This is a genomic window from Bradyrhizobium sp. CAR08 (genome assembly GCF_052871955.1).
On the sequence record NZ_JBIXJX010000032.1, the window covers coordinates 1 to 56,363 of the forward strand.

At 60.5% G+C, this 56,363-nt stretch carries 53 protein-coding genes and 1 pseudogene (1 of these 54 running past the window's edge); 37 read left to right on the forward strand and 17 right to left on the reverse strand.

Translation table 11 applies throughout. The features are described 5' to 3' along the window. Positions 1 to 173: 173 nt before the first annotated feature. The 7 genes from ACIPUD_RS37350 to ACIPUD_RS37380 form a co-directional block, all read right to left on the reverse strand. Positions 174 to 791: a hypothetical protein gene (locus tag ACIPUD_RS37350; RefSeq protein WP_446482675.1), complete on the reverse strand. Its 618-nt coding sequence runs from the start codon at positions 789 to 791 to the stop codon at positions 174 to 176. 208 nt (positions 792 to 999) lie between these two features. Continuing rightward, positions 1,000 to 2,289 carry an AAA family ATPase gene (locus tag ACIPUD_RS37355; protein ID WP_446482676.1) on the reverse strand — a complete coding sequence of 430 codons (1,290 nt, stop codon included), beginning with the start codon at positions 2,287 to 2,289 and terminating at the stop codon, positions 1,000 to 1,002. Positions 2,290 to 2,325: 36 nt separating this feature from the next. Next, positions 2,326 to 2,748, reverse strand: a complete 423-nt coding sequence (locus ACIPUD_RS37360; protein ID WP_446482677.1) for a hypothetical protein — start codon at positions 2,746 to 2,748, stop codon at positions 2,326 to 2,328. 224 nt (positions 2,749 to 2,972) lie between these two features. Continuing rightward, entirely contained in the window at positions 2,973 to 3,701 is a 729-nt protein-coding gene (locus ACIPUD_RS37365; protein WP_446482678.1) for a hypothetical protein, read from the reverse strand. After that, positions 3,698 to 6,775: an N-6 DNA methylase gene (locus ACIPUD_RS37370; protein ID WP_446482679.1), complete on the reverse strand. Its 3,078-nt coding sequence runs from the start codon at positions 6,773 to 6,775 to the stop codon at positions 3,698 to 3,700. Before ACIPUD_RS37370 ends, ACIPUD_RS37365 begins: the two co-directional genes overlap by 4 nt. Positions 6,776 to 6,825: 50 nt before the next feature. Next, positions 6,826 to 7,452, reverse strand: a complete 627-nt coding sequence (lexA, locus tag ACIPUD_RS37375) for a transcriptional repressor LexA (RefSeq protein WP_446482680.1) — start codon at positions 7,450 to 7,452, stop codon at positions 6,826 to 6,828. A gap of 230 nt (positions 7,453 to 7,682) precedes the next feature. Beyond that, positions 7,683 to 8,555 carry a hypothetical protein gene (locus tag ACIPUD_RS37380; protein ID WP_377786177.1) on the reverse strand — a complete coding sequence of 291 codons (873 nt, stop codon included), beginning with the start codon at positions 8,553 to 8,555 and terminating at the stop codon, positions 7,683 to 7,685. A gap of 239 nt (positions 8,556 to 8,794) precedes the next feature. Here ACIPUD_RS37380 and ACIPUD_RS37385 point away from each other — a divergent pair, with 239 nt between their 5' ends. After that, positions 8,795 to 8,980 carry a DUF3606 domain-containing protein gene (locus tag ACIPUD_RS37385; protein WP_377786179.1) on the forward strand — a complete coding sequence of 62 codons (186 nt, stop codon included), beginning with the start codon at positions 8,795 to 8,797 and terminating at the stop codon, positions 8,978 to 8,980. Between the two features lie 31 nt (positions 8,981 to 9,011). Here ACIPUD_RS37385 and ACIPUD_RS37390 read toward each other — a convergent pair whose 3' ends face one another. Further along, a complete protein-coding gene (locus ACIPUD_RS37390; protein WP_377786294.1) occupies positions 9,012 to 9,278 on the reverse strand; it encodes a hypothetical protein in 267 nt (88 codons plus the stop codon). A 504-nt stretch (positions 9,279 to 9,782) separates the two neighbouring features. Here ACIPUD_RS37390 and ACIPUD_RS37395 point away from each other — a divergent pair. From ACIPUD_RS37395 to ACIPUD_RS37425, 7 genes and pseudogenes are all read left to right on the forward strand, one after another. Continuing rightward, the gene (locus ACIPUD_RS37395; RefSeq protein ID WP_377786181.1) at positions 9,783 to 10,304 is read left to right on the forward strand and encodes a thermonuclease family protein; all 522 of its coding nucleotides are present in this window, start codon (positions 9,783 to 9,785) and stop codon (positions 10,302 to 10,304) included. 134 nt (positions 10,305 to 10,438) lie between these two features. Next, positions 10,439 to 10,621: a hypothetical protein gene (locus ACIPUD_RS37400; RefSeq protein WP_446482681.1), complete on the forward strand. Its 183-nt coding sequence runs from the start codon at positions 10,439 to 10,441 to the stop codon at positions 10,619 to 10,621. Positions 10,622 to 11,116: 495 nt separating this feature from the next. Next, on the forward strand, positions 11,117 to 12,073 hold the full coding sequence (locus tag ACIPUD_RS37405; RefSeq protein ID WP_446482682.1) for an ArdC family protein: 957 nt from the start codon (positions 11,117 to 11,119) through the stop codon (positions 12,071 to 12,073). Positions 12,074 to 12,181: 108 nt separating this feature from the next. Then, positions 12,182 to 14,275 (forward strand): annotated as a pseudogene (locus ACIPUD_RS37410) (ParB/RepB/Spo0J family partition protein). Positions 14,276 to 14,458: 183 nt separating this feature from the next. After that, the gene (locus tag ACIPUD_RS37415; RefSeq protein ID WP_446482683.1) at positions 14,459 to 18,781 is read left to right on the forward strand and encodes a strawberry notch-like NTP hydrolase domain-containing protein; all 4,323 of its coding nucleotides are present in this window, start codon (positions 14,459 to 14,461) and stop codon (positions 18,779 to 18,781) included. Beyond that, entirely contained in the window at positions 18,781 to 19,842 is a 1,062-nt protein-coding gene (locus tag ACIPUD_RS37420; protein ID WP_446482684.1) for a DUF7146 domain-containing protein, read from the forward strand. The genes ACIPUD_RS37415 and ACIPUD_RS37420 overlap by 1 nt, the downstream gene beginning before the upstream one ends. Positions 19,843 to 20,172: 330 nt before the next feature. Beyond that, the gene (locus ACIPUD_RS37425) at positions 20,173 to 21,096 is read left to right on the forward strand and encodes an SLOG family protein (protein ID WP_446482685.1); all 924 of its coding nucleotides are present in this window, start codon (positions 20,173 to 20,175) and stop codon (positions 21,094 to 21,096) included. Positions 21,097 to 21,518: 422 nt separating this feature from the next. Here ACIPUD_RS37425 and ACIPUD_RS37430 read toward each other — a convergent pair whose 3' ends face one another. After that, positions 21,519 to 22,265, reverse strand: coding sequence for a DUF736 family protein (locus ACIPUD_RS37430; protein WP_446482686.1), 747 nt, complete (start codon positions 22,263 to 22,265; stop codon positions 21,519 to 21,521). Between ACIPUD_RS37430 and ACIPUD_RS37435 the strand changes: the two genes are divergently transcribed. Further along, the gene (locus ACIPUD_RS37435; protein ID WP_279692060.1) at positions 22,264 to 22,581 is read left to right on the forward strand and encodes a DUF736 domain-containing protein; all 318 of its coding nucleotides are present in this window, start codon (positions 22,264 to 22,266) and stop codon (positions 22,579 to 22,581) included. The two genes, ACIPUD_RS37430 and ACIPUD_RS37435, sit on opposite strands and share 2 nt — an antisense overlap. 160 nt (positions 22,582 to 22,741) lie before the next feature. Here ACIPUD_RS37435 and ACIPUD_RS37440 read toward each other — a convergent pair whose 3' ends face one another. Further along, entirely contained in the window at positions 22,742 to 23,023 is a 282-nt protein-coding gene (locus ACIPUD_RS37440) for a helix-turn-helix domain-containing protein (RefSeq protein ID WP_377786195.1), read from the reverse strand. Between the two features lie 107 nt (positions 23,024 to 23,130). Here ACIPUD_RS37440 and ACIPUD_RS37445 point away from each other — a divergent pair, with 107 nt between their 5' ends. The 5 genes from ACIPUD_RS37445 to ACIPUD_RS37465 all read left to right on the forward strand — a co-directional run bounded on the left by ACIPUD_RS37445 (position 23,131) and on the right by ACIPUD_RS37465 (position 25,639). Further along, entirely contained in the window at positions 23,131 to 23,409 is a 279-nt protein-coding gene (locus tag ACIPUD_RS37445) for a DNA -binding domain-containing protein (protein WP_446482687.1), read from the forward strand. Positions 23,410 to 23,567: 158 nt separating this feature from the next. Further along, entirely contained in the window at positions 23,568 to 23,750 is a 183-nt protein-coding gene (locus ACIPUD_RS37450; RefSeq protein WP_446482688.1) for a transcriptional regulator domain-containing protein, read from the forward strand. Between the two features lie 58 nt (positions 23,751 to 23,808). Next, positions 23,809 to 24,330, forward strand: a complete 522-nt coding sequence (locus ACIPUD_RS37455) for a DUF2285 domain-containing protein (RefSeq protein WP_446482689.1) — start codon at positions 23,809 to 23,811, stop codon at positions 24,328 to 24,330. A gap of 124 nt (positions 24,331 to 24,454) precedes the next feature. Next, a complete protein-coding gene (locus ACIPUD_RS37460) occupies positions 24,455 to 24,733 on the forward strand; it encodes a helix-turn-helix transcriptional regulator (protein ID WP_377786201.1) in 279 nt (92 codons plus the stop codon). Between the two features lie 3 nt (positions 24,734 to 24,736). After that, positions 24,737 to 25,639 (forward strand): replication initiator protein A, encoded by a 903-nt coding sequence (locus ACIPUD_RS37465; protein ID WP_446482690.1) that lies wholly within the window; start codon positions 24,737 to 24,739, stop codon positions 25,637 to 25,639. A 584-nt stretch (positions 25,640 to 26,223) separates the two neighbouring features. Here the strand turns inward: ACIPUD_RS37465 and ACIPUD_RS37470 are convergent. Further along, positions 26,224 to 27,198 carry an IS110 family transposase gene (locus ACIPUD_RS37470; RefSeq protein ID WP_446482691.1) on the reverse strand — a complete coding sequence of 325 codons (975 nt, stop codon included), beginning with the start codon at positions 27,196 to 27,198 and terminating at the stop codon, positions 26,224 to 26,226. 326 nt (positions 27,199 to 27,524) lie between these two features. Here ACIPUD_RS37470 and ACIPUD_RS37475 point away from each other — a divergent pair, with 326 nt between their 5' ends. The 6 genes from ACIPUD_RS37475 (at position 27,525) to ACIPUD_RS37500 (ending at position 33,892) form a co-directional block, all read left to right on the forward strand. Continuing rightward, positions 27,525 to 27,989: a DUF2840 domain-containing protein gene (locus ACIPUD_RS37475; RefSeq protein WP_377786207.1), complete on the forward strand. Its 465-nt coding sequence runs from the start codon at positions 27,525 to 27,527 to the stop codon at positions 27,987 to 27,989. Next, positions 27,989 to 28,495, forward strand: a complete 507-nt coding sequence (locus ACIPUD_RS37480; protein WP_446482692.1) for a S26 family signal peptidase — start codon at positions 27,989 to 27,991, stop codon at positions 28,493 to 28,495. The genes ACIPUD_RS37475 and ACIPUD_RS37480 overlap by 1 nt, the downstream gene beginning before the upstream one ends. 3 nt (positions 28,496 to 28,498) lie before the next feature. Then, entirely contained in the window at positions 28,499 to 29,647 is a 1,149-nt protein-coding gene (locus tag ACIPUD_RS37485) for a lytic transglycosylase domain-containing protein (protein ID WP_446482693.1), read from the forward strand. After that, positions 29,637 to 31,364 carry a relaxase/mobilization nuclease domain-containing protein gene (locus tag ACIPUD_RS37490; RefSeq protein ID WP_446482694.1) on the forward strand — a complete coding sequence of 576 codons (1,728 nt, stop codon included), beginning with the start codon at positions 29,637 to 29,639 and terminating at the stop codon, positions 31,362 to 31,364. The genes ACIPUD_RS37485 and ACIPUD_RS37490 overlap by 11 nt, the downstream gene beginning before the upstream one ends. A gap of 92 nt (positions 31,365 to 31,456) precedes the next feature. Beyond that, positions 31,457 to 33,433: a conjugal transfer protein TraG gene (locus ACIPUD_RS37495; protein ID WP_446482695.1), complete on the forward strand. Its 1,977-nt coding sequence runs from the start codon at positions 31,457 to 31,459 to the stop codon at positions 33,431 to 33,433. A gap of 9 nt (positions 33,434 to 33,442) precedes the next feature. Beyond that, the gene (locus ACIPUD_RS37500; protein WP_377786218.1) at positions 33,443 to 33,892 is read left to right on the forward strand and encodes a CopG family transcriptional regulator; all 450 of its coding nucleotides are present in this window, start codon (positions 33,443 to 33,445) and stop codon (positions 33,890 to 33,892) included. A gap of 134 nt (positions 33,893 to 34,026) precedes the next feature. Here ACIPUD_RS37500 and ACIPUD_RS37505 read toward each other — a convergent pair whose 3' ends face one another. Beyond that, on the reverse strand, positions 34,027 to 34,554 hold the full coding sequence (locus tag ACIPUD_RS37505; RefSeq protein WP_446482696.1) for a LysR family substrate-binding domain-containing protein: 528 nt from the start codon (positions 34,552 to 34,554) through the stop codon (positions 34,027 to 34,029). A 509-nt stretch (positions 34,555 to 35,063) separates the two neighbouring features. Between ACIPUD_RS37505 and ACIPUD_RS37510 the strand changes: the two genes are divergently transcribed. From ACIPUD_RS37510 to ACIPUD_RS37520, 3 genes are read left to right on the forward strand one after another with little or no spacing between them, the layout of a single operon-like run. Further along, the gene (locus tag ACIPUD_RS37510; protein ID WP_446482697.1) at positions 35,064 to 35,642 is read left to right on the forward strand and encodes a helix-turn-helix domain-containing protein; all 579 of its coding nucleotides are present in this window, start codon (positions 35,064 to 35,066) and stop codon (positions 35,640 to 35,642) included. Then, entirely contained in the window at positions 35,635 to 36,858 is a 1,224-nt protein-coding gene (locus ACIPUD_RS37515) for a type II toxin-antitoxin system HipA family toxin (RefSeq protein ID WP_446482698.1), read from the forward strand. Before ACIPUD_RS37510 ends, ACIPUD_RS37515 begins: the two co-directional genes overlap by 8 nt. Position 36,859: 1 nt before the next feature. Continuing rightward, the gene (locus ACIPUD_RS37520) at positions 36,860 to 39,139 is read left to right on the forward strand and encodes an nSTAND3 domain-containing NTPase (RefSeq protein WP_446482699.1); all 2,280 of its coding nucleotides are present in this window, start codon (positions 36,860 to 36,862) and stop codon (positions 39,137 to 39,139) included. Here ACIPUD_RS37520 and ACIPUD_RS37525 read toward each other — a convergent pair. After that, positions 39,126 to 39,374, reverse strand: coding sequence for a hypothetical protein (locus ACIPUD_RS37525; protein ID WP_446482700.1), 249 nt, complete (start codon positions 39,372 to 39,374; stop codon positions 39,126 to 39,128). The genes ACIPUD_RS37520 and ACIPUD_RS37525 overlap by 14 nt on opposite strands. Before the next feature lie 43 nt (positions 39,375 to 39,417). Continuing rightward, positions 39,418 to 40,353 carry a hypothetical protein gene (locus ACIPUD_RS37530; protein ID WP_446482701.1) on the reverse strand — a complete coding sequence of 312 codons (936 nt, stop codon included), beginning with the start codon at positions 40,351 to 40,353 and terminating at the stop codon, positions 39,418 to 39,420. A 156-nt stretch (positions 40,354 to 40,509) separates the two neighbouring features. On the opposite strand from ACIPUD_RS37530, the gene ACIPUD_RS37535 reads away from it, so the two are divergent. Continuing rightward, on the forward strand, positions 40,510 to 40,638 hold the full coding sequence (locus ACIPUD_RS37535; RefSeq protein ID WP_377786234.1) for a hypothetical protein: 129 nt from the start codon (positions 40,510 to 40,512) through the stop codon (positions 40,636 to 40,638). Positions 40,639 to 40,864: 226 nt separating this feature from the next. On the opposite strand, the gene ACIPUD_RS37540 is transcribed toward ACIPUD_RS37535, so the two are convergent. Both ACIPUD_RS37540 and ACIPUD_RS37545 read right to left on the reverse strand, forming a co-directional pair. Beyond that, positions 40,865 to 41,611, reverse strand: a complete 747-nt coding sequence (locus ACIPUD_RS37540; RefSeq protein WP_446482702.1) for a hypothetical protein — start codon at positions 41,609 to 41,611, stop codon at positions 40,865 to 40,867. A 79-nt stretch (positions 41,612 to 41,690) separates the two neighbouring features. After that, complete coding sequence (locus ACIPUD_RS37545) at positions 41,691 to 42,989, reverse strand: hypothetical protein (protein WP_446482703.1); 1,299 nt, start codon at positions 42,987 to 42,989, stop codon at positions 41,691 to 41,693. Between the two features lie 698 nt (positions 42,990 to 43,687). Between ACIPUD_RS37545 and ACIPUD_RS37550 the strand changes: the two genes are divergently transcribed. The 13 genes from ACIPUD_RS37550 to ACIPUD_RS37610 all read left to right on the forward strand — a co-directional run bounded on the left by ACIPUD_RS37550 (position 43,688) and on the right by ACIPUD_RS37610 (position 55,451). Beyond that, positions 43,688 to 44,350, forward strand: a complete 663-nt coding sequence (locus tag ACIPUD_RS37550; RefSeq protein WP_377786238.1) for a hypothetical protein — start codon at positions 43,688 to 43,690, stop codon at positions 44,348 to 44,350. Positions 44,351 to 44,423: 73 nt separating this feature from the next. Then, positions 44,424 to 45,743: an MFS transporter gene (locus ACIPUD_RS37555; protein WP_446482704.1), complete on the forward strand. Its 1,320-nt coding sequence runs from the start codon at positions 44,424 to 44,426 to the stop codon at positions 45,741 to 45,743. Positions 45,744 to 45,989: 246 nt separating this feature from the next. Beyond that, positions 45,990 to 46,910 carry a P-type conjugative transfer ATPase TrbB gene (trbB, locus tag ACIPUD_RS37560; protein ID WP_446482705.1) on the forward strand — a complete coding sequence of 307 codons (921 nt, stop codon included), beginning with the start codon at positions 45,990 to 45,992 and terminating at the stop codon, positions 46,908 to 46,910. Beyond that, positions 46,907 to 47,236: a TrbC/VirB2 family protein gene (locus ACIPUD_RS37565; RefSeq protein ID WP_446482706.1), complete on the forward strand. Its 330-nt coding sequence runs from the start codon at positions 46,907 to 46,909 to the stop codon at positions 47,234 to 47,236. Before trbB ends, ACIPUD_RS37565 begins: the two co-directional genes overlap by 4 nt. Further along, positions 47,236 to 47,499: a VirB3 family type IV secretion system protein gene (locus ACIPUD_RS37570; RefSeq protein WP_007600323.1), complete on the forward strand. Its 264-nt coding sequence runs from the start codon at positions 47,236 to 47,238 to the stop codon at positions 47,497 to 47,499. The genes ACIPUD_RS37565 and ACIPUD_RS37570 overlap by 1 nt, the downstream gene beginning before the upstream one ends. A gap of 10 nt (positions 47,500 to 47,509) precedes the next feature. Next, positions 47,510 to 49,951: a conjugal transfer protein TrbE gene (trbE, locus tag ACIPUD_RS37575; protein ID WP_446482707.1), complete on the forward strand. Its 2,442-nt coding sequence runs from the start codon at positions 47,510 to 47,512 to the stop codon at positions 49,949 to 49,951. Continuing rightward, positions 49,948 to 50,682 (forward strand): P-type conjugative transfer protein TrbJ, encoded by a 735-nt coding sequence (gene trbJ / locus ACIPUD_RS37580; RefSeq protein WP_446482708.1) that lies wholly within the window; start codon positions 49,948 to 49,950, stop codon positions 50,680 to 50,682. The genes trbE and trbJ overlap by 4 nt, the downstream gene beginning before the upstream one ends. Continuing rightward, complete coding sequence (gene trbK-alt, locus ACIPUD_RS37585; protein WP_446482709.1) at positions 50,682 to 51,056, forward strand: putative entry exclusion protein TrbK-alt; 375 nt, start codon at positions 50,682 to 50,684, stop codon at positions 51,054 to 51,056. Before trbJ ends, trbK-alt begins: the two co-directional genes overlap by 1 nt. 3 nt (positions 51,057 to 51,059) lie before the next feature. Beyond that, positions 51,060 to 52,295 (forward strand): P-type conjugative transfer protein TrbL, encoded by a 1,236-nt coding sequence (gene trbL / locus ACIPUD_RS37590; RefSeq protein WP_446482710.1) that lies wholly within the window; start codon positions 51,060 to 51,062, stop codon positions 52,293 to 52,295. A gap of 51 nt (positions 52,296 to 52,346) precedes the next feature. Continuing rightward, entirely contained in the window at positions 52,347 to 53,027 is a 681-nt protein-coding gene (gene trbF / locus ACIPUD_RS37595; RefSeq protein ID WP_446482711.1) for a conjugal transfer protein TrbF, read from the forward strand. A 2-nt stretch (positions 53,028 to 53,029) separates the two neighbouring features. Continuing rightward, positions 53,030 to 54,004, forward strand: coding sequence for a P-type conjugative transfer protein TrbG (gene trbG, locus ACIPUD_RS37600; protein WP_446482712.1), 975 nt, complete (start codon positions 53,030 to 53,032; stop codon positions 54,002 to 54,004). Further along, on the forward strand, positions 54,001 to 55,209 hold the full coding sequence (locus ACIPUD_RS37605) for a TrbI/VirB10 family protein (protein WP_446482713.1): 1,209 nt from the start codon (positions 54,001 to 54,003) through the stop codon (positions 55,207 to 55,209). Before trbG ends, ACIPUD_RS37605 begins: the two co-directional genes overlap by 4 nt. Continuing rightward, positions 55,209 to 55,451, forward strand: coding sequence for a DUF2274 domain-containing protein (locus tag ACIPUD_RS37610; RefSeq protein WP_354125171.1), 243 nt, complete (start codon positions 55,209 to 55,211; stop codon positions 55,449 to 55,451). Before ACIPUD_RS37605 ends, ACIPUD_RS37610 begins: the two co-directional genes overlap by 1 nt. Here ACIPUD_RS37610 and ACIPUD_RS37615 read toward each other — a convergent pair. Continuing rightward, on the reverse strand, positions 55,424 to 56,363 hold the 3' portion of the coding sequence (locus tag ACIPUD_RS37615; protein WP_446482714.1) for a LysR substrate-binding domain-containing protein. Its footprint extends 14 nt past the window's final position; only the last 940 of its 954 coding nucleotides appear in the window; its start codon lies off the right edge, out of view; its stop codon occupies positions 55,424 to 55,426. The two genes, ACIPUD_RS37610 and ACIPUD_RS37615, sit on opposite strands and share 28 nt — an antisense overlap.

Sequence of the window (56,363 nt, forward strand, 5' to 3'; positions counted from 1 at the left end):
GCCGCCGCCGCTCCAGCCCGCCTAAAACCTCGACCCGCATCGCCTGATGACCTTAAAGCTAGACTTAAGGTCACACGCTTCGCGAATTACCAACCCTCACGCAAGACGGCCCCCATCGGAGGCGTACAGTGTCCCTTTATTCCCCCAGGGAGCACAGGTGTGGTCAATGAGGCTCAGAGAACCAACTTCGTAAGTGTCGTCGCTTGTGCCGCAACGAATGCCTGAGCCGGCAAGTCCCCCAGCAGTCCGCGGTGGAACGCAGCTAACCAGGCGTTTCGTCCCGTCGTGATATAATGATAGCTCACGAGCTTGATGAGCTCTGCATGGATATCGGCGACAGAAATGAGGCCAGCCGTGGGTCCCATGTTGCGCATATGTTGTGGTAGCGTCGCCCAAGCGTTCGTACAGGCGCGCTGAAACTGCTCACCGAGCACATACTTCAAATGAAAAGCGATACGCTTTTGCACGGACGGTGCATGGTGAGAGCTGGGAATAGCTTCAAATCGGGCCGCCGGATACGGTTGGATGATCCGTATCTCCCAGAGGTCGGAGTTGGCCAGCGTGTCGAAGTAAGGATGAATGAGCCACTCCTCCGGGCTTTCACCTTTATAGGTACTGCCCTTCACCGATGAGTTGCAGCTCGTGCAGGCCGGAACGAGGTTCGCCGCCATGACCGAAAACTCAGGAAACGTTTCCTTTGGCAGAAAGTGGTCCAGGGCGCCCGTGACCGAAGACCCACACATCGGGCAGCTGGCGACTTGCTGGCTGCGCAGGTTCTTGAAGCGAGTCACACTCTTTCGGTTCTCGTAAAGCCTCTGCTGAACCGTGCCCATTGCCGCCGGGAATTTCGAGCCAACGATCGACCACGGATTGCCGCCATGTACTCGATAGGCCTGATAACATGATGCCACAGGCCAAGGTAATTAGCCCAGGCCGGCTCCGCACAGATCTTGTTGAGGTAAGCATCGTCCTCCGCAGACGATGGAGCGGTTAGCGCTATCATTGCTGTCGCATGCGAAGGAGGTGGGCCACATAAGAGAGCGTTTCTGGATTCAACCTCTCGCCGTGATCCTGAACAATGCGCTCGATCGTCACTTCGGGACCGAGACGATTGACCCAATCTACCAGCAAGTCCTGGTAGCCGTGGGAGATGTCGCTATCGCCGAATACAAACTGGGAAATGCTGTCAATGCTCGCTCCGAACGTCTGGAGCCTAGGTTGATCGATCGAAATCGCTCTCTCATTCAGTGATAATATTCGGACTCGCTGCCGAGGGACTTCCCTTACGATATAAGCAGAATGTGTCACGATAATTGCTACGGATCTCGTCGCGGCCAGCAGCGTGTGCAGGATCGACATAAAGTCCGAAACATAATTCGGGTGTAGGTGCGTTTCCGGTTCGTCGAACAACAGCATACTGCCTTGTTCGATCGACCCAACGGCCTGGGCCGCAAATCTCAGCATCGCTTGCTCTCCGCTGCTGAGTGTACGGGGCGCTTCGCCCAGGCCGAACGTCACCGGCGACCTGGACCAGTCGACCATGCGAACCAACTGCAGCTGGCGCTGCTCGTTCAGCGATCTGAACAGGGGAAAATAGGCTCTACCCTGCCAGGTTCTCACGTCGAACAGATCGTGAGGCTCCGATTGATCCCTGAGAGGCAGGTGGATCGTCTTTGAAAAGGACAGGGGGGCTAGCGACCTTTCCAGCATGTTCAGCCGACTCGGTCCGCTAAATGGCATACCTTGGGAGAAAGGCTCAAACTGCCTGTGATCGCGCAGGCAATCGATCAATGCGCCGGTCGATGCATCGGCCTCAGTGTCCGTATTGGCAATCATCGAAAAATACTGATAGTCGACGCCTTCCCAAGGCGGGATCGATCGTGGGTAGGAGTCCGACGCCACAGATGAAAAGACCATCAATCGGCTGAACGTTGGGGCGGTTTCGAAAGCGGTCGAGACTGCTGGCTCGCCGACTTGGGGAGATCGTTGCGAATGGATGAGGCTTAGCAAAAGCTGGGTCTTGCCGGTTCCGTTTCGTCCAATGAGGACCGCGACACGATCACGATTAAGTTCGTCCGATCGAAAGTCGAAATCAATGTCATAAGGATTGTCGGCCGCAAGCAGGTTCGTCCCCATGTGGAAGCTTGTCGCCGCATCAGGGACTGGAGCTTGCGGTTCGGCCCGCAAATAGCGACGGCCGTGGCGGAACGCGACATAGTTGGAGCTGGCCCTTAGCGCGCCCAGGTGAAATCGGTCTGTGTCGAAAAGCGGCAGACGTGCGGTGTCCATGCCCTCTGTCCGAAGAACGACCGCGTCACCGAGCAATCACAGCGACGTCATAGCGCGCGCGAAGCCAAGCAATTCAATCAGCGAGCCGTATGACTCAACGTTATCGAGAATGCCAACGTAGCTCGCATTCGCAAGCTCGATCGGCACCCAAGGTTGGTGAAGAAGGAGCTGGTTGAAGAAGCCATCAGTTCGATCAAACCCAGAAACCATAAAGTGCATATCAAACGGTACGGGCTGTTGTTGCGGCAGCAGTACCAGCAGGCGCGCGGTGAAATAGTAGGTGAAATCATTCCAGGTACTGTGCTGCGGTATCACCGCGACGGCAGGTCGTGCGATCGGAGCAAGTGCTGCCGTATTCGCGTCGTGCGCGAATATAACGGGAACCGGGGCGTTTGCGGGAATGGGCTCTGCAGTGCTCACGATGCGCGGAACTATAAGGAATCGAGAATCGGGCGGCAATCCTCGATCCAGAACTACAGCAATTGCGCTTTGTGGCAACCCACACTTTCGGGTACCGAATAGCTATTCGTTTGGCATTTGATCCACGATAGCCTTGAGGTTGTCGCGGATCGTATTCGAGATTGCGCTTATCGAGACTGTTGGCACATAGAATTTAGCGCGAAGCAGCAGCTTGGTGCGGAACCCGCGCTCAAATCGGAAAGACCAGGGAATCGCCGCTTGTATTACGAGCATTTGTGCCACGAATGGAAAATGCGGATCGCACTTGCGCTTCCCCGATCTTGTGGCCACTCGAAGTTTCGCTCATGGCTCGTGAAATGCAACGGCTCGGCCAGAGAGCTACCTGCACAATTCGCCACCCGCATCATCGCGCTCGGCTTTCCGAGCAGCGAATGGAGTGGTTCTTTGGCAAAAGCCCGAGCAACGCTTGCTGAAAGCTCATTCCCGTCACGGACATAGGCGACCATCATGGCTTCTTGCATCGCCCAGCTGTAGTCTCCGTTGATGAAGCGAAACGCACCCTTGGTCCCGTAGTGCGTTTCGAAGGAATGATTCTTGTCGACTGGTTTGCATTCCACAAACAATGCATCCAGGCTCGATAGCGCTAGCGGCGCATCTCGTACAAGATCAAACACGAGATCCGGTTTCTTGCTCGGATGCTTGCCATCATAATTCGTAACTTCGGCGCCACGCCGTACCTTCTGAAAGATGCGCTCGTCGAAGCCAGCCACCTTTCCGCTCCTTCGAAGACGGTTCTCGAGTATCCACTCTAATTGTTGGGTTATGGCATTCTCTTGGGCCGACGAAAGCTCAAAACCCGCCGGAGGCGCTCCCCGCAACAACGAGAACGCATGACAGATCGCGTTATGGGCAATCAGCAGAACAGAGTCATCCAACGCCGGATGCGGTAGACGATAGTCGATACCTTCGGCAAAGAATCCCGCAATGCTCATCTGTGCCGAAACGCGTTTAGATGCTGGCGAACAATGTGCAGTCCGCAAAGTCGGGCTCGGCTTTTGCTCCAGAAGCGGCGCTGATTGAGCAGGCCAACCAGGAGGCCGTGCTGCGGCAAGACCATGATGACGCGACTGGCGGCCGTGCGATTGGCTTCCCGCATCACCTTCGAAACCAGAGTTGATGAGATATCAGAAGTCGCGTGCGCCGACGCTAGAGTAATAAACCGCCACGAAGGCATCCATGTATCCGCCAGTTCGGTCAGGGGCTCGATGCGCAGCTCTCCGATGGTCGGCTGTACAAACGGCTGCAACATGTCGTGAAGGTACCGACAAAACCGATCGCAATCGTTCTGGTCAGGCGGAAGAGCGGCGGGGTCGCGGGAGGACTTGTATGGTAAGCTGAATTGTACGGTGTCGCGGACGACGTCGATGTCATGTGCGCTGAGTCCGTAGAGACTGAATATAAGCTGATCAATCTTTTCCCAGGGTTTCACCTGGTTTGACATAAGTTGCGACGACAGGGTACGAATTTGCTGCTTTTCCGAGGTCCCTAGCCCTGAAGGCTCCAGGAAGGGAAATCCATCCAGCTCCTCCTTCAGAATCGTGCGATAGCTCGCGCCGAGGCGCGAACTATGCGTCAGATAGAAGTGTTGCCAAAGCTCGCTATGAACGACGAGATAAAGCAGGCGAGCCAGCAAATCAGCATCGCGATAGCCGTTCGTTGAATATCCATAATAGCTCTTACGGAACGCAACGGGCCGGCTTGCCGACAGGTATGCCCTCGGTCGATCTCTGGTTTCACCCGGAGCTTGCGGGACGATGACCAAGGGGGCCTTATACAGCTCGGCTTCACGCGGTCGATTCGCAGTCGTTCGCCTGTGCTTGTCCCGCCAGAGATCAAGTTCACCAAAATTGATGTCAAATCCATCCTCTGGAGGCTCAAAGTCGGGCAAGGCCAGAATGTGCTTTGCCGCGACCTGCGGAAGACTTTTTACGTTGTAGCCTTCGTTCGAGAACAGGCCCAACCGTTTCCACACATCCCCGAGATTGGGAATGTTTTTCTCAGCAATCTTGTCCCATACTTCTACGTCCAAGATCGTGCCGAGCCCTAGAGTCTTCAACATCCAGGGTCTCTTTACGACGGCATCAAGCGACACCGGCTGGGCAGACTGGTAGTCAATGCGAAATTCTGCCCGCTTGGTAAGAGCATTCTCGCGCAGCGGCGTGACGAATTGAAACTGATGTCCAAGCGGCGCGGGCGCGTTTCGAGCAAACAGAAGCATGAACGGCAACTTCATATGCCGCCAAACCGGCGTCTCTTCCAAATCTGACGCGTTCAAGATACCTGTCACCGTCAGGCCACGAAATAGTGCCTCTCTTGCGAGTCGACCCGTGCCGCTTTGCTTGAGGATAATCCGGGCCGGGAGTGCAAAAGCGATGATGCCGCCGTGCTTGGCCCATTCCGTTGCGCGCCAAACAAAGGGAAGATCCGGATTGTTATCAGGATTTTCGTACAATTCGGGCGAGAGGCCCTCGATGTTTTTCGCTGTGAGCGCGCGCCGACTTATCGCGGTGAATTCGCGGTTCATCTTAGTATGGCGCTTGCGATCGGCAGTCCTTTCGGCAGCGGTCTTTGCTTTCGACCGCAGCCGCGTCCAAGGCGGATTTCCAAGGACAACATCGAAAGATGCATCGAATTCCTTTGGTACATGCGACGACAGACTTCCGAGACCAAATCCGCGCGTAGCTTCATTGCTCGCAGTGGAAGCAAAGTTGAATAGAACCTCCCCCTGCAACGCTCGAGGAAACTTGAGTATCTTCGGAGGGCGGGTTGTGCCGTTCACCTCGATGGCCGTGACGTACAGCGCAAGTGCCGCCAGCCGCAACGCCGGTTCACTTACGTCAAATCCGCGAATCTGCCGATAGAGAATCCGGTGAATAGTGTTCTTGTCGGGCCTTCGTCCTTCCTTCTGCCAGTGAAGTCGGATCAATTGTCTGAAGGCTAGCACCAGGAATACGCCGGCCCCGCATGACGGATCTAGAATGACGGCATCACAGGCGTCCTTTGCGCCGGCGAGTGCCTCCTCGACGAGAAGTTGGGCGACATTCTTGGGCGTATAGTGGACGCTCGTTTCTTCGGCGTGGGCTTCATCCCAGCGATGGCTAAATGTTTCGTAGACCTGGCTCAGTACTCCGATTGGAATATGCGCAAAATCGAAGTCGTCCCAGTCGATCCTCGTCTGGAATGTTGAATCACCCAGGTGCTTCCAGCCACGCATGATGGCCTGCAGATGAAGAAAAATCTTCCCGTCGGTTTTTTTGTCGGCTTGGCGGAAGAACTTCCTGTACGCGGCAAGCCGTTTTGCTGGATCGGCATGTGCTACTTCGTCCACAAGCGGCAACAGATCGCCATTGAACGTTTCGTCCAGCCAGCATGACGTGGCAGCCGCGCGCTCGGCGTCGGAAAAGACGTCTTTCAAATCATTGGCTTTTGGCGAGATCTCGTGTAGCTCAGCCGGCAGAATGATCCTGCGATCATGGAGAAACCGAAAGAACAGGGCCCGGCCTGCGACAGACAACACCTCGAGTGCTGACATGCGCCCGGCGAGAGCCGAGTCTGCCTCCGTCAGCAGCTCGTAAATCTCATCGAACACATAGTCGGGGGCGGTCGGTTGTCCCTCGATGCTGACCAAGCCTGTTGCCAAACCTTGGAAGAGCAGGGGATCCGGGTTCGTCAACGAGACCGGCGTCGGTGTTGCGCCATCTAGTTCCGCGCGACTGAGGTTGATCGGATAAAGCGTCAGCTCGCCGGGCCGCACAACCCCCAACATTGCATGCTCACTTCGGTTTGCGAGCAACTGGCCGAGGTGACGCACTTGATGGTCGCTCGGTTGAACGCGATCGGTCAGACCATCGACCAGGTAAAGGATCGGACGCCCCTGAAACTCGGCGACCGCGTTCGGCCTCAAATCGCTGGCGCGCCGGCCCGACATCAAATCCAGATAGTTGAGATGGGTGGCGTCTGCCGTCCCGTCGAGCGCGATCAGATCCGGACAGCCGATCTTGGTCATCTCACGTTCGAGTCTGGCAAGCGAGGGTGAGGGTGATACTTCGGCCACGTTCACACCAGCCGCAGAATACCGACGAGGACACCCGCGACGTGGAGCGCGCCGCCATTGAACTGGTCGAAAACGAGATCTGGAAACTCCGGATTCTCAGCGCGAAGCCGAATACCGTCATTGCTCTTGAAAACACGCTTGAGGGTCGTCTCTTCGCCGATCAGAACGGCAGCAATTGCGCCGTTCGCAACCTCGGTCTGCGTGTTCAGAATCGCAATGTCGCCGTCGAAGATACCCGCACCCTCCATGCTACTTCCCCCGACGCGCAACGCAAAAAGACGGGCGCCTCGCAGGAGCGCCCGCGGCAACGGAATCCTGGCTTCAACATTCTCGAGAGCGTCGGTTGGACTGCCGGCAACGATCCTGCCCAAGAGTGGCACCCGCACGAGATCGCCCAAAGCGGAATCTTCCCGACCAATGCGAATTCCGCGGGCCTGGCGCGGTGCACGCTTGAGATAGCCCTTCAGCTCGATGAGACGTAGGTGTTCGCGCGCGGCATTCGGGCTCTTGAAGCTGAACCGGCCACAAATCTCCTCAAGAGTCGGTGGTGCACCAGCCGCGGCCATATGTTTTTCAACAAAATCAAAGATTTGTCGTTGTCTCGCTGTCAGTTCCGTGCCAATGCCCATCGCCGAGCGTAGTACTGTAAAAAAATACAGTATTCAAGCTTCGCTTCCGTCAGTCCGGCACGAAAGGGTGCGGCCGGTCCAAGGTGTCCCCGCGCCGCCGGTGGAAATCTCGGCGTCAGGTGGTAATAAGATATAGTATCAATGTGTTAACCAATGGTGGCTTGGGGGCCCGTGAGGAAGACGACAGCTGGCCCCGCGAGGCCGCTTGCACCTCGCGGGATTTCTCACCCTTACTTCGCGTGCTTTGTCTGAGCCGCCCTAATGATGCCCTTGGCCTGCTTGGCCTCGTCGGTAAGTTTGGGAAGCGCTTCGATGGCCGCGCAATTTTCGGGGTTGTTCAGCCGATAATGGTGCTTTGAACCGAGTTTCTCGAACTGTTCGATCGCCGCGACATACTGCGCGTGAATCCACACGTACTTCGAAAGAACGCCCGCATCGGTCTTGGCGAGGCCCCGTTTGACTATCAACCCGATATCACGGAGGTAGAGTGGATAATTATCGTCATCCATGCCTGCGACTTCCACTACCGACTTCCACGACACATAGTTGAGGTAGTGGTTGCCGTCCTCGTCCTTGGTCATGAATGCGCGCACGTAATCCGCTTCGTGCTCCCCATCATGTTGTTCGGCATGTGCCTTGCGCGCGATTGTAACAAGCGTCCGATCGATCAGCACGCGCGGGTACTTCGCGAGCTTCGATTCCATCTCATAGGCCTTCACCATCGCGGGGCCGACGAGGTAACGCTTGGTGTGGACCAACTCGCCAACGGTGATCGCACCGCGCACGAGATATCCCTGGATCGCAAGATCAATAACCGCAAACGCTATGTCGCAAAGAAGATAAAAAACCGCCGATTGCTCGTGGATCGCGTATGACAGCACTACGGAGTCTGAGAAGGTCGTGATGCTCCGTGTCCTGTAGAGATCGGCATCCTCACGTCCGATATCATATAGCCGATCGATTGCCCTAAGCAGTAATCGTAGTTTCTCGCTATCCCGCTCCGTCTCGTCGACGATCTCTCTGAAACCGAGGAAGTCAAGAAACAGAACTATTCTTCGCTCATAGCGATGCTGTTTCGGCTGCTGCTTCTGCCGTTTTGCCATCGGTCATCTTTCCTAAGTCACGAATCGTCTTGTCGTCGGACGACACGGTCGTGCATTTGAGCCGCATTAACCGTTTCGTTACCACGCATAGATCACTGGCTCGTTCGTCGGAAACTGCGCCCATCCTCGACATATTCGAACAACGCCTCGAAGGTTTGATACTTGGAGAGCTCCGCCAAAAGAAAGCACAATAAATCCCTTGCTGGGTTGGTTTGTCATCAGTCGGGCAGGAGGTGCCTATGGCGGCAGCGAAGAAGAAGACAGCGCGTGGGCGCAAGCTGGACCGGGCCCGTGTGGCCGGCGGGCAAAAGTATGAAGTGGGGTACGAGTCCAAGAAGACAGGACGGTCGGCGTCAGCGGTCAAGAAAGCTGTCAAGAAGGTCGGCAACAGCCGGAAGCGGGTCGAGAAGCGTCTCGGGCGTTAGGTTCTAATGCGCCGATTTTCCGGCACGTTGCCTAGACCTCGGGCGGGCATTCGGGGCAGGTCTCGCCGAAGGAGTCCAGGACCTCCGTCATCGCGCCGGCGGCCGCCTCGGGCGAAAGGCCCGGCGGCGGATCCTGGCGGGCGATTTGGAACGCCCGCTCGCGGGCGTGCGGATCTGCGCGGTCCTGCATCCAGCCGTGGTACTCACACTCGCGGATTGCGCCTGCCTCCTGCAGCACGGCTATCGCCCACCCCCGTACCGTGCGGATCGCCGTCCGCCTCTCCTTGGACATCAGCATCAAGATCGCTCCTCCGCGAGGGACGAATCCTTGCAGCCCTCGATTCGTTCCGGCTGCTAACACAGAGCAGGGATTCAAAATCGCCGGACAGGTGTTTTTCCACGTGTTCCGCCGCCCTGTGCAAAACCAGCCACGCAGCGATCTGTCTTCCTTGTACGCGTCGCGCATGACGACTATCAGCGCCTCGTCTGGTAAAGAGCGCTGCAGTGCCTTTGCCTCAACCCCAGGGGTGCGCCGGGAGGAAAATTTACGCGTTTTTGCCGGCTGAGCGGCCTGGCATTCAACGCGACCGGCGACGTTGTAGAGAATGACGGCGTCTGGAAGGTTCATGAATTCGCTTGGCGGATCGACGCGATTCTGCTTTCGGCTCGCTTCAATGTCGTTGGCTGCGCGGCACGGTGTTTCACTATCCCGAGCGGCCGGAGCACCGGCCGGCGTTGCAACATTCGACAACTAGTCGAAATCCAGTCCGCATGGTTTGCGGTAGCTACAAGGTCACTGGAAATGCGTCAAACCGCTGTCGCATTGATTCTCGCCATTCTGTCGAGCGTGGCGCTGGCCGATGATTTTGTCGGACAGGCCAGCGTGATCGACGGCGACACGCTGGAAATGCATGGCGTGCGCATCCGGCTTTGGGGCATCGATGCACCGGAGAGCAGCCAGCTGTGCCGCGGCGAAGACAGCTTGCAATATCGGTGCGGTGCGCAGGCCGCGAACGACCTGGATGCCTTCATTGCCCGCCGTCCCGTCAATTGTGCTCCAGTCAGCCTCGACCCATATGGCCGCACGGTCGCGACCTGCTCCGTCGCAGGCAGGGATCTCGGGGAATGGCTGGTACGCAACGGCCTTGCGTTGGATTGGCCGCAATACTCGAAGGGCAGGTATCGCGAAGCCCAGCGCGAGGCTGAGCGTGCCGGCCAGGGACTGTGGAAGGGCAGCTACGTCGAGCCGTGGCTTTATCGTTCATGCATCCGCGCGAGTGGAAAGCCGTCCGCCTGTTCCGACGATGCAAATGCCCATCCTTGATGCGATCTCGGCAAGGGCGCCAATCCACAACGTGCGTTGGCTAATCACCGCACTTGGGCAGGTGGCTCTGGCGCGGTTTGGGCGACTCACGCTACCTATCATTCTCGATCACCTCACTGCACAATGGGAATGAAATGGTTGCAGCCACCCGTGAATTGCCGGCCTCTGGTTACGCGCTTGAAGTGGACGGCCGGCCCAAAGCCGAATTTGCAACCAGAGACGGCGCAAGGGCAGGTGGCGAAGAACTGAAGAGGCGTTTTCCCATGCTTCAGATCAAGATCTATGACGCGCAGACGCATGCGCGCGAGGAAATCTAGATCCGCTGATTCAAGTCATGGCAGAGTTGCTCGGCCAGAGCGCGTGCGGCTGCCGCCGCATCGGGCTCTCGTAAACCGAGCCGCTTTGCGTCTCGGCCGTGCGGCGTCGATCCCTCGCGCAAAGAGATGCGGAGCTCCTCGCCGGGGGCACTCGGAAAAGGGGCTCGCCTGCGGCGATCGCTATCACTGCCCGTTCCCGGGTGCCGCTATTGAACCGGTCTCGTCGCTGCACTCGGACCCGCGTGCCCCTTCGGGTCGCTATGCTCACGCTCTCCGGGTGCCATATTCCCGGGAGGCGATGCGCCCCTGGCGCACGCCTGGTCGGGCCTGCGGCCCTGGTAGCTCAACGCAATTCCCATGAACGATGGAAGGTTGGCTGCGTCGCAGACTTCGTATTCTCTCAGGTAGAGGCGAGAGTCAGAGTGTCGCGGGGTTTTGCCATGACGGGTTACAGGCTGCGAGAGAGGCTCGCGGTCCCCGTCGCGGAGATCCGCGATGTCCAGACATCATCCTCGGGCGCGCACCGGTGAGGACCGGGCAAACCTTTATGACGACATCACCAACAAGATCATCGCCGAACTGGGGGCCGGCCGAGCGCCGTGGGTGCAGCCTTGGGGCACGGCGGCAGCGACGGCGCCTTTGGCCATGCCAAAAAGCGCCGCGTCCGGCCGCCAATACAGCGGCATAAACATTTTAATTCTCTGGGGTGCGGCGACCGAACACGGATTTACAGGGCAGAGCTGGCTTACCTTCCGCCAAGCGCTGTCGCTCGGGGGGCATGTCCGCAAGGGCGAGCGCGGTACGACCGTCGTCTATGCCGACCGGTTTGTGCCGGCCGACGAAAAGCGCCGCGCCAGCGAGAACGGTGAGGAAGCGCACGCCCTTCCGTTCCTCAAGCGCTTCAGGGTTTTCAACTGCGATCAATGCGACGGCCTGCCTCCAGAGATCGCGACAACGGCGCCGCTTCCGCCGCCAGGCCTGATCGAGCCGCGGGTCGAATACCTGATCAAGGCGACCGGCATCGACTTCCGCATCGGCGGCAACCGCGCCTTCTATATGCCGACCGAAGATTATGTGCAGGTGCCGCCTCCGCAAGCCTATTTCGAGCCTATCAATTGGCATCGAACGGCACTGCATGAATTGGCGCATGCCAGCGGTCATCCATTACGTCTCAACCGCGACTTGTCGGGCAGCTTTGGTACCAAGAAGTATGCCTTTGAGGAGTTGGTTGCGGAAATCTCGTCTGCGTTCAGTTGCGCTTCGCTTGGTATCATGCCGACGGTGCGGCACGCCGATTATATTGGCTCGTGGCTGGAGGTGTTGCGAGAGGATAATCGCGCGATTGTGCGAGCTGCTTCGCAGGCCAGCAAGGTTGCGGATTATCTCCTTGGTTTCCTGCCGAAAGTGACAGTCGGCATGACAACCGAGGCGGCGGAGCAGGAGGCGGCGTGAGTGTCTCACCTGTTGCCTCAAACAAGAGGGTGAGAGGGGAGCGGTGGTCTTCGCGACGGGTTGGAGGCCGAGAGAGAGGCTCCCGGCCGCCCGTCGTGGAGAATCGATATGACGAAGGCTGTCCAAAAGATCACGCTGTCCCCCTCACGCGACATTCCGTTCAACAAGCTGGTCCTCAGCCAGTCCAACGTCCGGCATGAGCAACTCGCCGAAAGCATTGCGCAGCGCACACTGCTGCAGAGTCTGAACGTGCGGGCGGTTGTGGACGCCGAAGGCAATGAGACCGGCATGTTCAAGGTGCCGGCCGGCGGCCGGCGCTATCGCGCGCTGGAGCTTCTCGTCAAGCAGAAGCGCATGGCGAAGACGCAAGCCGTTCCTTGTGTCGTGCGCGAGGGGGGCATCGCTGAAGACGATTCGCTTGCCGAGAATGACGAGCGGGTAGGGCTTCATCCGCTCGATCAGTTCCGAGCATTCCAGACCTTGAGCGGCACCGGATTATCCGACGAGGATATCGCGGCCCGGCACTTCGTGTCCCCGGCTGTCGTGAAGCAACGCCTCTGGCTGGCGTCCGTGTCGCCAAAGCTCCACGACGTCTATGCCGATGACGGCATGACTCTCGAGCAGCTCATGGCCTTCACGGTTTCAGCCGATCACGCCAGGCAGGAGCAGGTCTGGGAGAACGTCAGCCGATCCGGCTATGATGAGCCCTATCAGATCCGGCGAATGCTGACCGAAAATACCTCGCGCGTCCGATCGGCGCGTGCAGTTCATTGGGCTGGATGCTTACGAGCAGGCTGGTGGCGGCGTCTTGCGGGATCTGTTCGAGCACGATGACGGCGGCTGGCTCCAGGACGTTGCTTTGCTCGATCGTCTCGTGACAGAAAAGCTCAAAGCCGAAGCTGAGACGATTGCAGCCGAAGGCTGGAAGTGGATATCGCTCGCCGTCGAATTCCCCTACGGCCACGCGGATGGCCTGCGTGCAATCGAGGGCAAGCCTGTCGATCTTTCCCCGGAGGATCAGGCCACCATCGACGCCTTCAATGCGGAGCAAGCCAAGCTTGAATCCGATTCTCAGGATGCCGACGAGTTGCCCGATGAGGTCGATCAGCGTCTCGGCGAATCGAGGTGGCCCTGGCCGCATTCGAAGAGCGGCCGATGTTTTACGATCCGGCCGAGATCGCCCGCGCCGGTGTCTTCGTCGGCATCGGTTCCGAAGGGCGCCTCTCGGTCGATCGGGGTTACGTCCGTCCGGAGGACGATTTGTCGGCAGTCGATCCCGATGTCGGGCAGGCCGCCGACACACAATCTGTCGAGGGGAAGGCGGCTGGTCCTTCCGTCCAACGCACGGTCATCGCGGTGGCCGGCGGCGCTACTGATACCGAAGACGATGACGAGGACGCGACCAAACCTCTGCCGGATCGGCTGATCACGGAGCTGACAGCCCATCGCACGCTGGCATTGCGGGATGCGCTGGCGGAAAATCCGGCGATTGCGTTCCAGGCGGTGCTGCACACCTTCGTGCTGACGGCCTTTTACCGGTTCGCATCGTCCGGGAGCTGCCTTGAGATCGGGCTTCGCACACCGACCTTTCCGGCTCAAGCGGCTGGCTTGAGAGAAAGCGCGTCAGCGAAGGCCGTCGAGGCGCGGCATGAGTCCTGGAAAGCAAGATTGCGGGATAGCGAGAACGATCTTTGGAATGCCCTCGCGGCCCTTGATGGCGGTGCGCGGGCATCCCTGTTCGCTCACTGTGCGTCGTTTGCGGTCAACGCTCTCTATGAGCCGGCCAACCGCTACGATCAGGGCCGCGTCTCCGCCCACGGCGTCCGCACCCGGCTCGACCAGGCCGACATCCTAGCGCGCGCCGTCGGTCTCGACATGGTTCAAGCGGGGTGGAAGCCCTCCTTCGACAACTATCTCGGGCGGGTCACCAAGCCGCGTATTCTGGAGGCGGTGCGGGAAGCCAAGGGCGAGTCGTCGGCGCAACTGATCGACCACCTGAAGAAGGCCGACATGGCCAAGGAGGCCGAGCGTCTTCTCGACGGCTCGGGGTGGTTGCCGGAGCCGCTGCGTCTTGTCGATCCCAACGCGGCGTCAGGGGAGCAGGAGAGTGAAGCGGGCCCGCTGCCCGAATTCCTCGCCGATGACGAGGATCGGGACAACGCCGGCGACGACGATCCGCAACAGCTGGACGCGGCTGAGTGACATCTAGAGCGGGATGGCTCCTGCCGTTCCGCAACTGCTTGGGGACCGGTGTCTCGCGCCGGTCCCCATTATTATGGGCGAGGGCTGAGAGGGAGAGGCGGGCCGGGAAGGGTTTGAGCCGTCGGGTCTTAAGGAGAGCGCCTGATGGTTCGACCCATTCCTGCTCTCCGGAAGAATCCTGTCATGACCGAATCTCTCGCCGGCGGCGCTGCCGCCGCGCCGCTCTCGATGCGCGCAGCTGCAACTTTCACCTCCGCCGCCATCAGGGCCGCGCGACAGCTCGTGATTGATCTCCAGCGCGGCCGTCGCATCGATGCCACTGTCCTGCGTGGCGCCATGGAAGCCGCCTTCGGGGCTTCCGATGCCACTGGCATCTGGAACTGGAAGACCGCCTATGATGTCTGCGAGGCCGCAACCGTCCTGTTCCTTCGCAAGTTTGGCCCGGCCATCCGGACCAAGGCCGGCTCGCCGGCCGCGATGCTGCCCATGCTCGCGAGAATCGCGCGCTGTCTGCCGACCCACACGCGGCGCTCGGAGGACAGCCAGGCCCTTCAGCAATTCTCGACGCCGATCCCGCTCGGGCTTGCCGCATGCACCGCGGCCGGCATCACGCCGTCCGATCGGGTATTGGAGCCCTCTGCGGGGACCGGCTTGCTCGCCATCTTTGCCGAGCTCGCCGGCGGCACCTTGGTATTGAACGAGCTGGCCGAGATCCGCGCGGCGTTGCTCGACCAACTGTTTGTCAACGCTGAGGCCACGCGGTTCGACGCCGCCCAGATCGATGATCACCTCGATGCGAGTGTCGTACCGAGCGTCGTCCTGATGAACTCGCCGTTCTCGGCATTGGCGAACGTTGATCGACGAATGGCGGATGCGGCGCTCCGGCACACCGCTTCTGCCTTGGCGCGGCTTTGCGACGGCGGGCGTCTGGTTGCCATTACCGGCGCAAGTCTTGCGCCCGACAATCCGGCATGGCGAGATGCGTTCGTTCGCCTCCAGCAGCGCGGGCGCGTGGTGTTTTCTGCCGCCATCGACGGGACCGTTTACGCCAAGCACGGAACGCAGACTGACACACGACTGCTTGTGATCGACAAGTTGCCCGCCGCAGATCCGAAACTCCTTCCGGCTTCACTTGGCATGTCCGGCGATGTCGCCACCTTGCTTGACTGGGTGACCCAGTATGTGCCGCCGAGGCTGCCGATCGCGACGCCGATAGCGGTCGACGTCGTCAGGCGCCCTGCAGTATCACGAGTGGTCGGCGCATCTGCGCCACGCCCATCGTCCGCTTCGAGCCGCGTATCGCCCGAAGGCGTAGAACTGATCTACGAGACGGTCGAATGGTCGCCGCCCGAACGCGCCCGACTGACCGACGCCCTTTATGAGGAATACGCATTGCAGGCGATCCATATTCCGGACGCGCATGCGCATCCGACGAAACTCGTGCAGTCTGCCGCGATGGCCTCGGTCGCGCCGCCGAAGCCGTCGCACCGGCTACATCTGCCGGCCAATGTCGTGGCGGATGGCATCCTGTCCGACGCCCAACTTGAAAGCGTCATCTATGCAGGCGAGGCCCATTCCGAGTTTCTTGCGGGATGCTGGGCGGTCGATGCGACCTTTGACGTGGTGACGGCCGCACGCCACGATGCAGAAACTGCCGTCCGCTTCCGCCGCGGCTGGTTCTTGGGCGATGGCACCGGCGCGGGCAAGGGTCGGCAGGTCGCAGGCATCCTTGTCGACAACTGGCTCAAGGGCCGCCGCCGTGCGGTCTGGATCAGTAAATCCGACAAGTTGATCGAGGACGCGCAGCGCGACTGGTCCGCACTCGGCATGGAGCGGTTGCTCGTGACGCCGCTGTCTCGCTTTCGTCAAGGCACTCCGATCAGGCTTTCGGAAGGCGTCCTTTTTACCACCTACGCTACGCTGCGCACCGATCAATGCGGCGAGAAGCTTTCGCGCGTGCGGCAGATCGTCGAATGGTTGGGCTCCGACTTCGACGGAGTGATTGTCTTCGACGAGAGCCACGCGATGCAAAACGCGGCGGGCCGGAAGGGCGAGCGCGGCGACCAGGCGGCCTCCCAGCAGGGGCGCGCGGGCCTGAGGCTCCAGCACGCCTTGCCGAATGCCCGCGTCGTCTATGTCTCCGCAACCGGTGCCACGACGGTCCACAATCTCGCCTATGCCCAGCGGCTGGGATTGTGGGGCGGCGCCGATTTCCCGTTCTCTAGCCGCGCCGAGTTCGTCGAGGCGATCGAGGAGGGCGGCGTCGCTGCGATGGAGGTGCTGGCGCGCGATCTCAAGGCGCTCGGCCTCTACGCGGCCCGCTCGCTCTCTTACGAGGGCGTCGCGTACGAGCTCGTCGAGCACGAGCTCACCCCCGAACAGGTTCGCGTCTATGACGCCTACGCCGGCGCGTTCAGCGTCATCCATAACAATCTCGACGCGGCAATGCGGGCCGCCAACATCACGGGCGAGACCAGTACGCTGAACGGCCAGGCCAAATCGGCCGCGCGATCCGCTTTCGAGAGCGCCAAGCAGCGCTTCTTTGGCCACCTCCTGACCTCGATGAAGACGCCGTCACTGATCCGCTCGATCGAGCGCGATCTCGACGCCGGCCATGCCGCCGTCATCCAGATCGTCTCGACCGGCGAAGCATTGATGGAGCGCCGGCTCGCCGAGATTCCAACGGAGGACTGGGGCGGCGTCCAGGTCGATATTACCCCCCGCGAGTATGTCCTCGATTATCTCGCCCATTCCTTTCCGGCCCAGCTCTACGAGCCGTTCACAGACTCGGAGGGCAACCTCTGCTCCCGGCCCGTCTATCGCGACGGCCAACCGGTCGGGAGCCGGGAGGCCGTCGCACGTCGCGATCGGTTGATCGAGAAGCTCGCCTCGCTGCCGCCGGTGCCGGGGGCGCTGGACCAGGTCGTCCAACGCTTTGGTACTGACATGGTCGCCGAGGTGACCGGCCGCTCGCGTCGTATCGTTCGCAAGGACGACCGGCTGGTGGTCGAAAACCGAGCCGCTTCGGCCAACCTCGCCGAGACGTCGGCCTTCATGGACGACGTCAAGCGCATCCTCGTGTTCTCGGACGCTGGCGGCACGGGGAGGAGCTACTATGCCGAGCTGTGGGCGCGGAATCGCCGCTTGCGAGTCCACTATTTGCTCGTGCCCGGTTGGAAAGCGGACGCCGCGATCCAGGGCCTGGGCCGCACCAACCGGACCAACCAAGCGCAGCCGCCGCTGTTTCGTCCCATTGCGACCGACGTGAAGGCGGAAAAGCGCTTTCTCAGCACTATTGCCCGCCGGCTGGACACGTTGGGTGCGATAACGCGCGGCCAGCGCCAGACCGAAGGGCAGGGCCTGTTCCGGCCCGAAGACAATCTCGAAAGCCACTACGGCCGTGATGCGTTGCGTCAGCTCTATACGCTACTCGCGCGCGGCAAGGTCGCGGGCTGCTCGCTCAAGAGGTTCGAGGATGCGACCGGCCTGAAGCTGACGGATGCCAATGGGCTCAGAGATGACCTGCCGCCGATCACGACCTTCCTGAACCGGTTGCTGGCGCTCACGATCGATCTTCAGAACATACTGTTCACCGTTTTCGAGCAGCTCTTGACCGCACGGATCGAGGGTGCGGTCGCGTCAGGTACATATGATGTCGGGTTGGAAACGCTCCGCGCCGAAATCTTTGTCATCACCGACCGGCGCACGATTTATGTCCATCCGGGCACCGGCGCCGAGACCCGGCTGCTCACCATCACCCGGCGCCAGCGCAACCATCCTGTGGGTCTGAATGACGCTCTTGCTCGTGTCTCCCATCGCAACGCTGCCCTGCTGATCAATGAGCGCTCGGGACGAGCCGCCGTGCAGGTCCCCGCCCCGAGCTTCATGCTTGACGACGGCGAGATCGAACGGCGCGTCCGCCTAATCCGGCCGATGGAGCAGCATACGATCCCCCTGAATATAATGGCGGAGAGCCACTGGATCGAAGCGGATCGCGAACGTTTTGCTACGGCCTGGCTGGCAGAGGTTGCCGAAGTCCCCGAGTTCACGGAAAGCACGATCCACGTCGTGGCGGGCTTGCTGTTGCCCATCTGGAAGCGGCTGCCGAACGAATCGACCCGGGTCCATCGGCTTCAGACCGACGCGGGCGAGCGCATCATCGGCCGCAAGGTCTCGGCGACCTGGGTCGCGAACGTCCTTGCGGCGAACGCGCCGGCGTTGACGCCGGACGCTGCCTTTGCCGTGCTCATGGGGGGACGGACCGTCCTCGAACTTGCGGAGGGGCTCCAGCTTCGCCGCGCCCGTGTAATGGGCGCGCACCGCATCGAACTCTCGGGCTTCATCGACACGATGCGCGAGCGCTTGCGGGCTTACGGCCTCTTCGGAGAGATCATCTCCTGGAAGCTGCGCATGTTTGTGCCCACGGACGCGAGCGGCGTCGAAATCCTGTCGAAAGTGCTCGACCACTATCCGGTCGCGCGCATCAGTGAGCGGGAGGCCGCCTGATGCCCCGCGATGCCTCCGAGCTGGCACGCCGCCTCGCGCGCGACGCCGAGGCGGTGTGCCGACACTATCTCTCGAATGGCAAGCGGGCGGGCCGGTACTGGGTGGTCGGCGACGTCCACAACACTGCGGGCCGCTCGTTGTTTGTGCGACTTAAGGAGTCGCCGAAGGGGCCGGCGGGCAAGTGGGCCGATGCCGCAACAGGAGAACATGGTGATCTCCTCGACGTCATCCGTGAAAGCCTGGGACTGCGCGACTTCCGCGAAGTCGCCGAGGAGGCAAGACGCTTTTTGAAACTGCCTCGCGATGAACCGGAGCTCGTCCGAAGGACTGTTGGTCCGGCAGTACCGGCCGGATCGCAAGAGGCGGCCCGTCGGCTCTTTGCGATATCCAGCCCGATCGAGGGGACCATTGCCGAGGCATATTTGCAGCGTCGCGGCATAGCCCGAGTGCACCATGGTGGCAGTCTGCGTTTCCATCCGCGCTGCTATTATCGCCCCGATGAACGGCTGCCGACCGAGACTTGGCCGGCGATGATCGCCCGCGTCACGGACCTCGATGGTCGGATCACCGGCGTGCACCGCACCTGGCTCGATCCGGATGGCTTTGATCGTGTTCGGCTGGGCAAAGCTCCGATCGACACCCCGCGACGCGCCATGGGCGACCTTCTCGGCAATGCCGTTCGCTTCGGTGTGGTGGACGACGTGCTCGCGGCCGGCGAGGGTATTGAGACCATGCTGTCGCTGCGTTTCGTGCTGCCGAGCATGCCGATGGCAGCTGCGCTCTCGGCCAATCACCTCTCAGCCATGATGCTCCCGTCGAGCCTGCGGCGTCTCTACATCGCCCGCGATGTCGATGCCGCCGGCGATGCGGTGCAGTCTATTCTCAGCCAGCGCGCAGCAGACGCCGACGTTGAAGCGATCCCGCTGTCGCCACGACTGGGCGACTTCAACGAAGATCTGCATGTCTTCGGTCTCGATACCCTCCGAGCAGCCTTGCGGTTTCAGCTTGTGCCAGAAGACGTCGTTCGCTTCCTGCATTCGTCGGCGGTCGCCGCGGAATAGCTCCCGGTCTTCGATCGACGTTGATAGGCCAGTCATAGGCGAGGCCAATACCGGAAGAGGACGCGACCTCGGCCTTCTAGAGGGCGATCGGACGGCAGCCAGCCCGGGCCGGCAATGGCTGCGTCCGGCCATTTTCCGCCGCGCGCCGGCGATGTGAAGACACATCACGCGTTTGGCAGCGCGCTTTGCATCGCGAAGCAAAATAGCCGGCCTCCGCCATCCTCCGCTGTCGCTGCGGCCCTTTCGGGTTCTGGCCCGGTCCGCCCGCCGTCAGAGGATCGCCACGAAGGCCGCGATGGTCGCGGCCGATCCGGCAAAGGACCTCTTCCCATGACTGACCATGACGACATTGAACCGCCGCATGCCTCTTCCCCAACCGACCACGTCGTCACCGAATTGCAGCTCTTCGGCCATCGTCCCTTCGACGACCAGCCCGATCCAAGACCACTCCCCGAGGGCAAGATCATCGCCGGCGCCGTGGTCGATATCTTTGACGCCCTTGTTGCGACCCTGAACGACACGCGGCTTGAACCGGACCTTAACGATCTGCTCTGGTCGACCGTCAACGTGTTTCATCGGGCCCTCGACCGCATCGAGCGCCACCTCGACGACAACGAGCAGGCTCAGCACAAGAGCCAGCGCGAGCAGAACGGCTCCGAAGTGCGATCGGTCGAACTCGAGCGCCTGACGGCTGAAGGGATCACGCTGATCGAGCGCCGCAACTGCCTGGAGCTCTTCCGCGACCAGGCCATCGAGCGATTTGAGGTCCACACCGGCTCGGCCTGGCGTCCTCGGTCTGGATCATTGGTCAATCACCGAACGCTCACCGCGGCAATGATCGACTCCCGTGACTTCATCGCAGCAAAACGCCGCGCCGAGACTGAGGTCATGTTGCCGGCGGGGCCGAAGATCGCACTCACTGGCGGGCTCGATTTCAACGACCATCATCTGATCTGGGATCGGCTCGACAAGGTTCATGCCAAGCATCCCGACATGGTCCTGCTACATGGCGGCTCCCCGAAGGGCGCTGAACTGATCGCCTCGAAATGGGCGACCAGCCGCAAGGTGCCTCAGATCGCCTTCAAACCCGACTGGACGAAGCATGCGAAGGCTGCGCCGTTCAAGCGCAACGATGCCATGCTCGAACTCCTGCCGATCGGCGTCATGCACTTCCCGGGCACAGGGATACAGGACAACCTCGCCGATAAGGCGAAGCGCCTCGGCATCCCGGTTTGGAGGTTCGGCGGCGCGTGAGCGCCGTCGGACTCGACTTCGAGACAACCGAGCCGGAGTTGCACGCCGCAACTCCGCCTCGTTTCGACTCCATATCGAAAGTTGCGCCGTGGTGGTGGTGGAAGGCGCGACTGATAGATCTATGCACATGGAGCCACCACCATGCTCGCGCTTGGGCTTGTTCTCAACACATTTGGCATCGGATTGTTCTGCTGGCTGTTCTTTGCGCTGGCGATTTATGCCTTGCCGTTCTTTGTCGCACTCAGTGCCGGGATGTTTGCGTTTCGCGATGGCGCGGGCGTATTCGGCGCACTGCTTATCGGAATTGCTTCTGGTGCGCTGACGCTTGCCGCTGGTCAGGTCGCCGTCGTCGTCAGTCGGTCCTTGACCTTGCGCGTGGCGATCGCAACCGCGTTCGCCGTCCCTGCGGCAATCGCTGGCTATCATGTGGTGTTTGCCCTCTCGCAGATCGGGGTGCCTTCGCTGGCTTGGCGCGAGGCCTTCGCTTGCGGAGGTGCGGTTTGCATCGGCGGCACGGCGTGGACGCGCTTGACCGTTTTCGCGGAGACCCGGAGTCGGCTGGCGTAGTGGAGAAGATGCCGCAACCAGTTCTCACAGCCGCGCCGCATGAGCGATGATGCTTCCTGGCCATCATCGAGCAAGGTCGCACAGGGCGCCACGTTGAACGAGGGGTCGTCGAGCTTGAGCGAGAAGTAACAGCGTTTCTCCTCGGAGCGCTTTAAAAGAGCACTACCAATCTCTGTCTGGCCCACATAGCTGCGGTGGAGCGGCGCGCCGCGCTCGGTCATTCGTTCCGGGACGATACCGCCCTTTGCGGCAGATTGTTTCTCTTTCTGCGCCGAACCGTACCGGCCTCTGTTCAGCACAACCGAGATTCGCCAAGTCTTCTCCTTAAGATTGCGGTTCAGCACGCGGACTACGTTGCCTCTTTGATGGCTTGATCTGGCCGAAGACCGGCTGCGCCTCGATCGTCTGAGCCGCAACGTCGTTGATGCGACTTTCTTCCCCTGGGCTTCGCCCATTCCTCGCGAGACAAGAAAGTCGCCACAACGACGTCCTCCGCTGCGCTGCGGCCCGCGAGCGGGTGCGTCGCCGATCATCTTCGGCCTGCAGATCGCCATCGAGGCCGCGGTGGTCGCGGGCTCGAAACACAACAGGAGAAGAGACATGGCTAACATCGGTTCCTTCAAAAAGGTCGGCAACGATTTCCAGGGCGAGATCATCACCCTGAGCTTGCAGGCCAAGGGCGTGCGCATCGTCGCCGAGACCAACCGCTCCAACGACAACGCTCCCAGCCACCGCATCTATGTGGGCCGGGCGGAGATCGGGGCAGCTTGGTCGAAGCGCTCGGAGGAAGGCCGCGACTACCTCTCGCTCAAGCTCGACGACCCCTCGTTCAACGCGCCGATCTACGCGAACCTGTTCGATGAGGAAGGCGAAGGCTACACCTTGCTCTGGTCGCGGCCCCGCAAGAATGGAGAGTGAGGCTCACTATCGCCCCGCCCGACGACCTCGGGCGGGGCTCCCTCTTGGGGAAAAGCCGACTGAGCAAAGCTGCAGCCGGACCGGCCTGGTCGAGTTGATTTTCGAGTTTAAGACACGCACTTACATCGCGCTTGTCCGCGTGGCTTGAACTCGCCCAATGCTATTGCTTCTTGGAACTTAGACGCGGTGACTTGCGACCTTTAGGCAACGTCTTGGGTGTCGCCGCTCCCTTGGGTGGCTGAACAAAGAATTCAGATAAATGAACGCCCAGCGTCTCGGCGAGCCGGTCGAGAAGATCAATTGTCGGATTCTCAGATTGCCGCTCAAGGCCGCTCATATATGAACGGTCGATCCCGGCATCGTAGGCCAGTTGCTCTTGCGGAATACCGCGATCCACGCGGATCCGGCGCACATTCCAGGCAACGAGCGCACGAGCTTTCATGCGCTCAAACAGCCATTAGGCAGACCATCAAACCACTGGCTATAACCGAACTATTTTGGTAAGTTTCGCTTACAATGCAGATTAGCGAAGTGCGCGCATAAGCCTACATGACGAAGCCACCGTTAGATCCCGATGTCGCCGATGTCGCGCCGCATGAGCCGGTGCTGACGACCTATGACGAGCAACATCTCGTGACGTATTGGCGACTTCTTGATGCCGAAACCGATGGCGCAGATTGGAAAGAGGTAACCCGGATCGTGTTGCACATCGATCCGGATCGCGAACCTGCTCGCGCCCGCAATGCGTTTGATAGTCACCTAGCCCGCGCAAAATGGATGGCAGACCACGGCTACCGTGACTTGCTTCGCGGCGGCGCGCCTAAATAGCAAAATCTGTCATGAAGAATTCGCACTCGAGAACAGATTTCCTCGCTGACGCGTGATCGCCTGCAGGCATCACGCAATGCATAATTGGCGACTTCCGCAACAATCCCAAGCTTCATAGACATTGCGCCGCAATCGACTTACAGCAGGGGATCACAGCAATGTCCGAGTTCGACTGGCGCTCACCGGAGGCGTATCAGCATGCTATCAAGTCGGGCGAGATGGCGGATTTCGCCTGGGAGTCACTGCGGCGCAGCTCCAACTATCGGGCTTCCTATCGTAAAAATCGATCGCAGATGAGTTCCGAATTCCGAAGGAGATGGGGCGTCTGCTTTCGCCCATGACCCGCAGGGGTCCTTTCACCAACAGACTATCTTCTGGGCACCTGAGGCGTTGCCGACGGTGGTGCCGGTCGTTCGCAGCGCGTCCGGCTCAAAAGCGGTCGGCGCGGGGCTACAGCTTGCCGACCTTTCATCGGGCGCCATCAGACAGGCATCTGACGGTTGGCATGCCGTATTGCGCCTTCAAGGGGCACAACATCATCTCTGGCTGAAAGAGGCGCCGCAGTTTGGTGTCTCTTATGCGGCCGAACTGCCGCTCGATGCGGACTTTGAGATCCGCGCCCACGCCTCACATCGGCTGTGGCGCGCAATCAACGGCCGCCCGCCGGGACCTTCCCTTCATCAGCTTTCGGCGCAGCGGCGCGAACGACTCGTCTTGGTGCTGCGAGCGCTCGATGGACACATGGAGGGTGCTTCCTATCGCGTCATCGCCGAGGTGCTGTTCGGCCGGAAACGCATCCCTGAGCACGCCTGGAAAACCCACGAATTGCGCAGCCGGACCATCCGCCTGGTGCAGGCTGGCTTGGCTCTGATGCGCGGCGGCTATCGCGCATTGCTACGTCCTTCATCTCGCAAGGAGTAGAGCAGGGGTGCCGAAAATCATCACTCGATCTTCGGCATCCCCCTAGGCACGCTGACTGCGCCATCGTGACCGTCGACGCGCGGCCCGAGCCGGCCGCGCTCCAGACGACCACGGAGCCTCGCAAATGCCCGATCCGAACGCAGGCCTGCCGCCGCGATACCTGCGCACGCCCGAAGCGGCGCGCTTTCTCGGACTGTCCGGCCGCACCCTCGAAAAGCACCGCACCTATGGGACAGGCCCGACCTACCGCAAGCTCGGCGGTCGCGTTGTGTATGCGATCGAGGACCTGAAGGCGTGGGTTGACCGCGGCGCCAAAACGTCCACCAGCGATCCCGGCACAGGCACGGTTCTGCCCGCGAAACGGCACACACCCGTTCCGTATGCCGGCAAGGAGCGGCGCTGACCCATGCCGGACAGCAACTCCACTGCAAGCAGCAGGCGCCAATCAGAGCGCGACCAGCTCGATCTGTTTCGCGCCCTCCCGGGCGATCTGGCGCCACGGGACGCGCAAGACCTGATGGCGTATCCGTTCTTTTCGCTGGCAAAGTCGAGGCGCATTGTTCCCATCGATTTCCGCGCAGGCACCATCACCATTCGTGTCGAAGCCGTGCCGGAACATGGCATGGCGACGATCTGGGACGCGGACGTTCTGATCTGGGCTGCCTCGCAGATTGTCGAAGCCCGTGATGCCGGCCTGAAAACGTCCCGCCTGATGGCAGCGACCCCTTACGAGATCCTGACCTTCGTCGGCCGCGGCACCAGCGTGCGCGACTACGACCGCCTGAAGGCTGCGCTCGACCGGCTGCAATCGACCACTGTGATGACATCGACCCGCCAGCCGAGCGAACGGCGGCGGCATCGCTTTTCCTGGATCAACGAATGGAAAGAGACTGCCGATCCGCACGGGCATGCCCGTGGAATCGAGCTGATCCTGCCCGATTGGTTCTACACGGGCGTTCTCGATGAAGCGCTCGTGCTAACGATTGACCGCGCCTATTTCGATCTGACCGGTGGATTGGAGCGCTGGCTCTATCGCCTCGTCCGCAAGCACGGCGGCCGTCAGAATGGCGGTTGGAGCTTCGATCTCGTGCACTTGCATGCGAAGTCCGGCAGCATGTCGCCGTTCAAACACTTTGCCTACGACCTGCGTCAGATCGTCCGAAGTCAGACATTGCCAGGCTATCGGCTCATCATCACGCATCATCCGAATGGCGCAGAGCGATTGAATTTCGCACCAGTCCCCATCGGCCCGTCGAGCAAGCGACTGCGCAAGCGTGGCCTCGTCCTTCCTGCTGGGGATAAGCGGTGAATTCGCTCGTGCTATCAGGGACCAGAGCGCTCGTGCCATCGGGGACGCGATGCTCGTGCTATCGAGGACCGGAATCAGAGCTAAGGTTCTGCGGCGCCGAGATTTCCTGCTCCCGTAACTTTACTAACGTACTAAAACTAACTTCTTGTTGTGAATCAGGGAGTTGTGAACAAGTCGGTCGTGCGTGCAACGAGGATGCCTCATGCGCTTATGCTGTCACGCGCAAGACCTTCCTGCAATGCGAATCCGTTCTCCAAGATGCGCGCGCGTCCGCGATCGCGCGCAAAATCACGGAATCACCAGCATCGGCAGCACAGCATCACGCTCGTCGCCTTCCTTTGCGGCAGCTCGCTCGTCGAGGAGAACTCGCTAACGTCCGTGGTTGGCACGACGCCAACCAGATGCCGCAATCTGGAGAATGGGCAGTCAGGCTAGTCAGCGCCGTGCATGATGGCCTCACAGCTCTGCATGAAGCCGCCCGCAAGAAAAGTTGCGATCTCACCCACATCCCCGTCCCCTCGGACGCCGCTCCGCCGTGGCGGAAGGAAAAGGCGCGCGAGGAAGCGGCTGGGTCGCGGAGGGCCTTAAGTCGCCGCAGCGACCCGGCCACGCTTGCCGCCGGCGCCAAACTGGAAGGTGGCGCCACTAGTCCAGATCTTGTGCAGCAGCACGGCGAACGCGCGCGCCACTGCGGTCGCCGCGCGCATCAGACCCTTCTTCCTGGCCAGCCGCACGCCCCACAGCCGCAGCTTAAAGGTCTTCGGAATGCGCGTGAGGATCGCGATCGCCGCCTCGTAGAGCATCGCCCGCGTCAGCTCGTCGCCGCATTTGGAGATGTTGCCGATCCGGTCGGTCTGGTCGGTTTGATAGGGCCGCGGCGTCAGCCCGAAACCGGCGCCGAGATTGGTCGACTTCTTGAATCGCGGCGGATCATCGACGGCGGCGCGAAACGTCAGCGCCACGCGGTGCAGTTTTGCCAACTGCTGTCGCATGGCGCTGCGGGCGTCCAACAGCGGCGCCACGATCGCTTCCAATTCCTTCTTCCCGGCCAAGAGATCGCGCACCCGCGCATCAAAACGGCCGACCGAGATCTCGCCGACTTTGAAGCCGAACGGGCGCAGCAGGCCGCGGATCATGTTCTCCATGTCCAGAACCTTGCCGAGCATCGCTTTGCGCGCGACCAGCAGCGCCAGCAACGTCTGTGCGCTCTCCGACTTGACATGAACCGCGCGGAACAAACCAGTGCGCATCATCTGCGCATTGTCTTTTGCGTCGTTGCGGGCGGTCTTCTTCAGCATCGCGTTCATCGACGCCTTGGCGTGCCGGTTCTCGATGCAGATCATCGGGAGCCCCTTTTCGGCAACCGCCGTGAACAGCCAGGCGCTGAACGAGAACGCTTCCAGGCCGACGCGCTTGAGACGAATTCCCCACTCCGCCAGCAACAGTTCGATCGCGTCCGGATCGGTGTCCAGCTTCGCCTCCCTGACGACCTTGCCGTCGTCGACCACACAAATGTTCGTCGCCTCCCGCGACACGTCGAGCCCTGCATAGAAGTCCATCATGCCCCTCCGCTGCCGACCGCCGGAACGCACCGTGCGTTCCGTTCGCGAAGCGTCGCGAGGCATCGTCGTCGCAATGCGGCCGGCGAGGGGGCACCGGTCAGTACCCCGGCTAACCCGCTCTCCTTCAGATTCCTTCTAACGAATTGGAGCCACTCGGCAGCGATCCTTAGCAGCAGCACGAGCGCTGCAACGCTTGGACAACGCCGATCATCGACGCTTCATCGCAACCGTTCTGCCGAAACCAAAGCTCTGACGTCGATGCGCTGGCGACAGCGCACCCGTTGGCATGTCCGAAATTCCTCTCAAAACTATGGAGTGGCCGGGTGAGCGATCTCACAACTGTTGAACTCTTGTGGCTCGAGAAGCGGATCGAGAACCGAATCCGGTTCGGCAAGCCTGTATCGGAGAAGATCATTGACCAGCACCGGCGCATTCTCTCGTTTATGCCCGGCAGCATCTTTGCGTTCGTGCGCTGGTCGTCCAATGACTTCGGAACCATCCTGTCTCGCATCGACATTCTGCGCGCGATCACACCGGGGCAGCGGTATTCGACTGTGCCCTGGGTCAGCCCCGGCGGCGAAAGCCTGCTGCGACTGGCGGGCTGGCGAAAGGTCGAGCGCGTTCTCCAGTTGATCGACGCCGTCGAGTCACTCGGCATCGAACCTGCCGATGCAGCGCCCGAGTATTGGCATCACATCCACAACCGTCTTTCCGTCAACGAAACGCCACGACCTTATACGCGTGCGCGCCACCAGGCCTGGCTCCACCGGCGCAGGATGGTGTTCTGATGGGACGGCTAAGGATCATCCTTGCGATATGTGGGGCCACAACGCTCGGGCTTTGGCCGGTCACCGACACCTCACTATCGTACATCTGGAACGCTTCCGAAAGTGTGCCGATCGGCCTCTACCGTTTGCAAGGGACCGCACGATTGCACATCACAGAGCTCGTGGCCGTTCGGCCACCAGAGCCGCTTGCGAGCTTCCTCGACTTCAACGGCTATTTGCCGAGCGGTCTTCCGATGCTCAAGCGCGTGCTGGCGTTACCCGGACAAACCGTCTGTAGAACGGGACTCACAGTCGTCGTCGACGGCATCGAAATGGGCCAGGCACGCGAGCGCGACCGCCGTGGCAGGCAATTGCCGGCCTGGCAGGGCTGCCGGGTCGTCGCTGAGGACGAGGTCTTTCTCATGAACTGGCAGTCGGCGGTGTCCTTTGACGGCAGATATTTCGGACCGCTCCCGATATCGGCCGTCATCGGGCAAGCGGTACCGGTGTGGACCAGGGAGGACTGACAAATGCCGGCATTGCTCCACTGGGTTGCAGTTTCTCTATTCGACCGATCGCACTGTCATTCCTCCATCCCGGCCGAATTGTCGGCAATCGGCGCGCGTCGCCGCCGTCTCGCGCCGGCTCAGCGCCGGCCGGGAAGAGCTCTGTCCTTGGCGGCTGTCCACACATTGCTATCTCGAGCCGCTGCTTGCTTCTTGGGAATTCTGCTGACGTTCGGAGCGCCATTGGCCGGCAGAGCGGAGGCTGGATCGCGCGCACCCGCTGCGCGCTCCTCAAACCTGCTTCCAGACCCTGCATACGCCGCGTTCGTGACTGAAGCCTCGCATCGGTTCGCGGTCCCGGAGCGTTGGATCCGTGCTGTCATGCAGGCCGAAAGCGGTGGTGATCCGCACTCCATATCACCTCGCGGAGCGCTCGGGTTAATGCAAATCATGCCCGCGACCTGGGTCGAACTGAGCGTTCGTTACGATTTCGGTATCGATCCGTTTGATCCTCACGACAACATCATGGCTGGGACAGCGTACCTTCGCGAGATGCTCGATCGTTTCGGATCAGCAGGGTTTCTCGCAGCCTACAATGCTGGACCAAGACGGTACGAGGAGCACCTGGCCACCGGTCGAGCGCTTCCGGATGAAACACAGATCTACATCGCTACACTCGCACCATTGATCGGTATTGAGCAGCGCAACAGCGGTGGTTCGGCTGCCAGACGCTTCGCCGCGTGGCAGCAAGCGCCGCTCGTTGTTGAGCGGTCCAAGAGCTTATCGGCTGACACCAACTCGGCATCCGGTATCCGCACGATGAATTCGTCGAAAGCAGCGCCTAGGGCGGGTGCAACTGCACTCGTGCCTCGCGGGACGGGCCTGTTTGCGCTGCGATCAGACGAGGTGCAGTCCCGAATCGCAATCGCATTTCGTCGCATGATGTCGAAGCCAGTCGCAACCTTGAGAGTGGTCGGCAGAGAGCTGGGAGTGAGCGACCGGGGAGGGCAGGGTAAAAGCCGCAAGGTGCGGCCGGTCGGTCGGGGCAGGAATCACCAGCAAATTCAAATCACGCTGCAAACATTGCCAATGTCCAGCAAACCTTGCGACGTTCGGCAACGCGCTATTTTGGTTCAGCTTTCGACACCCTGCGGAGCTGACGATGGCCGGTAACGATGATTTCCGCGTCCGTCCCGGCCGCATCCGCTCGACGCGCCCGGCTCGGACAAAACCGTTCCTGGCGCAGGCCCTCAAAGCTGCGCAGAAGGCCGGCGGCCTCTCACATGGTGGCCGCAGCCATGGCAGCACGTTTGGGCGCGGCCGCGCGGCGAGCCTTGCCGCGACCCGGCTCCTCAATAACCGTGCCCGCAGCGCCATCGTCAAGGCGCGTGTTGTGCGCCGGATGCGTTCGCCAGGCGCCCTGCGTGCCCATATCGGTTATCTCCAGCGCGACGGCGTCACCCGCGACGGAGCACCCGGCAAGCTCTTTGACGCTAGCGGCGATGAGGCCGACGGCCGCGCCTTCGCCGAGCGCTGCGAGGACGATCGGCATCATTTCCGATTCATCGTCTCGCCCGATGATGCCACTGAGCTGGAAAGCTTACGAACCTTCACCCGCGAACTGATGGATCAAGCTTCGCGGGACCTTGGCACCAAACTCGATTGGGTGGCGGTTGATCATTGGAACACGGAGCACCCGCATATCCACGTCCTCGTGAGGGGCCGTGGCGATGACGGCAAGGACCTTGTCATCAGCCGGGACTATATCTCGAAGGGCTTGCGCGCCCGAGCCGGGGATCTCGTCACGCGTGAACTCGGCCCGCGATCAGAGCTGGAGATCCGCCGAAACCTGGACAGGGAAGTGACGGCTGAACGTTGGACCAGGCTCGATCGGGTGCTGGCCCGGGAAACAGGGGCGGCGGACGGGGTCATTGATCTGCGGCCGGACCGGGAAGCCGCGCGCGACCCGTTGCGTGAGATCCGGATTGGAAGGATGCGCAACCTCGAGCGGCTGGGCCTGGCCGAGCCGGCCGGGCCGGCGCGCTGGGTACTGGCGGCTGACGCGGAGCAGCGCCTGCGAGAGCTCGGGGAACGCGGCGATATTATCAAGCGGCTGCACAAGAGCCTCACAAAGGATAGCGTCACACGCGCACCGTCGTCCTGGGCAATCGAGGGCGAACGCCATGGCGAACCCGTGATCGGCCGCCTTGTCGCACGTGGGCTTGACGATGAGCTGAGGGGTTCGGCCTTCGCCGTCGTGGACGGTATCGATGGGCGCGTTCATCACCTGAAGCTTCCCGAGATCGAGGCGGCTGGTGACGGGCCGGTTGGCGGCATTGTAGAGCTGCGGCGTTTCGAGGATACGAGGGGCCGCCAGCGGATCGCGCTGGCCGTCCGCTCAGACCTCAATCTTGACCAGCAGGTGACGGCGGATGGGGCGACCTGGCTCGATCGCCGACTCGTCGCGCGTGAGCCGGTCGAACTCTCCCGCGCTGGTTTCGGTGCCGAGGTCCGCGACGCGCTCGACCGGCGGATCGACGTGCTGGCGGAGCAGGGGCTTGCCCGCCGTGACGGCGACAAGATCACGGTTGGCCGTAACCTGATTGGTACCCTGCGCAATCGCGAGCTCGAGACCGTGGGGCGGCGCTTGGCCTCCGAAACCGGGCTGGCGCATTTGCCTGCGGAGGCAGGCGAGTCGGTTTCGGGGGTTTACAGCCGGAGGCTATCGCTCGCCTCCGGCCGCTTCGCCATAATCGACAACGGCCTCGGTTTCAAGCTCGTGCCCTGGTTACCGTCGCTGGAGCGTGAACTGGGCAGGCAGGTGAGCGGCATTGCCGGTCCTGGCGGCGTGGATTGGAGTTTCGGCCGCAAGCGCGACCTCTCGCTCTGACCCGCCGATCTCCGCGCCAATCTGCGCGCGACTACGATGCCGAGCGGATCGCCGTTGCGCTAGTAGCACGCGTTGCCGCATTGCCTTGGTCCATGTCCGCTACAAAGATTGTCTGGAGCCAACTGATCGTCGTCTCGCTGGTCGTGCTCGCCTTCCTCTGGACGGCGACCCAGTGGACGGCCTGGCGTCTGGCCTTCCAGCCACAGCTTGGGCCCGCCTGGTTCGTGATCGGGCACTGGCCAATCTATCAGCCAGCCGCGTTTTTCATCTGGTGGTTCAAATTCGATGCCTACGCGCCCGTCATCTTCATGCAGGGCGCATGCATCGCGGCTGGAGGCGGAATAGCAGCCGTTGGCGTTGCCATCTTCCTCTCGGTCTGGCGGGCCAAGGAAGCGCAGAACGTCACGACCTATGGCTCGGCGCAGTGGGCGGATGCGCGAGAGATTCGACGTGCTGGGCTTCTTGGCCCCGACGGCGTCGTGCTCGGCCGCTTTGGCCGCAACTATTTGCGGCACAACGGTCCGGAACATGTGCTGTGCTTTGCTCCGACGCGCTCGGGCAAGGGCGTCGGCCTTGTCATTCCCACACTTCTGACCTGGCCGAGCTCCACCATCGTCCACGACATCAAGGGCGAGAACTTCCAGCTGACATCGGGCTGGCGCGCGCGCTTTGGCCCCGTGCTGCTGTTCGATCCGACCAATTCGGCAAGCGCCGCCTACAATCCTCTGCTCGAGATCCGCAAAGGCGACTGCGAGGTGCGGGACGCGCAGAACATCGCCGACATTCTGGTTGACCCGGAAGGGGCGCTCGAGCGCCGCAATCATTGGGAGAAGACCAGCCATTCCCTGCTCGTCGGCGCAATCCTCCATGTCCTTTATGCGGAAGCCGACAAGACGCTCGCCGGCGTTGCCAACTTCCTGTCGGACCCCTCGCGCCCGATTGAGACGACGCTGAGTGCAATGCTTGCAACGCCGCATCTGGGAAAGCGGGTTCATCCCGTGGTCGCTTCGGCGGCGCGAGAACTCCTCAACAAGAGCGAAAACGAACGTTCCGGCGTGTTATCGACGACGATGAGCTTCCTGGGGCTCTATCGCGATCCGGTGGTCGCCAGGGTCACGGGCAGATGTGACTGGCGCATCCGAGATCTCGTGGACGGACCCCGACCCATCTCGCTCTATTTGGTGGTGCCGCCCTCCGATATCGCCCGCACCAAGCCCTTGATGCGGCTTGTGCTCAACCAGATCGGCCGACGCTTGACCGAAACCCTCGATACCAACCGCGGGCGGCAGCAGCTGCTCCTCATGCTCGATGAGTTCGCAGCACTCGGCCGGCTCGACTTCTTTGAGAGCCAGCTCGCCTTTATGGCAGGTTACGGCATCCGCAGCTTTCTGATCACCCAGAGCCTGAACCAGCTCGAACGCGCCTATGGGCCGAACCATGCTATTCTCGACAATTGCCATATCCGGATCGCGTTCTCGACTAACGATGAGCGCACCGCGAAGCGGGTGTCGGACGCGCTCGGAACCGCGACCGAGATGCGGGCGATGAAGAACTACGCCGGGCATCGCCTCTCGCCCTGGCTCGGCCACCTCATGGTAAGCCGGCAGGAGACCTCCCGGCCGCTGCTCACGCCCGGGGAAGTCATGCAGCTCTCTCCTGATGAGGCGGTCGTGATGGTCTCGGGCGTGCACCCAATGCGCGCCCGCAAGGTTCGGTACTACGAGGATCCGCAATTCCAAAGCCGGATATTGAAACCGTCAGGCACAGGTCCAGCCGCACCGATCGCTCTGCCGGACGAGTGGTCAGGCCAAACGCCGATTCCGCCCTCTGTCGAGCTTCTGGCGACCTTAAAGCACAGAGCCCGGGATACGAATGGCGGTATTCGCCGCGAGCCGGAGCTACCGCAGCACGAGGAAGTTGTGATCAGCTCCCCGCTCGCCGAAAACGAGTTCGACACCGCCCCGGATGATGCCGACGCCGAGGTCGTGCAGGCAACGGCCTTAACCCGGTCGATGCAGGGCATGGCACGCACTGTCAGCCTCGACCCTGACGACAAAATGGGCCTCTGAGCGGTCGTCATGAAAAAGGTCCAGCTAAGCATCTACCTCGATCGAGGTATCTTCGGCAGCCTTGAGGCTCTGGCAAAACGTCACGGCAAGCCCAAGTCTCTGGTCGTCGAGGCCGCGATCTCTTCATTCCTCTCGCCGGACGACTCCGACCGGCGGGAGGCGGCCATAGCCAAGCGGCTCGACCGCATCGTACGCATGCTGGAACGGCTCGAACGGAATGACGGTGTCACGCTGGAGACGATCGCGTTGTTCGTCCGCTTCTGGCTGACGTCTACCCCGGCCTTGCCCGAGCAGTCGAGCCCAGCCGCGCGTGCCAAGGGCGGTGAGCGCTACGACCGCTTTGTCGAAGCTCTGGGGCGACGACTTTCCAGCGGATCGACGGTACTTAAGGAAGTGAGCATGGAATCAAGCGATCCTGGGAGTACTGCACCAGTCACAGGCGATCCCGGCTCTCATTGATCGGCCGACCGTCCTTTCTTTTCCTACGCCAGAACACAGCGCCGTTTCCTGTCGCTTGATATCGTTGCGCTACTGCCTTTCTATCGCCGTCACTAGTCATGAATCCATGCGGAGCGTCGGTGGCCCCAGACGGATCAGGACGGTGATGGATAGCGTGGTTTCAGTAACTTCAAGAAATTTGCCAGCGCAGGACTTTCGTTGTCTGCTCGCCAGTTCACAGAAAGCCCGATCCGCGTCGAACCAGCGCCATCCTGAACTTCTCTGTAAACGACGCCGTCGCAGCTCGTGCCAAGAGAGGATTCAAGTGTCAGTCCAATACCCGGACGCGCGCCAACCAGGCTCTTGATAGTTTCTCGGGTCGCATCATGCCATGCGATTTCAGGTCGATCTTCTGGGGACATGAGCTTTGCGATGAGACACTCGTGAATTGCAGGTCCGGGATCTCGGCGACCCAGCAAGAGAGTCTCGCCGCTGAGATCGGTCCACGAAACGGTTCGGCTTTCGGCCAATCTGTGGTCCGCGGGTAAGACAGCCAAAATGCGTTCGCTCCAGAGCGGCATCGACTTCGCTCCAGGCAGAGCTCGTTCGCCGGTCACAATTGCGGCGTCGACGGCCCGGTTGCGCAAGGCCGTCGTGAGACGGTCCCTCGAACGCTCAATCATTTCGATGTCGACTTACGGAAATTGCTGCGTGTATCCGTCGTCCGCTAGGTCTGGTGAACGATGTCATTCCTCTCGGATCGTGCCGCGTAGAGCTCACCGAAAAACTCGGCAATCGCGTTGCTGCTCTCGGGCATGTCCTGTGTAGAGCTTCCTGGGCCAAGCCGATTTTCTTCGCGGTCGTGAACTTGCTCAGTTCCTTCGGACGATCGGGGAGTGGCGCTGGATCACCTGTTGGGCAGTAAGATCGATCGGATTGTCAAGCATCTCCCCACGCAGGGCGACCTGACCTATTGCGATCAGATGCTCGTCATCGACCGGCCTGAAGGCGTTCCGGCGCTGTGCTTTCTCTCGCTGGTCTCGTCATGGTCTATATCCCTATTTTTCACGCATGGCGATATAGAATACTTATCATTTAGTCGTCCTGATAAGGATAATTATCGATCCTTGACTCGGTCACAACAATGATATAATATCATTATCAAAGGTCAATTTTGATCAGGATACTTATCATGGCGTACCAAAGCGAGGAGCTTATCCGAGAAGTGCAGGGCCAGCGTGTCAAGGAGGCTATCAGCCAGCGCGCTTTGGCCGCCCGCTCCGGATTGACCCAGGCGCACATTTCCCAGATCGAAACCGGGCGCCTTGAACCGGGCCTCTCGAGCTTCATCCAAATGGCGCGGGCGCTCGACCTCGAAGTCGTGCTTGTGCCTAAAAAACTTCTTCCCGCAGTGGAGGGTGTACTCCGTTCGACCGCCCCTGAATTCTTCCAGGAAGATGGGCAGTCTGTCCTTTTTGCCAAGGGTGAACGCCTCATCGCCAAACAGAAGAAGCAGTACGGCAGTTCAGCTGCGCTCGACCGCATCGCAGAATATCTTCGCTTCCTAAAACAAGTCCGCCTTTCAAAGTCCGACCTCGCCCTCGTTACGGATGTCATTGAGACTTTGCGTCACGATAAGGCCAGCCCGCCACCAAAGCCCGTACTAGATAATATTGCGGGCGTACTGCAGGGCCTTCGCAACCGGATCGCGCATCCTGTGGAAGCGCCGCGTCCGGCCTATTCTTTTGATGGAGGGGACGACGATGCCTGACGTCTCGGTTCTGGACGTTCATCTGTACGGCAAACCCATCGCCACCCTCACGCTCGTGCAGGGGGATCGGGCGCTCTTTGCCTTCAATCAAAGCTATATCGACGATCCAGATCGCCCGACCCTGAGCCTGTCTTTCAAAGACCAGTTCGGCAATCTCCTGACCGCGTTCAGGCCCTACCGCATGGTTCTTCCGCCGTTTTTCTCTAACCTGTTGCCGGAAGGACCGCTGCGCCGTTATCTCGCAGAGCGCGCGGGCGTGAAGGAAAAGCGTGAATTCTTCCTGCTGTGGATGCTGGGTCAGGATCTTCCGGGCGCATTGTCGGTCCATCCGGCGGAAGGCGAGGCCCTGCCGCCGCAGGTCGAAGAGGACTTAACGCCGGACGAGCGGCACACCATGCTGCGGTTTTCCCTGGCTGGTGTGCAGCTGAAATTCTCGGCGCTCAAGAGCAATTCCAAGAGGGGCGGCCTGACCATCCCGGTGGAAGGCGTCGGCGGATCGTGGATCGTCAAACTGCCGTCCAACCAGTACGCGGGCGTGCCCGAGAACGAATATTCGATGATGACGATCGCGAAGGCCATGGGCATGGACGTACCGGACCTTCAGCTGCTCGACGTGAACGCGATCGATGGACTGCCCGAGGGCATCGGCGAATTCAAAGGACAGGCGCTCGCCGTCAAGCGGTTTGACCGGACCGCCGACGGTCCTGTTCACATGGAAGACTTCGCGCAGGTCTTTGGCGTCGCGCCGGACGAGAAATACGAGCACGTCAATTATAAGGGGATCGCAGGTGTGCTCGGCATTGAAACCGGTGATGCCGACGTCGCCGAATTTATTCGCAGGCTCGTCTTCAGTACGCTGATCGGCAATACCGACATGCACCTTAAGAACTGGTCGCTGATCTATCCCGACCGGCGAACGCCAGCATTGTCGCCCGCTTACGATCTGCTTTCGACCATTCCCTATATTGCGGATGACAAGATGGCGTTGAACTATTCACGCAGCAAGAAAATGACCGAGTTTTCCAAAGATGAACTCAAGCATCTTGCGGCGAAAGCGAAGATTTCTGAAAAGCTTGTCCTCGATACCGCCACCGAAACGGTGCAGCGATTCAAGCAGGTGTGGTCAGACCAGAAGAAGACGCTTCCGCTGGATAAAAAGGTGGTCGGTAGCGTCGATGCACACGCGGTCTCCATCCCGATTTACAGCGAGCTGTAGGATGCCCTACGAGTTCGGAAACCTTTCGCCAGCCGATTTCGAGGACCTCGCCCGTGACCTCGTCGGCCGCGAGCTTGGTATCCGTTTCGAGGCGTTTGCGGCCGGTCCAGACGGCGGCATGGATGGCCGACACGCCAAAGGCGGCGCAAAGATCATCCTTCAGGCCAAACATTACGCAGGCTCAACTTATCCCGGCCTCAAATCAGAACTCAAACGGGAGCGTTCGTCGATTGATCGTCTCGCGCCTACACGCTACGTGCTTGCAACATCGCGCGCGCTGACGCCGCCCAGAAAAACAGAACTTGCGGCTCTGATAGGCCCCTCTCTCCAAAGCGAAGGTGATATTCTAGGGCCGGGGGACCTGAACGGGCTTATCAGGAAATACCCTGATACTGAGAAGTCTCATATCAAGCTTTGGCTGTCAGGCGTGGGTGTATTGGAGCGCGTCTTGCGGTCGGCTGCGCATACTGTCAATAATATCACCCGTGAAGAAATCGAAGCCAAGGTACGTGTTTATGCGCCGAACCCGAGCTTCAATGGTGCCCGCGATACGCTGGAAGCGCATCATCTTGTGATCATTTCAGGCCCGCCGGGCGTCGGTAAGACCACGCTCGCCGAGATGCTATCTTACGCCTATATCGCCGAGGATTGGGAGCTTGTAGCGATCCGAAGTCTCGATGACGGTTTTGCCGCCATCGAAGATTCGAAGAAACAGGTCTTCTTCTTCGATGATTTTCTCGGAAGGGTGGCGCTAGACCGGAGTGCCCTTTCGCACAAGGACTCCGATCTCGCGCGCTTTATCAAGCGCGTCCGGAAATCCCCAAATGCGCGGTTCATTTTGACCACGCGGGCCTACATATTCGAGGAGGCCCGGCTGGTTTCCGAGCACTTAGCCGATCAGCGCCTGGATATCAGCAAATATGTGCTCGATGCCGGCATTTACACCAGACGGATCAAGGCGCGCATTCTCTACAATCATCTGCTCGTCGCGGGAACGCCGCAGAGTCACATAAGCGCGCTCATCGGAAGCGGTCATATCGCCAAGATCGTCGATCACAAGAACTATAGCCCACGCATTATCGATTGGATGACGGATAGCACCCGTGTGGGGGACATTCTGCCGGAGATCTACCCGGCCGCGTTTATCGATGCTCTCACGAATCCGAAGCAGCTATGGGACATTGCCTTCCGCACGCACATCGCCAAGATGTGCCAGCATCTCCTGCTCGCTCTCTTTTTTAGCTCCGAATACGGGGTTAGGCTCAAGGAGCTGAAGCTTTCCTATGAAAGTCTACACCCGCGCCTCTGCGCGAAATATGGCGAAGAGCACGGACCCAAGGATTTTGACGAGGCCCTGCGAACCCTTGAGGGAGGGTTCGTTAAGATCAGCGGGCCGCTCGTAAGTTTTGTGAATCCTTCTTTGCGAGATTATCTGACGGAGTATCTCAATGACGATGCGCTTCTCCGTGAGATCGCCGCCTCTGCCGTCGAATCGGACTTTGCACGAGCGGTCTGGTCATATTGCAAGACCATAAGGCTTCCAGCCGATAGCCTTGCAGTTGTGGCCACGTGCTTCGCCAAGATTGCGGGTGACTTTCTTCACCTCCCGGTATGGATCAAGACGCCCGGAAAACACGGGGATTCGTTGCAACAAACCGGTCTCTCGAACACACAACGCATAGAGCTGTTAATTGCCTGGCATCGATCCAGCGGCGATCAACGATTTTCAGATCTTGCTCTCGCGCTTGCGCGCGCGCCGGTAGACGGGCTGGACTCCTGGCGCGACGGCGACGACGTAATCGAGCTCATCGCCAAATTGCGTGACGGAGATTATTTTGACGAGTTCACTGTTGCAGGCGAGCTCGCCAATTGCCTCGAGACCGCTGCGATTGGAATGATCCACAATTGCGCTCCGGACGATCTTGAGAAAATCTCAGATGCGGTTGAAGAGTGGAAGCTGCATTTAGGCAGCGAGATTCCTCAGGCTGTTAACGAGGTCATTATAAGAGAGTTCGATGAAATAGATAGGACTGTCGAAAGCATCGACTCGGAATCGACCCTTACGGAACACATCGAGACTCTTAAAAAATTAGCAACTAGAACGCGTGTAAGCACAGCGGTCGTCTCTCGCGCAGTGGAAACGGTTATGGAGCGGATCGCCGTCGTCGAAGGAAGATCGACGAGATCAAGTTCGCCTTCAGTTCGCGCGTCCACTTCCGAAGCGGACAAATTCGACGATGCAGCCCTGCAGAATTTATTCGCGCCGCTCATTCGCCGATAGCTGTCGCCACGTGGCCGTAGTGCATTCGGGTTTCGATTTGCGTGAGAAGCCGATGCGGGCCCTGCAATACAAATTCGAAGATCTGTCGGGCATAGTCTTCGGTGCAAGAACCGATTTGGCGGACAGGCTGAGGATCATGCGCATTATTGACCAGAAATGCTGCCTGGAACGGCGTAGCGATTTTGAATTCTTTGAAGTGAGATACGCGCCTGAAGAGTCGACGTTTCGCCTTCACCAGCTCAATCTTCTCAAGATTAATTATGATTAGCCTCTGGGTGCTAACCGGCAGGATCGATGTGCCGTAGACAATCCTCATCGGCGGCGTTGAACTTGGAATGAGGAGCAAAGCCAACCCAAAACTCGTTCGTGGACTGAAGGCGCTCGCACTCTATCTTGAAGCAGAATTCCCTTCGATGCCGTGTGGTACTGGAAAAGATATCGTCATATTCGATCCATCCCCAAAGATAATGCAACGCTCCTACCAAGGGTGTTTCAAGCTCCGCCGCTTGGGTTGTAATCGACGGCGTGTGCCAGACCAGTTGCGGACCGATCAGAGCATTGCCGAAATTGGTCGAATCAGGAAAATGAAAGTCCGCTGGGATTGTGCTATTAAATCTGTTGTGATTTATGTTGGTTCGCGCGTTGATCGCCGGAGTCATGCCGCCGTTCTTCAGAATGACGGAAAATCGATAGGTGTGTACCGCGCCGGGAACGATGTTGTCATGGAGGGTGCCTACGCGATTGGCAAGCCGGTGGTTCACCATATTGATGTCTTGCACAGTGACGTATGCCCGTAACTGCCGTTCGGCATTTGTCACAGCGATCTGATCGCTCGTGATTGCTGCGTTAGAGTCGGTGGCGGCCTGGATAGAGGCTTGCATGTCCCGGGACTGAGCGGCCAATGTTTCGCCAAGCAGGTGTAGCTGGCGCTCTCCGGCCTCCCATAGTTTGTCTGCCGCCCGCTTGAGCGTGAACGTGAAGATGGCAATCGCAATGGTCGCAACGGCGGTAATCGCGCCGCTCATTTTATCCAGGAATTGCGCAACCTCGAACACGATGAAGGGAAGGAGCTGATAAGAGGTGCAGTTCGCGACCTTGGCCTCTCCGGCGGGCTCGCAAATCTGGCCGTGGTAGGGGATAAACCGGAGGACCAGCAGCAGCACCAGCAGCAGCGCCGTTCCGACGATCCAAATGATCTTTGCGCGACGCGACAAATTGAGTCCCTCCGGTTCCTCCGAGCGCACCATAAATCAAGAACGGAGATAGGTCGTCGCTATGGGCTTCACACCGGGCGAGCGGCCGGCGCAGGAATTTGGTGTGCGTGCAGAAAGTGGCCGTTGAGGTGCGCGACGACATGTTCGCGCTTAAAAATGCTGATCGAGCTCTATCTTGAGGGCAAAGAAGCGCCAAAAGCTCCGGCGCAGGACAAGCCCGTGATGTCGCCTTGGGCATTCCAGCAGAAGCAACCGATCATCCTTGTCGCGCTTCCATTGAGCTAAGGGGGAGGCGCTGAATTTCGCGATCTCCATCACAGATGTACAAGCCTTTCTCGCCAAAGCCGGGCAACCCCTGACGTCAAGGCGCCGCCCACCTGCAAAGCTGCGAAGATCTATGGGGGCCGGACAGTCAGAGTATCGGAGGATCGAAATTCGGACCAGCGGCGGGACATCTCGTTTTACGACGTGGATTTCGACGGGAGGATCGATCCCCCCGGATGCGAGTGTTTCACTTGATGCGAGTCTGAACTTTCCGCCATTTTCTGTCGGCCTCCCGAACGGCTTGTCGCTCCACAAGTCTCCTCTTGTTTAAGTCGGAACGCGAGGTGCCTCGTTCGATGAATCCGCATTCGGCTGAGAAGAGCCTTCCCAAGCTCATCACAGGAGTGTCTTTGTCCATTATGTCCGTCACCGCGACTGCGGTCTCTTCGCCAAGATCGAAATAGAACGGCGCGTTGCGCGTCCGTGCGATTAAGGCCTGTAGTGGGGATGGCGCTCGCACGTAAGAAAGGAAGTCGGCTGGCGTGGGCTTATCCCCGAGCCAGAGTGATGTAGCAGAGCTTCTGCGTTTGGTTGTCGCTGGTTCACGCGAGTTGGAGAAGAAACGCTTAAGAAGAGACACGTCCGTCATATGAACGTTATTCCGCGCGTCAGCCGCTGCGTACGGCAACGAACTCAAAATGCAAGGAACGATAATCATATTCTTTGCGTCAATCCCAGATACGTCGCGAACCGCGTTAGCATGGTCGTGCAACGCAGTAGCCAAACGGGTGACCTGATTTACGGCAGAGTTCATCTCCAAGGCGAAATAGTAAGCTGCCGCTGGATTATGGGCCGACAATGTTCGATTTTTGCATTCGAAGACGAAAAGATATTCGTTCCAAGGCACGACAAGGTCGTACTCGAACTCTTCTCCGGCGATCTTCAGCCTGAAGGCCTTCGCGGCCAATCCTTGACCAGCGATAAAGCGCAACATTTCCCTTTCGAAGGCCTTGCCTTTGCGCCCTAGCTGCTCGCCTTGTTTTCCGACAGCAGAAAGCGTTACGCGGCCAGGCTCAGAATATATGATCGCTGGGCCAAAGAGCAAGGGAACCGTCTCGCATTCTCACGAGCGGTTGGTCAAAAAGATCGCGGCTGGTTTTGCGCATTGATGCTTGGTTGATAAAAAGGTCTGCGGCGCCATTCTTCAGGCCGACCCGCTCCAAAAGAGCGCGCAACTCGCTGCGGGGGATGATGTGGCATAGTCTCTTCAAACCGAGAGTGCGGTAGCGCTCGCCGGCTAGACTTTGCAACGTAGAATATCCGCGTATCCATTCGACGAGCCTCAGCCCGCACGGACGCTCCTGGTCGTCGAGGACAAAGTAACCAAGCACTTCGCTGAGCGAAATACAGGAATGGCCTTCCTCTGGCGACACGTATCCTTTCGGCGGAAGTTCAAGAGGACCGTCTATCCCTGAAGCCCAAGTCTTCAAGTTGGTATTCTGCAGCAACCCGTGATAGGTCCGCGCTAGCTGATCGGTAAGACGTACATTAGCGTAGTAATCGAGTCCTTCTTCGGGCGTAATGAGCTCATACGCGATCGCTCGCTTGGCGTCCTTCGGCACCCATCTCGGCATGGGCTCGCCGATAACACGAAATCCGCGGCCAAAATATCGACAACGTTGCTCCAAGCGTTCCCAAAGACGCCAAGAAGCCGCCAGCGCAAGAGTGGCCGCGGTCCGGTCATTGTCGACATCCGTGGGCTCCGGCAACGCCGGCAAAAAAAGGAACCCGTCCACCTCGAACCATGACTGCTGGTAGCCAAGCAACAGCAGGGTCATCGTGGCCATGTTGACCAAATTGCCGAGCGCGCCGTCCGGATTGAATGATGTACCATCCCGACGCCGCACGCGGAAATGGCTCAACTTTATGCGTCTTCGGCGCAGCAGGTCGGCGTGAAACTCCTTCATCATGTCATCGAATGCATGAGCTGACCAGGATAGCCCAGACGCGGCCTGAACCTCCGGAGCCATTTTGGCGGCGTCTGTCGCAGAAAGGCTCCTCAGTATCTCTGCATAGCCCGCTTCTATCTGATGGCTAAGTCCCGTCAGTTCATTGACCTCGCGCGCCCAATCTTGCCCGAGATGTTCTAAGAAGTGCGCTTCGACGTTTGCTAGGAACGCATCGCGAGCTCGGCTCCGGATCGGGGCCGGCCGCTTCTGAAAGAGGTTGCCGTTGCGGCGAAGTAGACCGAGAAGCTGAGCCGCGCAAGCTTGATCCAATACAAGTGTAGAAAGATGTTGCTCAAGTCTGTGCCAATCCAAGTCCTTTAAACTCGTCTTGACGATACTCTCGCTTAATGTTCGGGAAGGCATTGCAGATTCCACACCATTCTACGGGCGCCTGACAAGCTGCGCGCCAAGATTGATCGACCCACTAAACCTGAATAGGCGACCGTGCAACGGCTGATGCCACGGTTTGCGCAAGGGGGGCTGAAACCTTTCGATCAGCATCATCGGGATAAGTCGTTGAAATCGCAGCAAATGCGAGCGCCCTCCGAGAGCGCCAAGGGCGCGGAACGTACGATCGCTTTGTTGAGTCGATCGGACGGCGGCTTGCAAGCGGATCCACCGTCCTGAAAGAGGTGAGCATCGACATGCACGCCTCTGACAAGCATGAGTAATCAGTACGCGCGCCCCAATGCGCCCTGGCAGTTCCTGGCAATGGGTGCGGCGCTGAATCAGATAAGCAGACTGCAGGTCGGCAGCACGCCATGAAGCAACAAGCGATGGGCGCGTCACTCAAGGCGCCCGGGCCCGCTGCAACAGCCCGTTAGCTGCGCGCGAATGATAGAGGCTTTACAAATCCAGCTCTTCTTGAGACCGCCTTGTCTTTCTTTGGCTACGCCACACTACGACGCAGAAGTCGGTGCGGTTGAAGTGACGTTCGGATTGGCCCTTGTGTCAACTCCATCATCGCTGGGCGCGATTCAGCCGTTTCGATTCCGAAATCGACGCCGCGCGTGCCGCGGTGCGCGGGCAGGTCGCGGCCGCTAATTGGGAGCGAACAAGCAGTGCAAGTCGATGGAGAGCTTGGAGGCCAGCCTAACTCGATTGTGAATCAAGCCGACAGCGATGCGCAGCCGAGCCCGAACGAAGGAGCGCGAACCAAGAAGGTTACCGTTCAGCTCTCCGAGAGCATGTTTCAGCGGCTTGAAGTTGCGACCGAACGCCCGGGGCTCGGCAAGAGCATGGTCGTCGAGACGGCGCTTGAAAGATTCCTGAATCCTTCACCGCCCATCGAGGGGCGCGTTCATCAGGCTCTGGACCGGATAAGTGGCCAGATGGCCAGGCTCGAGCACGAGATCGCGATCATCGCCGAGATCGTAGCCCTGCATGCGCGCTATCACCTCACCGTGACGCCGCCCATGCTGCCATCCGGGCAGCGGGAGGCGTGCCTGCTCGGACAGCAGCGTTTTAAGGTGTTGGCGGAGCAGGTCGAACGGCGGGTACGGCTCGGTCAGCCATTGATCCAGGAGACGATCGATCGGCTGGGCAGGCGCAGTCGACCTGTCAGTGAAGCTCATGCTGGCGCGTCACAACGCGCGGCAGAAGAACAGCCGAGAAAGGAGGGTCTGTCAGCAGTCGCGGCGGATGGAAACTCCGAGCCGAGCGCTGCCGCCGAGGAGGGCGGCAGCAGTCCAAACTTTCGAAACCTGCCCAACTCCTTTTGTTAGGCCGGCCGCCAGAAGCGTGCGGAAGGAGCTTGGGTCGCAAATATTGCCGGTGGCACGAGTTGAGCCAATCCCTGTGTGGCGGCTCATCGCGTGCGTGTTTCTTCCCTTCGCGGCCGGGTACTACCTTTCGTACCTGTTCCGGACGATCAATACACTCATTGCTGGCCGCCTCGCCTCTGATCTCGGGCTTGGCCCTGCCGATATCGGGCTGCTCACGTCAATCTATTTTCTTGTCGTTATGGGGGCCCAGATTCCGATCGGCATGTTACTTGATCGCTTTGGGCCGCGCCGGGTCCAGAGCGTGCTCTTGGCTGTTGCTGCAGGGGGGGCCGCGCTCTTTGGGCTATCGACGGGATTCCTGTCGCTTCTTTTTGCTCGCGCGATTGTCGGACTTGGGAGTGCAGCAGCCCTGATGTCCGGGCTGAAAATCATTGTCCTCTGGTTTCCAAGAGAACGTTTGGCGCTGATCAATGGCTATATGATTATGCTGGGCTCATTGGGCGCGGTCACCGCAACGGCTCCTGCGGAAGCGCTCCTGGACTGGATCGGGTGGCGGGGTCTATTCGGCGTGCTGGCCGCCGCGAGCGCGCTTGCTGCCATTTTGATCTATCTCGTGGTTCCCGAACGAACCACTGGGCCACAGGATAGCAGGACGCCCGCCACTCTAAAAACCGTCTACTCGGATGCGCGGTTCTGGAGAATGGCGCCCTTATCGGCGACCTGCATCGGGTCCGCTTGGGCACTGCAATCCTTATGGGCGGCGCCCTGGCTTTGCGATGTGGAGCGGCTGGATCGAACGAGTCTCGTCAACGAATTGTTCGTGATGGCGGTCGCTCTTAGTCTCGGCGCTCTCGTCTTGGGCGTCCTTGCCAACTGGGTGCGCCGCCGGGCTAAGAAGACCGAGGCTCTGTTTGGCTTGGTCGCGGCGATGTTGATTGTGGCGGAGCTTGTGCTGATCCTGCATCCGCCCTGGCCATCACTCCTGCCGTGGTGCGTGCTGTCGATGGCCGGCTCAGCCACTGCTCTGACCTACGCCATCATAGCGGATTATTTCCCGGCCGAGCTGGTTGCGCGCGCCAATGGCGGTCTGAATGTCCTGCAGTTTGGCTGGGCTTTCCTCGTGCAATACGGGATGGGACTGATTCTGGAGCAATGGCCTCTAGAGACGGGGCATTATCCTTTAACGGCCTATCAGACCGCGTTCGGTGTTAACGTTTTGCTGCAGGTGGCGGCGCTGGTCTGGTTCGCCGCCGTCCCGTGGCTGGAGCGCCGGAAACGGAAGGCTGGCGCTTCGGCCACACGTCAGCCGGCAGGAGGCTGGAACTCGGTTGAGGTCGTTATTCTACCAGCCGAGCTCGCCATCCTGGAGGCGGATGATCATGCGGAGTGGTGAAGCCCGCATGTCGCCGGGCTGATGTCCGGGGTCATGATGTTCGGCGCGTCAGAAGCGATCGTCCCTAATCTTTCTTCTTCTACGCCAGACTACGACTGACCCGGTCCCATTGTTGCTGTCGCGCAGGTTCTGCTTTTTCTAGTTGTCCTCATGTGAGGCGGCTAGACGCTAGCTGGCTCACCCAACTGGGGGGCAGTCGTGGCGATCCATTCATTTCATTCGGAAGCCGAGTTGCGCGGAGCGCGCATGCTCCGCACAGCGCTGGGCTCGGCCATCGCAGGCTTTCTGGAAGATCCGTCCGTCGTTGAGGTGATGCTGAACCCCGATGGCCGGCTGTGGATCGATCGGCTGTCGAGCGGCCTTACCGATACCGGCGAGAGTCTATCAGCTGCCGACGGCGAGCGAATTGTCCGGCTGGTCGCCCACTATGTGGGCGCTGAGGTTCATGCCAGCTCGCCCCGAATCTCGGCTGAGCTGCCGGAAACGGGAGAACGTTTCGAAGGCTTGTTGCCGCCGGTCGTCGCCGCGCCGGCCTTCGCGATCCGCAAACCTGCGGTCGCCGTGTTTGGGCTGGACGACTATGTCGCTGCCGGCATCCTGAGCTTGGAGCAGGCGAACGCGCTCCGCGATGCGGTCGCTACACGCAAGAACATCCTGGTCGCGGGCGGCACATCGACGGGCAAGACGACGCTGACGAACGCGCTTCTGGCGGAGGTGGCCAAAGGTTCGGATCGCGTCGTTCTCATCGAAGATACGCGGGAGCTTCAGTGCACGGCGCCGAACCTCGTGGCGCTGCGCACCAAGGATGGCGTCGTCTCGCTGTCCGAACTTGTGCGTTCGTCGCTTCGCCTGCGCCCTGATCGTATCCCGATTGGCGAGGTGCGCGGAGCCGAGGCGCTCGATCTGCTCAAAGCCTGGGGGACTGGACATCCCGGTGGTGTCGGCACGATTCACGCTGGCACCGCGCTTGGCGCGCTCCGCCGGCTCGAGCAGCTCATCCAGGAGGCCGTCGTCACGGTCCCGCGCGCGCTGATCGCCGAGACCATCAACGTCATCGCCGTGCTCTCTGGCCGTGGTGCCGAACGGCATTTGAGCGAACTCGCTTGCGTCACCGGGCTTGGGGCATCAGGCGACTACACCCTTTCGAAAATCGGAGATCAGTCATGAACCTACGATCATCTCTCGGGCGAGGTTTCACGTCAGTTGCGACATTTGCTTGTCTGTACTTGGTGAGTAGCCCGGCCTGGGCCGCCGGCTCCAACATGCCCTGGGAGCAGCCGCTCAACCAGATCCTGCAATCGGTTGAAGGACCCGTGGCCAAGATCATCGCGGTCATCATCATCATCGTGACAGGTCTCTCGCTCGCATTCGGCGACACCTCGGGCGGCTTCCGGCGGCTGATCCAGATCGTGTTTGGTCTGTCGATCGCATTTGCGGCCTCGAGCTTCTTCCTGTCGTTCTTCTCGTTCGGCGGCGGGGTGGTGGTGATCTGATGGATGAGCCAGTCCCGGGCTTTGTCGCCCCTGTCCACCGTGCGCTGACCGAGCCGATCCTGATGGGCGGGGCACCGCGATCGGTTGCCATTCTCAACGGCACGTTGGCTGCAGCACTCGGCCTCGGTCTGCGCTTGTGGCTGGCCGGACTTCTGCTGGCGTTCATCGGCCACATGGCCGCGGTCTGGGCCGCAAAGCGCGATCCGGAATTCGTCGAAGTCGTGCGCCGGCACGTTCGTGTTCCCGGTCACCTCAGCGCTTGAGAGAAGTCCCATGATGAATCTTGCCGAATACCGTCATTCAAACACGCGCCTTGCTGATTTCCTGCCCTGGGCTGCTCTGGTCGACGAGGGAATTGTATTGAACAAGGACGGCTCGCTTCAGCGGACGGCGCGGTTCAGGGGGCCGGACCTCGACAGTTCCGTGCCGGCTGAGCTTGTTGCGGTCGCAAGCCGGCTGAACAACGCGCTCCGGCGTCTCGGATCGGGCTGGGCGGTTTTCGTCGAGGCGCAACGGCATTCGGCAGGGCGCTATCCGCCCGACACATTCCCGGATGTCGCGTCCGCCTTGGTGGATGCGGAGCGGAAAGCGCAATTCGAGGAGGCCGGCAGCCATTATGAATCGAGCTACTACCTCACCTTCCTTTATCTGCCGCCTGCAGAGAGTGCAGCTGTGGCCGAGCGTCTCCTGTACGAGGGCGGCCATCGCAGCGCGGGAGCGGATGCGCGCGAGGTGCTGAGTGGCTTCGTCGACCGGACCAACCGCGTGCTCCAGCTCGTTGAGGGCTTTATGCCGGAATGCGGCTGGCTAGATGACGAGGCAACGCTCACCTACCTGCACTCGACGGTCTCGACCAAGCGGCATCGTGTTCGGGTGCCGGAAATCCCGATGTATCTCGATGCGCTGCTTGCCGATCAGCCGCTGACAGGCGGGCTTGAGCCGATGCTGGGTGACGCGCATGTGCGTGTCCTGACGGTTGTGGGGTTTCCGAGCGCGACGACGCCCGGGATCCTCGATGATCTCAACCGCCTCGCATTCCCGTACCGCTGGTCCACGCGGGCGATCATGCTCGACAAGATCGATGCTCTAAAACTCCTGACCAGGATCAGGCGGCAATGGTTTGCCAAGCGCAAGTCGATTGCCGCGATCCTGAAGGAGGTGATGACGAACGAGGCGTCCACGCTTCTGGACACCGATGCCCACAACAAGGCTTTGGATGCAGATAGCGCGCTCCAGGAGCTCGGCTCGGATCAGATTGGAGAGGCCTTTTTGACGGCAACGGTCACGGTTTGGGACAGGGATCCTAGCGCGGCCGACGAAAAGCTACGCCTCGTTGAAAAGGTGATCCAGGGCCGGGACTTTACCTCAATGGCCGAGACAGTGAATGCCGTTGAGGCCTGGCTCGGCAGCCTGCCGGGACAGGTCTATGCAAACGTGCGCCAGCCGCCGGTGTCGACGCTGAATCTCGCCCACATGATCCCGCTCTCGGCGGTCTGGGCGGGAGAGGTGAGGGACCATCATTTCAAGGCGCCTCCACTGTTCTTCGGCAAGACGGAAGGATCGACCCCTTTTCGCTTCTCGCTCCATGTCGGCGATGTCGGACACACTCTGATTGTTGGGCCGACCGGCGCCGGGAAGTCGGTGCTGCTCGCGCTGATGGCGCTGCAGTTCCGGCGATATCCGCAAGCGCAGATCTTTGCATTTGATTTCGGTGGGTCGATCCGTGCGGCGGCGATCGCCATGGGCGGCGACTGGCATGATCTCGGCGGCGCGGTTGGTGGAGACTCGGCAGAATTCGTGGCGCTCCAGCCGCTTGCGCGCATCGACGATGTCGGGGAGCGCGGTTGGGCAGCCGATTGGATTGCATCGATCCTTGCGCGCGAGCGCATCGAGGTCACGCCCGAGACCAAGGATCATATCTGGTCGGCCTTGACCTCGCTCGCCTCGGCGCCAGTTCGGGAGCGGACGCTGACGGGCTTGTCCGTTCTTCTGCAATCCAATGCCTTGAAGCGCGCGCTGCAACCCTATTGCCTCGGCGGTTCGTTTGAGCGGCTGCTGGATGCCGAAGGTGAGCGGCTGGGAGAGACCTCCGTCCAGGTGTTTGAGACTGACGGGTTGATCGGGACCGGTGTCGCGCCGGCGGTTCTCTCCTATTTGTTTCACCGGATTGAGGATCGCTTCGACGGCCGTCCGACCCTTCTCATCATCGATGAGGGCTGGCTTGCGCTCGACGATGCCGATTTTGCCGGCAAGCTCCGCGAATGGTTGAAGACGCTGCGCAAGAAGAACGCCTCCGTCGTGTTTGCGACCCAGTCGCTGGCCGATATCGATGGCTCCGCAATTGCGCCCGCAATTATCGAGAGCTGCCCAACCCGGATCCTTCTTCCCAATGACCGCGCCATCGAGCCTCAGATCTTAGGCGTCTACCGGCGCTTTGGACTCAATGATCGGCAGATCGAGATCCTCGCCCGCGCGACGCCAAAGCGCGACTACTACTGCCAGTCGCGCCGGGGCAACCGGCTGTTCGAGCTCGGCCTTGGTGAGATCGCTCTGGCTTTTGCGGCCGCGTCGTCCAAGACCGACCAGACTCTCATCGAGCGGGTTCTTGAGGAGCACGGACGGGACGATTTCGTCGACGGCTGGCTCAAGGCGCGCGACCTCGGCTGGGCCTGCAATCTCATTCCGCAGCTTGCCAAGGAAGGTGACTTGTCATGAAACGTCTCCGTCCGCTGCTGGCAGCAAGTATCATCGCAATTAGCCTGACCCAAGCGCCCCGGGAAGGAAAGGCACAGTGGATCGTGTTCGATCCCAACAACTACGTGCAAAATGTGCTGACGGCCGCGCGCGAGCTGCAACAGATCAACAACCAGATCACTTCGCTGCAAAACCAAGCGCAGATGTTGATCAATCAGTCGAAGAACCTGGCGAGCCTGCCGTATTCGTCGTTGCAGCAGCTCGAGCAATCGATCCAGCGCACGCAGCAGCTGCTCAGTCAAGCGCAGCGCATTGCCTACGATGTCCAGCAGATCGATCGCGCGTTCTCGACAACTTATGCGCCGGCATCCGCGAGCATGTCCAATGGGCTCCTCGTCGCCAACGCCCAGACACGCTGGCAGAATGCGGTTGCCGGGCTGCAGGACGCCATGCGGGTGCAGGCGACCGTCGTCGGCAATCTCGATACCAACCGCACCCAGATGTCGGCCCTGGTCACGGCGAGCCAGGGCGCGTCAGGTGCTCTGCAGGCAAGTCAGGCCGGCAACCAGCTCCTTGCGCTTCAAGCCCAGCAGCTTGCTGATCTCACCGCGACGATGGCCGCGCAGGGGCGCGCACAAACGCTCGAAGCCGCGCAAAGAGCAAGTGCCCAGGATCAGGGGAGGGAGCAAATGCGGCGCTTTCTGACCCAGGGTCAGGGCTATCAACCGACAACCGTGCAGATGTTCCACTGATGATGAAGAACAGATTTGAACGGCTGCCGATCGCGGTGGCAGTTAGCCTCACAGTCCTGGTCGTCGCCGCCTGCGCCGTTCGCCTGCGCGGCGACGATAGCGCGACCCAATCTTCCGCCTCGCCCGCTGCGAAGCCCGATCCGACGGCGGCAAAGCTCGAGCAATGCCGCACCGTCACCTACGAGCAGAAAAAAGCTCTGCTCGAATGCGAGAGGATCTGGGCGGAACGGCGCAGCCAGTTCCTGGGGAAAAGCGGATCGGTAAACGGTACGGAAAGCAATGCGGGCACGGCGCCATTTTCCTCCCCGGGGCCGCGTAAGGACGAAAGCCGCCTGCCGTCGCTCTCACCCTCCGTTCCAAGCCAAAGCGAGTGAGCAATGGGCGGCACCTCCATCATCGACCAGTTCCTGGAAACCTTCACCCGCTATATCGATTCCGGATTCGGCCTGGTCGGGGGCGAAGTCGGATATCTTGCCACGATGTTAGTTGCAATCGACCTCACGCTTGCCGGCCTGTTCTGGTCCGTCGGAAGTGATGAGGAGATTCTTGCCCGGCTCGTCAAGAAAACCTTGTTTGTAGGTGTCTTCGCCTACCTGATCGGCAATTGGAACAGTCTCGCCCGCATCGTCTTCGAGAGCTTTGCCGGTCTTGGCCTCAAGGCCTCTGGCACGAGCCTTTCATCGGCGGATTTCTTGCGGCCAGGCCGGATCGCGCAGGTGGGGCTCGATGCCGGCCGTCCGATCCTGGACTCGATCTCCGGGCTGATGGGGTATGTCAGTTTTTTTGAGAATTTCGTCCAGATCGCGGTCCTGCTGTTCGCCTGGATCGTAGTGCTGCTGGCTTTCTTTATTCTCGCGATCCAGCTCTTCGTCACGCTGATCGAGTTCAAGCTGACGACGCTTGCAGGTTTCGCCCTGATCCCCTTCGGTTTGTTTGGCAAGACCGCCTTTGCGGCCGAACGGGTGCTGGGCAACGTCATCTCTTCCGGCGTCAAGGTTTTGGTCCTCGCCGTCATCGTCGGCGTTGGATCGACCTTATTCTCGCAGTTCACGGCAGGTTTCGGCGGCAATCAGCCGACCATCGAGAACGCGATGGCGCTGGTGCTCGGCGCTCTCGCCTTGTTGGGTCTCGGCATTTTCGGACCCGGGATTGCCAACGGCATCGTCTCCGGAGGTCCGCAGCTCGGCGCAGGCAGCGCCGTTGGGACGGGACTTGCCGCCGGCGGCGTCCTCGCGGCTGGCGCTGGCGTTGCGGCCGGTGCTGCCGGTCTCGCCGGCGGCGCGATTGCAGGCGCCGCAAGAGGTGGAAGCGCGATTGCAAGCGGCTCCATGAGCGTGTTTCGGGCGGGAAGTCGGTCCGGCTCCGAGGCGAGCGCGTCCAGGGCTGCTAGTCCCTTGCGCTCGGTCGCAGCTGGACTTCGTGGAGCGGCGAGCGATGCCGGTAAGGGGGAAGGGGACGCCTCGAGACCTTCCGACAGTGCGCCCGCTTGGGTTCGGCGCATGAAGAGAGCACAGACGATCAGCCACGGCGCATCAGCGGCAACCCACGCGATCCGTTCGGGTGATGCCGGCGGGGGCGGCGGATCTGTCGACCTCACCCAACATGACAGCTGATTCTTCTGATCGACCAATTCCGTTTTCTCACCCGTCACTTGAGGTCTAGCAATGTTCAAACGATCGGCCGTTCACTATGGCCGCACGCCAGAAGCCGTCACCCCTTATCAACGCGCAGCCCAGGTCTGGGATGATCGCATTGGGTCTGCGCGCGTGCAGGCTAAGAACTGGCGCCTGATGGCCTTTGGCTGCCTCTTCTTATCCGCTGGTTTCGCCGGCACCCTGGTCTGGCAATCGGCGCATGGGACGATCACGCCCTGGGTGGTCGAGGTCGATCAATTGGGGGAAGCAAAAGCCGTTGCTCCGGCAAACGCCAGCTATCAACCGACCGATCCGCAAGTAGCTTTTCACCTGGCGCGCTTCATCGAGCATGTGCGTGGCCTGCCGATGGACGCCATCGTCCTTCGCGAAAACTGGCTCCGCGCCTACGACTTTACGACCGATCGCGGCGCCGTCGCGCTGAATGACTATGCACGCAACAACGATCCATTCGCCAAGCTCGGCAAGACGCAAATTGCGATCGAGGTCTCGAGCGTCATCCGGGCATCCCCTGAGAGCTTTCGCCTCGCCTGGGTCGAGCGGCGCTACGACAACGGTCAGCTAGCCGCAACCGAGCGGTGGAGCGCGATCGTCAGCATCATCCTCGAGATGCCTCGCGATCTCGAGCGCCTCCGCAAGAATCCGCTTGGCATCTACGTCAACGCCATCAACTGGTCGAAGGAGCTGAGTTAGCAATGCCGTCAGGTCTCGTTATTGCGTCGCAGAGAGTCCGTCCGAGCCTGGCTCTGGCTCTCGTTATTGGTGTGTCCACCCTGGGCGGGTGCACCACGTTCAAGCCGCCGCAAATCAGTTACGATAGCGATGTCCCGCCAGATCCAGATCTGCCGGCACTTGCCGACGATCGGCCGCGGCCGCTGCATGTCCCACCGGCGTGGAAGGCGGCGCGCGGCGGCAAGAACGCGGAAGCCAAGGAGCCCGTCGAGCGCATTGAGACCGCGAATGACGCGGCACGCGTGCAGCCGCGCAAAGCCGGCTACTTCAATGCGGTGCAGGTGTTTTCGTATAGTCCGGGCGCTCTCTATCAGGTCTATGCCGCGCCGGGGCAGATCACCGACATCGCCTTGGAGCCCGGCGAGCAACTGATCGGGTCGGGACCAGTTGCCGCGGGTGATACCGTGCGTTGGGTGGTCGGGGACACCGAAAGCGGCAGCGGCGACACGCGACGCGTCCACATCATGGTCAAGCCGACACGTCCGGCGATCGAGACCAATCTCGTCGTCAACACGGATCGGCGCACTTACCTCATCGAACTCCGCTCCCGGGAAAAGCCCTACATGCCACAGGTCTCGTGGTTCTATCCGGAGGATCGGACCGCGCGTGGTCGAGCTCTGCCGCCCACACCCGTCATCCCGGCCCAGGCGCAGCGCCGTTACCGCTACGCCATCGAGGGAGACAGCCCGCCGTGGCGTCCTGTCAATGCCTATGACGATGGGCGCAAGGTCTACATCGAGTTTTCGCCCGGCGTCGGCCAGGGCGAGATGCCGCCGCTGTTCGTGATCGGGCCCGACGGCAAGACCGAGCTCGTCAACTATCGCGCTTACGGCAATGTGCTAATCGTCGACCGGCTGTTTGCGGCCGCGGAACTGAGGCTCGGCGAGGAGCACCAGCAGAAGGTCTGGATCGTCCGAACCGACGGGAGGTCGCTGTGACAGACACCGGCCAGCCGAATGACACACCCAAGGACCCTCCTCGGGTCAAGCCGCCGGAAGATATCGCAGAAACCCTTCGGCTCCGGCCAGATCGGCCGCAAGTTACGCGCCTGTCGCGCAAGGTGCTTGCGGGTGGCAGCGCCCTTTTGCTGGTACTCATCTCTGGTGCGGTCTTCTGGGCTCTGCAGGAGAAGCGATCGCGCTCGCCGGCCACCGAGGAGCTTTACGCGACCGACCACCACAATGTCGCCGATCAGCTTGCAACCTTGCCGAAGGATTATGCTGAGATCCCGAAGGAGGTGCCGCGCCTTGGACCACCTTTACCCGGCGATCTCGGCCGGCCGATCGTTGCAGCACAGGGCTCTTCGACGTCCAGCCCGCTCGGGGTTGACGCTGAACAGCAGCGCGTCAATCAGGAGAGCGAGGCGGCACGCACCAGCAAGGTGTTTGCCAGCACGAACGTCCGCGCACAGGCCCCTGCCACATCGGCAAGTGAAGCCCCATCAAATGCAGCGCCATCATCCGACGAAGCATTCGCCCAGAATGGCCAGGATCGAAAACTTGCGTTCGTCAGTGCTTCCGTTGACCGTCGAACCACCAGTCCCGATCGCCTGGCAAGACCGGTCTCTCCCTTTGTGGTCCAGGCGGGAACGGTCATTCCGGCTGCTCTTATCACGGGGATTCGGTCCGACCTGCCTGGGCAGATCACGGCCCAAGTCACAGAATCGGTATATGATTCCCCGACCGGGCGGGCTCGCCTTATCCCGCAAGGAGCCCGGTTGATCGGGACGTATGATAGCCAAGTCGCATTTGGCCAATCGCGCGTACTCCTGGTGTGGATGCGCCTCATCTTGCCCAATGGGCGGTCGATCGTGCTGGAGCGGCAGCCGGGCGCAGATGCCGCGGGCTACTCTGGGCTTGAGGATAAGGTCGACAACCATTGGAAGGAGCTGTTGGGGGCCGCTGCGCTTTCGACACTGCTCGCCGTCGGCACCGAGGTGAATTCCGGATCGGATACGGGTAGCACCGACAGCGACCTCATCGCTGCGCTCCGCCGCGGGGCGGGGGACTCGATGAACCAGACGGGCCAGCAGGTGGTCCGCCGCAATCTCAACATCCAGCCGACCTTGACGATTCGTCCGGGATTTCCGGTGCGGGTGATCGTCAATCGCGACCTGGTGCTCGAGCCGTACAGGGGACGATAATGGCCAAACTCAAACTCGGTGCAATCGAGGACGATAAGCCAGTCAAGGTCACTCACGAACTACCCGCGCGTATCCACCGGGATCTTGTGGCCTATGCTGAAATCCTCGCGCAGGAGACCGGCCAACCGATCGGAGATCCAGCCAAGCTTATCGCCCCGATGTTGGCCCGGTTCATGGCAGCGGACCGGAGTTTCCGGAAAGCTCGACGGGCGCGTCAACGTCCGACGGGTGGCGGGGAATAGCGCTCAGCGAGCAGCTTCAGGAACTCCTGCAGGGCTGGATTGTTATTTTCGGCTCGCCAATGGGCCGAAAAGTCGAAACGGCTCGGACCCGTGCCATCGCGCAGCTCTCGGTAGGTCAGGCCCGCATAATTTGCCCCCATATCGGACTCGAGCACCAGGCTTATTCCTGTGTGCATGCTGATGAGGCTTTTGACGATTCCGCGACTGACGTCGTGGCGCTCGATCTTGGGGCGATCCTCCGGCGAGAGGAGCTTGGAAATCAGCAGATCTTCGAGCTCCTTTCCCGCGTTATAATGGCTGAGTAGCACTGTCTCGCCGCGCAGGTCAGTCCAGCACACAGTCTCGCGCCCGGCGAGCGGATGATCATGGGGCAAGGCTACAAGAACACGCTCCCTCCAAAGCGGCATTTCTTCAGTGTCCAACAATGGGAGGCTCCCTGTCACGATCAGGACATCGATTGCGCCGTTTCGAAGTGCCGCTGCCAAACGCGTCCGTGATCGTTCGACCGTCGCAAGTGCGATCTGCGGGAACCGCTCTTTGAACGCGAGTAGCGAGGCTTGCAGATTGCCTGCCGAAAGCGAGGTGCAGAAGCCGACGGTCAGACGGCCGGTTCCGCTGTTATGAACGGATCTCGCGGTGGCGATGAGCGCGTCGAACTCATCCAGAATGGTCCTTGCGAGCCGAAGCACGTCGCGACCGGCCTGCGTCGGGCGCACGCCACCGCTATGGCGCTCGAAGATGGCGATGCCCAAGTGATGCTCGATTTCGTCGATTCTTCGGCTGAGACTCGATTGTTGCGACCTCAGCAACTCCGCGGCTCCGCGGAAGCTGCCGCAATCGGCCGCAGCAACGGCCAATCGCAGGTGTCTCAGTTCGATTGCCTTGCCGGCTTGAGGGGAGGGTGTTGATCGA

What these genes read in the sequence shown, in the direction of transcription:
- trbF (WP_446482711.1), top strand. Translation starts at nt 52,347, where the DNA reads ATGTTCAAACGATCGGCCGTTCACTATGGCCGCACGCCAGAAGCCGTC.
- ACIPUD_RS37610 (WP_354125171.1), top strand. Translation starts at nt 55,209, where the DNA reads ATGGCCAAACTCAAACTCGGTGCAATCGAGGACGATAAGCCAGTCAAG.
- trbB (WP_446482705.1), top strand. Translation starts at nt 45,990, where the DNA reads ATGCTCCGCACAGCGCTGGGCTCGGCCATCGCAGGCTTTCTGGAAGAT.
- lexA (WP_446482680.1), bottom strand. Translation starts at nt 7,452, where the DNA reads ATGGGCATTGGCACGGAACTGACAGCGAGACAACGACAAATCTTTGAT.
- ACIPUD_RS37465 (WP_446482690.1), top strand. Translation starts at nt 24,737, where the DNA reads ATGCCGGACAGCAACTCCACTGCAAGCAGCAGGCGCCAATCAGAGCGC.
- ACIPUD_RS37440 (WP_377786195.1), bottom strand. Translation starts at nt 23,023, where the DNA reads ATGAAAGCTCGTGCGCTCGTTGCCTGGAATGTGCGCCGGATCCGCGTG.
- ACIPUD_RS37470 (WP_446482691.1), bottom strand. Translation starts at nt 27,198, where the DNA reads ATGGACTTCTATGCAGGGCTCGACGTGTCGCGGGAGGCGACGAACATT.
- ACIPUD_RS37495 (WP_446482695.1), top strand. Translation starts at nt 31,457, where the DNA reads ATGTCCGCTACAAAGATTGTCTGGAGCCAACTGATCGTCGTCTCGCTG.
- ACIPUD_RS37385 (WP_377786179.1), top strand. Translation starts at nt 8,795, where the DNA reads ATGGCGGCAGCGAAGAAGAAGACAGCGCGTGGGCGCAAGCTGGACCGG.
- ACIPUD_RS37565 (WP_446482706.1), top strand. Translation starts at nt 46,907, where the DNA reads ATGAACCTACGATCATCTCTCGGGCGAGGTTTCACGTCAGTTGCGACA.
- ACIPUD_RS37425 (WP_446482685.1), top strand. Translation starts at nt 20,173, where the DNA reads ATGACTGACCATGACGACATTGAACCGCCGCATGCCTCTTCCCCAACC.
- ACIPUD_RS37520 (WP_446482699.1), top strand. Translation starts at nt 36,860, where the DNA reads ATGCCCTACGAGTTCGGAAACCTTTCGCCAGCCGATTTCGAGGACCTC.
- ACIPUD_RS37510 (WP_446482697.1), top strand. Translation starts at nt 35,064, where the DNA reads ATGGCGTACCAAAGCGAGGAGCTTATCCGAGAAGTGCAGGGCCAGCGT.
- trbG (WP_446482712.1), top strand. Translation starts at nt 53,030, where the DNA reads ATGCCGTCAGGTCTCGTTATTGCGTCGCAGAGAGTCCGTCCGAGCCTG.
- ACIPUD_RS37500 (WP_377786218.1), top strand. Translation starts at nt 33,443, where the DNA reads ATGAAAAAGGTCCAGCTAAGCATCTACCTCGATCGAGGTATCTTCGGC.
- ACIPUD_RS37355 (WP_446482676.1), bottom strand. Translation starts at nt 2,289, where the DNA reads ATGGACACCGCACGTCTGCCGCTTTTCGACACAGACCGATTTCACCTG.
- ACIPUD_RS37450 (WP_446482688.1), top strand. Translation starts at nt 23,568, where the DNA reads ATGTCCGAGTTCGACTGGCGCTCACCGGAGGCGTATCAGCATGCTATC.
- ACIPUD_RS37505 (WP_446482696.1), bottom strand. Translation starts at nt 34,554, where the DNA reads ATGATTGAGCGTTCGAGGGACCGTCTCACGACGGCCTTGCGCAACCGG.
- ACIPUD_RS37490 (WP_446482694.1), top strand. Translation starts at nt 29,637, where the DNA reads ATGGCCGGTAACGATGATTTCCGCGTCCGTCCCGGCCGCATCCGCTCG.
- ACIPUD_RS37485 (WP_446482693.1), top strand. Translation starts at nt 28,499, where the DNA reads ATGCCGGCATTGCTCCACTGGGTTGCAGTTTCTCTATTCGACCGATCG.
- ACIPUD_RS37445 (WP_446482687.1), top strand. Translation starts at nt 23,131, where the DNA reads ATGACGAAGCCACCGTTAGATCCCGATGTCGCCGATGTCGCGCCGCAT.
- trbL (WP_446482710.1), top strand. Translation starts at nt 51,060, where the DNA reads ATGGGCGGCACCTCCATCATCGACCAGTTCCTGGAAACCTTCACCCGC.
- ACIPUD_RS37420 (WP_446482684.1), top strand. Translation starts at nt 18,781, where the DNA reads ATGCCCCGCGATGCCTCCGAGCTGGCACGCCGCCTCGCGCGCGACGCC.
- ACIPUD_RS37405 (WP_446482682.1), top strand. Translation starts at nt 11,117, where the DNA reads ATGTCCAGACATCATCCTCGGGCGCGCACCGGTGAGGACCGGGCAAAC.
- ACIPUD_RS37480 (WP_446482692.1), top strand. Translation starts at nt 27,989, where the DNA reads ATGGGACGGCTAAGGATCATCCTTGCGATATGTGGGGCCACAACGCTC.
- ACIPUD_RS37400 (WP_446482681.1), top strand. Translation starts at nt 10,439, where the DNA reads ATGGTTGCAGCCACCCGTGAATTGCCGGCCTCTGGTTACGCGCTTGAA.
- ACIPUD_RS37540 (WP_446482702.1), bottom strand. Translation starts at nt 41,611, where the DNA reads ATGTTGCGCTTTATCGCTGGTCAAGGATTGGCCGCGAAGGCCTTCAGG.
- ACIPUD_RS37380 (WP_377786177.1), bottom strand. Translation starts at nt 8,555, where the DNA reads ATGGCAAAACGGCAGAAGCAGCAGCCGAAACAGCATCGCTATGAGCGA.
- ACIPUD_RS37430 (WP_446482686.1), bottom strand. Translation starts at nt 22,265, where the DNA reads ATGTCTCTTCTCCTGTTGTGTTTCGAGCCCGCGACCACCGCGGCCTCG.
- ACIPUD_RS37390 (WP_377786294.1), bottom strand. Translation starts at nt 9,278, where the DNA reads ATGCTGATGTCCAAGGAGAGGCGGACGGCGATCCGCACGGTACGGGGG.
- ACIPUD_RS37435 (WP_279692060.1), top strand. Translation starts at nt 22,264, where the DNA reads ATGGCTAACATCGGTTCCTTCAAAAAGGTCGGCAACGATTTCCAGGGC.
- ACIPUD_RS37545 (WP_446482703.1), bottom strand. Translation starts at nt 42,989, where the DNA reads ATGCCTTCCCGAACATTAAGCGAGAGTATCGTCAAGACGAGTTTAAAG.
- ACIPUD_RS37460 (WP_377786201.1), top strand. Translation starts at nt 24,455, where the DNA reads ATGCCCGATCCGAACGCAGGCCTGCCGCCGCGATACCTGCGCACGCCC.
- ACIPUD_RS37365 (WP_446482678.1), bottom strand. Translation starts at nt 3,701, where the DNA reads ATGAGCATTGCGGGATTCTTTGCCGAAGGTATCGACTATCGTCTACCG.
- ACIPUD_RS37535 (WP_377786234.1), top strand. Translation starts at nt 40,510, where the DNA reads ATGCTGATCGAGCTCTATCTTGAGGGCAAAGAAGCGCCAAAAGCTCCG.
- trbE (WP_446482707.1), top strand. Translation starts at nt 47,510, where the DNA reads ATGATGAATCTTGCCGAATACCGTCATTCAAACACGCGCCTTGCTGAT.
- ACIPUD_RS37395 (WP_377786181.1), top strand. Translation starts at nt 9,783, where the DNA reads ATGCGTCAAACCGCTGTCGCATTGATTCTCGCCATTCTGTCGAGCGTG.
- ACIPUD_RS37415 (WP_446482683.1), top strand. Translation starts at nt 14,459, where the DNA reads ATGACCGAATCTCTCGCCGGCGGCGCTGCCGCCGCGCCGCTCTCGATG.
- trbK-alt (WP_446482709.1), top strand. Translation starts at nt 50,682, where the DNA reads ATGATGAAGAACAGATTTGAACGGCTGCCGATCGCGGTGGCAGTTAGC.
- ACIPUD_RS37370 (WP_446482679.1), bottom strand. Translation starts at nt 6,775, where the DNA reads ATGACCAAGATCGGCTGTCCGGATCTGATCGCGCTCGACGGGACGGCA.
- ACIPUD_RS37515 (WP_446482698.1), top strand. Translation starts at nt 35,635, where the DNA reads ATGCCTGACGTCTCGGTTCTGGACGTTCATCTGTACGGCAAACCCATC.
- ACIPUD_RS37570 (WP_007600323.1), top strand. Translation starts at nt 47,236, where the DNA reads ATGGATGAGCCAGTCCCGGGCTTTGTCGCCCCTGTCCACCGTGCGCTG.
- trbJ (WP_446482708.1), top strand. Translation starts at nt 49,948, where the DNA reads ATGAAACGTCTCCGTCCGCTGCTGGCAGCAAGTATCATCGCAATTAGC.